48 protein-coding genes, 1 tRNA gene and 1 pseudogene (1 of these 50 cut by a window edge) are annotated in these 57,671 nt (G+C 64.1%); 30 read left to right on the top strand and 20 right to left on the bottom strand.

All coding sequences use genetic code 11. The annotated features are described in order from the left end of the window. Nucleotides 1-59: 59 nt before the first annotated feature. A complete protein-coding gene (locus tag P9236_RS10345; protein ID WP_278074516.1) occupies nt 60-767 on the bottom strand; it encodes an N-acetyltransferase in 708 nt (235 codons plus the stop codon). Nucleotides 768-865: 98 nt separating this feature from the next. After that, nucleotides 866-1,999, bottom strand: coding sequence for an ornithine/lysine decarboxylase (gene odc2 / locus P9236_RS10350; protein ID WP_278074517.1), 1,134 nt, complete (start codon nt 1,997-1,999; stop codon nt 866-868). Nucleotides 2,000-2,536: 537 nt separating this feature from the next. Between odc2 and P9236_RS10355 the strand changes: the two genes are divergently transcribed. The 4 genes from P9236_RS10355 (at nt 2,537) to P9236_RS10370 (ending at nt 6,585) form a co-directional block, all read left to right on the top strand. Then, nucleotides 2,537-3,736 (top strand): amidase, encoded by a 1,200-nt coding sequence (locus P9236_RS10355; RefSeq protein ID WP_278074518.1) that lies wholly within the window; start codon nt 2,537-2,539, stop codon nt 3,734-3,736. Between the two features lie 2 nt (nt 3,737-3,738). Continuing rightward, nucleotides 3,739-4,638, top strand: coding sequence for a LysR family transcriptional regulator (locus P9236_RS10360; protein ID WP_278074519.1), 900 nt, complete (start codon nt 3,739-3,741; stop codon nt 4,636-4,638). 147 nt (nt 4,639-4,785) lie between these two features. After that, nucleotides 4,786-5,454, top strand: coding sequence for a DUF1007 family protein (locus P9236_RS10365; RefSeq protein ID WP_278074520.1), 669 nt, complete (start codon nt 4,786-4,788; stop codon nt 5,452-5,454). Between the two features lie 6 nt (nt 5,455-5,460). Next, entirely contained in the window at nt 5,461-6,585 is a 1,125-nt protein-coding gene (locus tag P9236_RS10370; protein WP_278074521.1) for a nickel/cobalt transporter, read from the top strand. Between the two features lie 16 nt (nt 6,586-6,601). Here the strand turns inward: P9236_RS10370 and denD are convergent, their stop codons facing one another. From denD to P9236_RS10390, 4 genes are read right to left on the bottom strand one after another with little or no spacing between them, the layout of a single operon-like run. Continuing rightward, nucleotides 6,602-7,576, bottom strand: coding sequence for a D-erythronate dehydrogenase (gene denD / locus P9236_RS10375; RefSeq protein ID WP_278074522.1), 975 nt, complete (start codon nt 7,574-7,576; stop codon nt 6,602-6,604). Between the two features lie 2 nt (nt 7,577-7,578). Beyond that, complete coding sequence (locus P9236_RS10380; protein ID WP_278074523.1) at nt 7,579-7,785, bottom strand: hypothetical protein; 207 nt, start codon at nt 7,783-7,785, stop codon at nt 7,579-7,581. 50 nt (nt 7,786-7,835) lie between these two features. Beyond that, the gene (locus tag P9236_RS10385; RefSeq protein WP_278074524.1) at nt 7,836-8,813 is read right to left on the bottom strand and encodes a cation diffusion facilitator family transporter; all 978 of its coding nucleotides are present in this window, start codon (nt 8,811-8,813) and stop codon (nt 7,836-7,838) included. A 54-nt stretch (nt 8,814-8,867) separates the two neighbouring features. Beyond that, a complete protein-coding gene (locus tag P9236_RS10390; protein WP_278074525.1) occupies nt 8,868-9,554 on the bottom strand; it encodes a GNAT family protein in 687 nt (228 codons plus the stop codon). An 83-nt stretch (nt 9,555-9,637) separates the two neighbouring features. Between P9236_RS10390 and P9236_RS10395 the strand changes: the two genes are divergently transcribed. After that, complete coding sequence (locus P9236_RS10395) at nt 9,638-10,822, top strand: pyridoxal phosphate-dependent aminotransferase (RefSeq protein WP_278074526.1); 1,185 nt, start codon at nt 9,638-9,640, stop codon at nt 10,820-10,822. Nucleotides 10,823-10,834: 12 nt separating this feature from the next. Here P9236_RS10395 and P9236_RS10400 read toward each other — a convergent pair whose 3' ends face one another. The 3 genes from P9236_RS10400 to P9236_RS10410 all read right to left on the bottom strand — a co-directional run bounded on the left by P9236_RS10400 (nt 10,835) and on the right by P9236_RS10410 (nt 13,600). Beyond that, nucleotides 10,835-11,596 (bottom strand): SDR family oxidoreductase, encoded by a 762-nt coding sequence (locus P9236_RS10400; protein WP_278074527.1) that lies wholly within the window; start codon nt 11,594-11,596, stop codon nt 10,835-10,837. A gap of 226 nt (nt 11,597-11,822) precedes the next feature. Next, nucleotides 11,823-12,551: a tellurite resistance TerB family protein gene (locus P9236_RS10405; protein WP_278074528.1), complete on the bottom strand. Its 729-nt coding sequence runs from the start codon at nt 12,549-12,551 to the stop codon at nt 11,823-11,825. A gap of 119 nt (nt 12,552-12,670) precedes the next feature. Beyond that, nucleotides 12,671-13,600: a rhodanese-related sulfurtransferase gene (locus tag P9236_RS10410; RefSeq protein WP_278074529.1), complete on the bottom strand. Its 930-nt coding sequence runs from the start codon at nt 13,598-13,600 to the stop codon at nt 12,671-12,673. A gap of 149 nt (nt 13,601-13,749) precedes the next feature. Between P9236_RS10410 and P9236_RS10415 the strand changes: the two genes are divergently transcribed. Then, nucleotides 13,750-14,388, top strand: coding sequence for a 2-dehydro-3-deoxy-phosphogluconate aldolase (locus P9236_RS10415; protein ID WP_278074530.1), 639 nt, complete (start codon nt 13,750-13,752; stop codon nt 14,386-14,388). Nucleotides 14,389-14,400: 12 nt separating this feature from the next. On the opposite strand, the gene P9236_RS10420 is transcribed toward P9236_RS10415, so the two are convergent. Next, complete coding sequence (locus P9236_RS10420; protein WP_278074531.1) at nt 14,401-15,162, bottom strand: SDR family oxidoreductase; 762 nt, start codon at nt 15,160-15,162, stop codon at nt 14,401-14,403. On the opposite strand from P9236_RS10420, the gene P9236_RS10425 reads away from it, so the two are divergent. Beyond that, nucleotides 15,125-15,808: an AraC family transcriptional regulator gene (locus tag P9236_RS10425; RefSeq protein WP_278074532.1), complete on the top strand. Its 684-nt coding sequence runs from the start codon at nt 15,125-15,127 to the stop codon at nt 15,806-15,808. The genes P9236_RS10420 and P9236_RS10425 overlap by 38 nt on opposite strands. Further along, nucleotides 15,742-16,224, top strand: coding sequence for a helix-turn-helix domain-containing protein (locus tag P9236_RS10430; protein ID WP_278074533.1), 483 nt, complete (start codon nt 15,742-15,744; stop codon nt 16,222-16,224). Before P9236_RS10425 ends, P9236_RS10430 begins: the two co-directional genes overlap by 67 nt. 97 nt (nt 16,225-16,321) lie before the next feature. Here P9236_RS10430 and P9236_RS10435 read toward each other — a convergent pair whose 3' ends face one another. Continuing rightward, nucleotides 16,322-18,166 (bottom strand): DUF882 domain-containing protein, encoded by a 1,845-nt coding sequence (locus P9236_RS10435; RefSeq protein WP_278074534.1) that lies wholly within the window; start codon nt 18,164-18,166, stop codon nt 16,322-16,324. Nucleotides 18,167-18,544: 378 nt separating this feature from the next. Then, nucleotides 18,545-20,080, bottom strand: coding sequence for a sigma-54 dependent transcriptional regulator (locus tag P9236_RS10440; RefSeq protein WP_278074535.1), 1,536 nt, complete (start codon nt 20,078-20,080; stop codon nt 18,545-18,547). A gap of 160 nt (nt 20,081-20,240) precedes the next feature. Here P9236_RS10440 and P9236_RS10445 point away from each other — a divergent pair, with 160 nt between their 5' ends. The 12 genes and pseudogenes from P9236_RS10445 to P9236_RS10500 all read left to right on the top strand — a co-directional run bounded on the left by P9236_RS10445 (nt 20,241) and on the right by P9236_RS10500 (nt 34,732). Next, nucleotides 20,241-22,079 carry a M3 family oligoendopeptidase gene (locus tag P9236_RS10445; protein WP_278074536.1) on the top strand — a complete coding sequence of 613 codons (1,839 nt, stop codon included), beginning with the start codon at nt 20,241-20,243 and terminating at the stop codon, nt 22,077-22,079. A gap of 348 nt (nt 22,080-22,427) precedes the next feature. Then, nucleotides 22,428-23,147 (top strand): proton-conducting membrane transporter, encoded by a 720-nt coding sequence (locus tag P9236_RS10450; protein WP_278074537.1) that lies wholly within the window; start codon nt 22,428-22,430, stop codon nt 23,145-23,147. Nucleotides 23,148-23,527: 380 nt separating this feature from the next. Beyond that, the gene (locus P9236_RS10455; RefSeq protein ID WP_278074538.1) at nt 23,528-24,673 is read left to right on the top strand and encodes an aminodeoxychorismate synthase component I; all 1,146 of its coding nucleotides are present in this window, start codon (nt 23,528-23,530) and stop codon (nt 24,671-24,673) included. Then, nucleotides 24,622-25,284, top strand: a complete 663-nt coding sequence (locus tag P9236_RS10460) for an aminotransferase class IV family protein (RefSeq protein ID WP_278074539.1) — start codon at nt 24,622-24,624, stop codon at nt 25,282-25,284. The genes P9236_RS10455 and P9236_RS10460 overlap by 52 nt, the downstream gene beginning before the upstream one ends. Before the next feature lie 57 nt (nt 25,285-25,341). Further along, nucleotides 25,342-26,280, top strand: coding sequence for a DUF3445 domain-containing protein (locus P9236_RS10465; protein WP_278074540.1), 939 nt, complete (start codon nt 25,342-25,344; stop codon nt 26,278-26,280). A gap of 133 nt (nt 26,281-26,413) precedes the next feature. Further along, nucleotides 26,414-27,859 (top strand): homospermidine synthase, encoded by a 1,446-nt coding sequence (locus P9236_RS10470; RefSeq protein WP_278074541.1) that lies wholly within the window; start codon nt 26,414-26,416, stop codon nt 27,857-27,859. A 189-nt stretch (nt 27,860-28,048) separates the two neighbouring features. Next, entirely contained in the window at nt 28,049-28,420 is a 372-nt protein-coding gene (locus P9236_RS10475) for a hypothetical protein (protein ID WP_278074542.1), read from the top strand. A gap of 302 nt (nt 28,421-28,722) precedes the next feature. Beyond that, the gene (locus P9236_RS10480) at nt 28,723-30,756 is read left to right on the top strand and encodes a 5'-nucleotidase C-terminal domain-containing protein (RefSeq protein WP_278074543.1); all 2,034 of its coding nucleotides are present in this window, start codon (nt 28,723-28,725) and stop codon (nt 30,754-30,756) included. A gap of 254 nt (nt 30,757-31,010) precedes the next feature. Beyond that, the gene (hemH, locus tag P9236_RS10485; protein WP_278074544.1) at nt 31,011-32,066 is read left to right on the top strand and encodes a ferrochelatase; all 1,056 of its coding nucleotides are present in this window, start codon (nt 31,011-31,013) and stop codon (nt 32,064-32,066) included. A gap of 106 nt (nt 32,067-32,172) precedes the next feature. Continuing rightward, nucleotides 32,173-33,166, top strand: a pseudogene (locus P9236_RS10490) (IS481 family transposase). An 87-nt stretch (nt 33,167-33,253) separates the two neighbouring features. Further along, nucleotides 33,254-34,204, top strand: coding sequence for an SPFH domain-containing protein (locus P9236_RS10495; protein ID WP_278074545.1), 951 nt, complete (start codon nt 33,254-33,256; stop codon nt 34,202-34,204). Nucleotides 34,205-34,234: 30 nt separating this feature from the next. Continuing rightward, nucleotides 34,235-34,732, top strand: a complete 498-nt coding sequence (locus P9236_RS10500) for an NfeD family protein (protein ID WP_278074546.1) — start codon at nt 34,235-34,237, stop codon at nt 34,730-34,732. A 36-nt stretch (nt 34,733-34,768) separates the two neighbouring features. Here P9236_RS10500 and P9236_RS10505 read toward each other — a convergent pair whose 3' ends face one another. Next, complete coding sequence (locus P9236_RS10505; protein WP_278074547.1) at nt 34,769-35,770, bottom strand: KpsF/GutQ family sugar-phosphate isomerase; 1,002 nt, start codon at nt 35,768-35,770, stop codon at nt 34,769-34,771. A 160-nt stretch (nt 35,771-35,930) separates the two neighbouring features. Here P9236_RS10505 and P9236_RS10510 point away from each other — a divergent pair, with 160 nt between their 5' ends. Beyond that, nucleotides 35,931-37,724: an outer membrane beta-barrel protein gene (locus P9236_RS10510; protein ID WP_278074548.1), complete on the top strand. Its 1,794-nt coding sequence runs from the start codon at nt 35,931-35,933 to the stop codon at nt 37,722-37,724. Between the two features lie 24 nt (nt 37,725-37,748). Here P9236_RS10510 and galU read toward each other — a convergent pair whose 3' ends face one another. After that, entirely contained in the window at nt 37,749-38,654 is a 906-nt protein-coding gene (gene galU, locus P9236_RS10515; RefSeq protein WP_278074549.1) for a UTP--glucose-1-phosphate uridylyltransferase GalU, read from the bottom strand. Nucleotides 38,655-38,877: 223 nt separating this feature from the next. On the opposite strand from galU, the gene P9236_RS10520 reads away from it, so the two are divergent. Both P9236_RS10520 and P9236_RS10525 read left to right on the top strand, forming a co-directional pair. After that, complete coding sequence (locus tag P9236_RS10520) at nt 38,878-40,098, top strand: lytic murein transglycosylase (protein ID WP_278074550.1); 1,221 nt, start codon at nt 38,878-38,880, stop codon at nt 40,096-40,098. Between the two features lie 116 nt (nt 40,099-40,214). Beyond that, nucleotides 40,215-41,429: a DUF459 domain-containing protein gene (locus P9236_RS10525; protein ID WP_278074551.1), complete on the top strand. Its 1,215-nt coding sequence runs from the start codon at nt 40,215-40,217 to the stop codon at nt 41,427-41,429. Here the strand turns inward: P9236_RS10525 and P9236_RS10530 are convergent. Together P9236_RS10530 and gltB are read right to left on the bottom strand one after the other, a co-directional pair. Continuing rightward, nucleotides 41,426-42,880: a glutamate synthase subunit beta gene (locus tag P9236_RS10530; RefSeq protein ID WP_278074552.1), complete on the bottom strand. Its 1,455-nt coding sequence runs from the start codon at nt 42,878-42,880 to the stop codon at nt 41,426-41,428. The genes P9236_RS10525 and P9236_RS10530 overlap by 4 nt on opposite strands. A 155-nt stretch (nt 42,881-43,035) precedes the next feature. Next, nucleotides 43,036-47,757 carry a glutamate synthase large subunit gene (gene gltB, locus P9236_RS10535; protein WP_278074553.1) on the bottom strand — a complete coding sequence of 1,574 codons (4,722 nt, stop codon included), beginning with the start codon at nt 47,755-47,757 and terminating at the stop codon, nt 43,036-43,038. Nucleotides 47,758-48,252: 495 nt separating this feature from the next. Here gltB and P9236_RS10540 point away from each other — a divergent pair, with 495 nt between their 5' ends. Beyond that, a complete protein-coding gene (locus P9236_RS10540; protein ID WP_278074554.1) occupies nt 48,253-49,305 on the top strand; it encodes a low specificity L-threonine aldolase in 1,053 nt (350 codons plus the stop codon). 257 nt (nt 49,306-49,562) lie between these two features. On the opposite strand, the gene P9236_RS10545 is transcribed toward P9236_RS10540, so the two are convergent. After that, the gene (locus P9236_RS10545) at nt 49,563-50,030 is read right to left on the bottom strand and encodes an Hsp20 family protein (RefSeq protein ID WP_278074555.1); all 468 of its coding nucleotides are present in this window, start codon (nt 50,028-50,030) and stop codon (nt 49,563-49,565) included. A 486-nt stretch (nt 50,031-50,516) separates the two neighbouring features. Here P9236_RS10545 and P9236_RS10550 point away from each other — a divergent pair, with 486 nt between their 5' ends. Together P9236_RS10550 and P9236_RS10555 are read left to right on the top strand one after the other, a co-directional pair. Further along, nucleotides 50,517-51,473: an alpha/beta hydrolase gene (locus P9236_RS10550; protein ID WP_278074556.1), complete on the top strand. Its 957-nt coding sequence runs from the start codon at nt 50,517-50,519 to the stop codon at nt 51,471-51,473. 172 nt (nt 51,474-51,645) lie between these two features. Next, complete coding sequence (locus tag P9236_RS10555; RefSeq protein WP_278074557.1) at nt 51,646-52,104, top strand: hypothetical protein; 459 nt, start codon at nt 51,646-51,648, stop codon at nt 52,102-52,104. 62 nt (nt 52,105-52,166) lie between these two features. Here P9236_RS10555 and hisN read toward each other — a convergent pair whose 3' ends face one another. Together hisN and P9236_RS10565 are read right to left on the bottom strand one after the other, a co-directional pair. Then, the gene (gene hisN, locus P9236_RS10560; protein WP_278074558.1) at nt 52,167-52,940 is read right to left on the bottom strand and encodes a histidinol-phosphatase; all 774 of its coding nucleotides are present in this window, start codon (nt 52,938-52,940) and stop codon (nt 52,167-52,169) included. Nucleotides 52,941-53,243: 303 nt separating this feature from the next. Beyond that, a complete protein-coding gene (locus tag P9236_RS10565) occupies nt 53,244-54,185 on the bottom strand; it encodes an N-formylglutamate amidohydrolase (protein ID WP_278074559.1) in 942 nt (313 codons plus the stop codon). 164 nt (nt 54,186-54,349) lie between these two features. On the opposite strand from P9236_RS10565, the gene P9236_RS10570 reads away from it, so the two are divergent. Next, nucleotides 54,350-54,712, top strand: coding sequence for a response regulator (locus tag P9236_RS10570; RefSeq protein ID WP_006199474.1), 363 nt, complete (start codon nt 54,350-54,352; stop codon nt 54,710-54,712). Between the two features lie 217 nt (nt 54,713-54,929). After that, a tRNA-Val gene (locus P9236_RS10575) sits at nt 54,930-55,004 on the top strand. A gap of 178 nt (nt 55,005-55,182) precedes the next feature. Here P9236_RS10575 and P9236_RS10580 read toward each other — a convergent pair. Continuing rightward, nucleotides 55,183-56,337 carry a dihydrodipicolinate synthase family protein gene (locus P9236_RS10580; RefSeq protein WP_278074560.1) on the bottom strand — a complete coding sequence of 385 codons (1,155 nt, stop codon included), beginning with the start codon at nt 56,335-56,337 and terminating at the stop codon, nt 55,183-55,185. A 229-nt stretch (nt 56,338-56,566) separates the two neighbouring features. On the opposite strand from P9236_RS10580, the gene P9236_RS10585 reads away from it, so the two are divergent. After that, nucleotides 56,567-57,619, top strand: a complete 1,053-nt coding sequence (locus tag P9236_RS10585; RefSeq protein WP_278074561.1) for a LacI family DNA-binding transcriptional regulator — start codon at nt 56,567-56,569, stop codon at nt 57,617-57,619. Further along, nucleotides 57,616-57,671 carry the 5' end (the start) of a Gfo/Idh/MocA family oxidoreductase gene (locus P9236_RS10590; protein WP_278074562.1) on the top strand. Its footprint extends 961 nt past the window's final position, so only the first 56 of its 1,017 coding nucleotides appear in the window; the start codon lies at nt 57,616-57,618; its stop codon lies beyond the right edge, outside the window. Before P9236_RS10585 ends, P9236_RS10590 begins: the two co-directional genes overlap by 4 nt.

Consider the following 57,671-nt stretch of genomic DNA (forward strand, 5'->3'; position numbering starts at 1 on the left):
CCACAAAACCGCCACGCCGCCCATCGGGCGGCGTCGCGTTTTTGTCGAACCGAAAGCCGTCAGGCGGTGAAACTCAGCGTCTTGACCTTGCGGCCGGCGGCCTTGATCGTGCCCTTGGCGCCGTCAAGCGCGCCCTCTTTCAGCTCCAGCGCCAACAGCCGGTGCCGCTCATAGGGGCCAGGCATGGCGAGCGATCCCGTGCGGTCGGCCGAGAAGCCGAACCGCCCGTAGTAAGGCGCATCGCCGACAAGCAGGATCGCACCATGCCCGAGCCGCGCCGCTTCGGCGATCGCGTGGAGCATCAGCGCCGAGCCGATGCCGCCGCTCTTCATCGTCGGCTCGACCGCCAGCGGGCCGAGCAGGAGCGCCGCCGGACCGCCTTCGCCGAGCCGCACGTCCCACAGCCGGACCGTGCCGACGACCGCGCCCGACGGATCGCGCGCGGCAAAGGCCAGGCCTTCCGACGGCCGGCGACCGCGCCGCAGCTTCTCGGACGACTTCTTCCTGCGCTTCGGCCCCATGGCGCGGTCGAGCAGCGCCTCGCGCGCCTCAATGTCTCCGGCGCTTTCGGCAAGGATGACGAAGGCCGGCGCCTGCGCGGCCCCCTCATCCGGCGCGCCGCGCGAGCCAGCCTGTGCCCGATGGGCAAGGGAGGGCGCCAGCACTGCCGTCGAGCTCTTCTCCCCCGCTGAGAAAAGCTCACTCGACGGTCCGGACGAGGGGGCAATTTCGGCGGCCGCAACGGCCGATTTGATCAGGTATTCCATTTCCGCGATCCTTCACGAGCGGAGATCTGTTCCACAAGCGAGCCTGAGCGAATGACGGGCATCCGCCCAGGCTGATCTGATCGGTCCTTGCGAACCGGTCAGATTACGTAGGATCGGAGAGGCTCGAAGCCGTTGAAGGCGACCGCCGAGTAGGTGGTCGTGTAAGCGCCCGTGCCTTCGATCAGCACCTCGTCGCCGATGGTGAGCGACAGGGGCAGCGGATAAGGCGTCTTCTCGTAGAGCACGTCGGCCGAATCGCAGGTCGGGCCGGCGAGCACGCAAGGCGCGGTCTCGCCGCCATCACGCGGCGTGACGATCGGATAGCGGATCGCCTCGTCCATGGTCTCGGCCAGGCCGCCGAACTTGCCGATGTCGAGGAACACCCAGCGCACATTGTCGTTGTCGGCCTTCTTCGAGATCAGCACCACTTCCGACTTGATGACGCCGGCATTGCCGACCATGCCGCGGCCCGGCTCGATGATCGTCTCGGGCAGCGCGTTGCCGAAATGCTTGCGCAGCGCCGAGAAGATCGCCTGGCCATAGGCCTGCGCCGCCGGTACGTCCTTCAGGTAACGGGTCGGGAAGCCGCCGCCCATGTTGACCATCTTCAAGACGATGCCTTCCTCGGCGAGCGTCGCGAACACCTTCTTGGCATCGCCCAGCGCGCGATCCCACGCCGTGAGATCGGTCTGCTGCGAGCCGACATGGAACGACACGCCATAGGCGTCGAGGCCGAGCCCCTTGGCATGGCGCAGCACGTCGACGGCCATCGCCGGCACGCAGCCGAACTTGCGCGACAGCGGCCATTCGGCGCCCTCGCCGTCGGTGAGCACGCGGCAGAACACGCGCGAGCCTGGGGCGGCACGGGCGATCTTCTCGACCTCCTCGACGCAGTCCACGGCGTAGAGGCGGATGCCGAGCTGGTAGGCGCGCTGGATGTCACGCTCCTTCTTGATGGTGTTGCCGAAGGAAATGCGGTCCGCCGGCGCGCCGGCATCCATCGCCATCTCGACTTCGGCAACCGATGCGGTGTCGAAGGACGAGCCCATCGCAGCAAGGAGGCGCAGGATTTCCGGCGCCGGGTTTGCTTTCACCGCATAGTAGATCTTGGAATCGGGCAACGCCTTCTCGAAGGCGCGGAAATTGTCGCGCACGACATCGAGGTCGACGACGAGGCAGGGGCCGTTCGGACGTCGGGTGGCGAGAAAGTCGAGGATGCGCTGGGTGGCCATCGAGGTTTCTCCATCTGCGCCTTTCGGCGCGCACAAAGGCTGCGGGACGCGGGCGCTCAGCCTCGCGAACTCGCGGTGGACAAAGGCGGGACGGAAAATCCATGGAACCAGCCGGTGGAGACCCCGGAACCACGAATCGCCGTCTCGCGGCGATGAACCTGGCCTTGCCCGGCCACGGTTCGCTTTGTCTGCCTTGGCTTGGATGGAAACCATCCGCACTGCCGGCAATGAAGGTGTGCCTCTTCAGTAACCCCGGTCTTTGGACGACCGGCAGACACCAGAAAGGCCCGCACCGTCGTTGCTTCAAGGTGTCCTCGGTCTGGCGGTTGGCCACTAGACCGACTGGAGGGGTTGGCTCCAGTTACCTTACCGGTTGCCCTCACCATTCGAGGATCGGCGGACACCCACAGGCACGTGCGACTTTGGGCAAGCGCGATATAAGAGCGAAGGGTTTCACAATCAATAAAAATCGTAGGCGCCGGTTGTAAAAATTCCGGCGTCGAACAATGTTTGTGGACCGTATCCGGAAATCGAACGATGCCAGGCACCCACGGCCCTCTCAACGCCTTCCTCGATCTGCCCCAAATCCCTGTGGCCAATGCGGAATCAGGTCCGCTTGCCGGCCTGCGCCTGGCGGTCAAGGACATTTACGACGTCGCCGGCTACCGCACCGGCTGCGGCAACCCGCGCAAGTTCGAGGAGGCCCATGCCGCCGCTCGGACGGCCGAGGCCGTGCAGATGATTCTCGATGCCGGCGCGCGCTTCGTCGGCAAGACGCAGACCGACGAGCTTGCCTTCTCGCTGTTTGGCCAGAATTCGCATTTCGCCTTTCCGGTGAACCCGGCCGCACCGGACCGCGTGACCGGGGGCTCCTCCTCGGGATCGGCATCCGCGGTTGCAGGAGGCCTTGCCGACATCGCCATCGGTTCCGACACCGGCGGCTCGATCCGCGCGCCTGCGAGCTTCTGCGGCCTGATCGGGCTGCGCACCAGCCACGGCCGCATCTCGCTCGACGGCGCGATGAAGCTCGCGCCGAGCTTCGACACTTTCGGCTGGTTCGCCGGCGACATCGAGACCTACGAGACGGTCGGCAATCTTCTGCTCGGGCGCGATCAACACCAGCATACGCTCAGCCGCCCGCTGTCGCTCCGCTGGTTCGATGCTTTCGTTGCCGGCCCGGCCGAAGCTGCCGAATACGCGCGGATGAAGGCATTGGCTGCTGGCGTGGTCGGCGAGCCGACCGAGACAGAATACGCCTTCGCCTCGTCGCCGGATGACCTCTACTGGTGCTTTCGCCGGCTGCAGGCCTACGAGGCCTGGCAGGTGCATGGCGGCTGGATATCCAAAGGCAATCACGGCCTTGGCCCGGGCATCGACCAGCGTTTCGGCTTCGGCCGCACGATCGAGGCCGGCACGGTTGCCGCCGAGGCGGCACGCCGGCTGGCTTTCCGTTCCGAGCTCGTCGCCCTGCTCGGCGACGACGGCTTTCTCGTCCTGCCGACCGTTCCGGGCGCAGCGCCGCTGAAGACCAGCACGCCGGAACAGTTCCAGGGCTATCGCGAAAGGGCGTTGCATCTGTTGTGCCTGGCCGGCCTGTCGGGCTTCCCGCAGATCACCCTGCCCTTGGGAAGTGTCGACGGCGGCCCCTTCGGCCTGTCGCTGCTCGGCCCTTCCGGCAGCGACGTCGCTTTGATACGGCTCGGCCGCAGGATTCTCGACGCGGCACGAAAGGTCTGACCATGGATACACTGACCCGCATGCGCGCCTTCATCGACGTGGTCGAGGCCGAGGGCTTTTCGGCCGCGGCGCGCAAGATCGGCCGCTCGAAGGCGCTGCTGTCGAAATATGTGCGCGAGCTGGAGGACGAACTCGGCGCGCTGCTGTTGAACCGCACCACGCGGCAGTTTTCGCTGACCGAAGCGGGGCACACCTATTATCAGCGCGCCTCCGAAATCGTGCGCGAGGTCGACAGCCTGGCGGATGCCGTGCGCGAATCCTCCGGCGACGTGCGCGGCCGCATCAAGCTTTCGGCGGCGCGCACCTTCGCCGACGCGCCGATCGGCCAATCCTTGATCGACTTCGCCAAGCAGCACCCCGACATCGTGCTCGACATCCATCTGGACGACCGCTTCGTCGACCTGGTCGAGGAAGGCTTCGATGTCGCCGTGCGCATTTCGCGGCTGGAGAACTCGTCGCTGATCGCCCGGCGCCTGGGACCGTTTTCGATCAGGCTTTGCGCGTCGCCGGAGCTGCTCGCAAAGCATGGCACCCCGACGCGTCCGCAGGACCTCTCCAACATGCCCTGCATCGTCGACACCAATGGCCGCTCTTTAGCCAACTGGCGCTTCAAGGGCGATGGCGAGGATTCGGTCAGCGTCACCGTGTCGGGTCCGATAGAGGTGAACAGCCCGATGGCGGCGAGAGCAGCCGCCGTGTCGGGCCTGGGCTTCGCCATCCTGCCGGATTTCATCGCCGCGCCCGACGTGACGAGCGGCCGGCTGGTGACGGTGCTCGACGACCGCATTCTCTCCGGCAGCGGCATCTTTGCCGTCTACCCGCATCGCCGCTATTTGCCCGCCAAGGTCCGCGTCTTCGTCGATTTCCTGGTGCACTGGTTCAGGACGCGCGACGGCGCGTGATGCATGTCACCAAGAACATGCCACCAAGAAGTAGCGGTCCTGGGATAGCGGCGGGCATCAAAATCAGCCGAAGGCGCGTCCCAATTTCGCCCCCTTTCTGATAACTCTCGAGGTCCACTCCCGAAGTTGATGGAATCGCAGCCCGGAATGCACTTGAAACGGCAAGCAACCATGCTGGCTTCGGCCGCAGCAGTGACATTTGCCGGGATCGAGCCGGCCGAGGTGCATCCGCATGTCTTCGCCGAAGCCCGCCTCGACGTCATCCTGAGCGAGGATCACCAAAGTGTGAAAGCGTTGCGCCATCTGTGGCGTTTCGACGATCTTTTTTCGAGTACGGTGATGATGGAGTTCGACAAGAACTCCGATCTGAAGCTTGACGACAAAGAACTCAAGGAAGTGGCCGACACCGTCCATTCCTCGCTGGCCGAGTTCAACTATTTCCAGCTGGTCACGCAGGACGGCAAGGACGTGGCCATGGTCCCGCCGCCGCATCTGATGGCCAATTTCGACAACGACCAGCTGATTATCCTGTTCGAATCCGAACCGAAGATGCCGATCAAGCTCGCCGGCAAGATCGACATCGGCGTTTACGATCCGACCTTTTACACGGCGATCGACTTCACCGACGACGCCAATCTCACCGTCGAGGGCCTGCCCTCGAACTGCACCAAGAAGGTGATCCGGCCTGACCCGGATGAAGCGATCAAGGAAAACCAGAAGACCCTGACGGACGCGTTCTTCAACGATCCGACGGGCACCGACATGAGCAAGATCTTCGCCACCAAGCTCGAACTGAACTGTCCGCCAGAAGGATAACCGGTGATGAAACCATCGCTGCGCTTGGCGCTCGGCCTAGCAGCCGCCACCCTGGTGATCACGCATCTGCCCGGCCTCGCCCATGCTCAGAGCTCGCTCGGCATCGGCACCAATGACGGCATGGCCCCCGCCACTTCCGGTCCGTTTGCTCACATCCTGATGTGGATCAACGTCCGCCAGCAGGAATTCTACCATTCGCTGGCAGCGGCGATGAAGGCGATGCGCCAGGATGGCAGCAAGCTCTGGCTGTTGGTCGGCCTCTCCTTCGCCTATGGCATATTCCATGCCGCCGGACCCGGCCACGGCAAGGCGGTGATCTCGTCCTACATGGTCGCCAACGAGGTGGCACTGAAGCGTGGCATCGTGCTCTCCTTCGTCTCGGCGCTTCTGCAGGGCCTCACCGCGGTCGTCGTCATGATGCTTGCCTATTTCGTCCTGCGCGGCACCGCGGTGTCGATGACCGATGCGGCATGGTTCCTGGAAATCTCGAGCTTTGTGCTGGTCACCCTGTTCGGCGGCTGGCTGCTCTGGCGCAAGGCGGGACCCGCCGTCCTTCGCCTGTTCGGCGCCGGTCCTGCCTACAGCCTGTCGGCTGCCCATGCCGGCCATTCGCATGGCGGACACTCGCATGCCCACGCGCATTCCCACGTGGCGCATTCGCATGCCCACGATCGCAGCGCGCATGACCACCATCATCACCATGCCGACCATGACCACGGGCATCATCACGACCACGGTCCAGGCGAAGTCTGCGAGACCTGCGGCCATTCGCATGCTCCCGACCCGGCACTGCTTTCGGGCGACCGTTTCGACTGGCGCACGGCCTGGTCGGCGGTGGCCGCCGTCGGCATCCGCCCCTGCTCCGGCGCGCTGATCGTGCTGAGCTTCGCGCTGCTCAATGGACTTTGGCTCGGCGGCCTGCTGTCGGTACTGGCCATGTCGATCGGCACCGCGATCACGGTGTCGGCGCTGGCGACGCTCGCGGTGACGGCCAAGAACTGGGCGGTCTATTTCGCCGGCGACGGACGCCTCGGCAACCGCATCCATTCGATCGTCGAGATCGGTGGCGCGGCCTTCATCTTCCTGGTCGGTCTGTTGCTTCTGTCGGCCAGCCTGACAAGTGGCGCCTGAAGCCGCCCGAGTCGGTTCAGGAAATCCTTCCGCCCAGCTCGTCCTCGATATGGGCGAGGATGATCTCGTCGAAATTCTTCTCGGCGACAAAACCCAAGTCCCTCGCCCGCCGCACCTCGAAGCGCGTCGGCCAGCCCTTGACGATCGCCCAGATCGTTTCGTCGGGCTGCTCGCGGATCCGTTTCGCCACATCGGCGCCGGCAATACGCTCCAGCGCCTCGATCTGCTCGCCGACAGTGACGGCAACACCCGGCATGGTGAGGTTGCGGCGCGGCCCGACCTTATTGCCGTCGATCTCCGCCGCGTGGATCAGGAAATTGACCGCGGAGCGCGGACTGGCATGGGTGTGCAGCACCGAGCGCGGCACCGGCAGGATCGCCTCCTGGCCGCTGAGCGGCTCGCGGATGATGCCGGAGAAGAAGCTCGAGGCCGCCTTGTTCGGCTTGCCAGGCCGCACGCAGATGGTGGGCAGCCGGATGCCGATGCCGTCGAAGAAGCCGCGGCGCGAGTAGTCGGCAAGCAGTGCCTCGCTGATCAGCTTCTGTGTGCCGTAGGAGGTCAGCGGCGTCGGGTGGAACTCGTCCGGAATGACGTCCGGAAACGGTGCGCCAAAGACGGCGATCGACGAGGTGAAGACGAGGCGCGGCGCAAATGCCGCCAGCCGCACGGCGTCGAACAAGGCGCGTGTGCCGTCGAGATTGACGCGGTAGCCGAGATCGAAATTGGCTTCCGCCTCGCCCGAGACGATACCGGCGAGATGGAAGATCACATCCGGGCGGGAAGCGACGAGCGTAGCCGTCGCGCCGGGTTCGGAAAGGTCGCCGGTATGGATCGAGACCTCGACGCCCGCGAGCACCGGCGCCTGTGGCGGTACGATGTCGTGCAGATCGAGCGCCGTGATTTTGCGCCCGCGCAGGGCGCCGTCCTTGGCCAGCCGCGCGATCAGCTTGCGGCCCACCATGCCGGCAGCACCAGTAATCAGAATTCTCATCTTTAGAGACCCTTCTTGCGCTGGCTGCGTCCGCGCAGCCACAGGACGACGAACAGTGCGACCATGAAGATCGCCGCGATGACAGCCGCCAGGACGGTCGAGACCTTGCCGACGGCCAACATGATGGTCGGCAGGAAATAGGCGGCGAGGCCGAACAAAAGCAGTATCCAGGCCGCGGCGATGGCCGCGTCGCGCGTCTCGCGATCCATCAGCAGGCGTTCCTTGGCTCAATGCCGTTGAAGTTCATCTTCAGCACGCATCAGTGATAATGACGGCGATCGCGAGGCGCGTCATGCGCATGATCGTGATCATGGTGATGGTCGTGCTCGTCATGGCTGTCGGCACAGTGCCCGAACTCGGGCTCGACCGTTGCATGGTCGATGCCGTGCTTCCTGGCGAGCCGCTTCTTGATGGCGCTCACCGCCATATGCGGATCGACGCCGTCATCCAGGCAGGCATGCAACGTCGCCATGTTGCTGGTGCCGTCGAGCGACCAGACATGCATGTGGTGCACCTCGCGCACACCCTTGACGGCAGCTTCCAGATCCCTGGCGATCAGGTCGCGGTCGAGGCTTGCCGGAACGCCTTCGAGCAGCACATGCGCGGCCTCGCGCATCAGTGACCACGCCGTCGACAGGATCAGCAGCGACACCAGCACGGAAAGGATCGGGTCGATCGGCGTCCAGCCTGTCGCCAGGATGATGACGGCAGCGACGATGGCCGCGGCAGAGCCCAGCAGGTCGCCCAGCACATGCAGGATGGCGCCGCGCATGTTGAGACTCTCGCGGTCGCCGCCATGCAGCACGAAGAACGAGGCGATGTTGACCAGCAGGCCTGCGACCGCCACCACCAGCATTGGCCCGCCCAGCACCGGCGCCGGATGCATTAGCCGCCCCCAGGCTTCGTAGACGATCCACAGCGCTATGGCGAAGATGGCGATGCCGTTGGTGTAGGCGACCAGCGTCTTCACGCGCGCAAAGCCGTAGGTGAGACGGCCGGTGGCAGGGCGTCCGGCGAGATGGAAGGCGTACCAGGCGAGGCCGAGCGCAATCGAATCGGCGAGCATGTGGCCGGCATCCGCAAGCAGCGCCAGTGAGCCGGTGAGCAGGCCGCCGAGCGCCTCCGCGACCATGAAGCCGCCGGTCAGGCAGGCCGCGATCAGCACGCGCTTCTTGTCGGTCGAGCCATGCAGGCCCGCGCCGTGGCTGTGTCCATGCGCGGCGTGATTGTGCGCCATCCTGGCAACTCCTATTTACCGACCGTGATCTTTGTCCGACGACCGGATCTTGGTCTACGCGCCAAACTCGGCGCGGAAATCCTCGAGCCGCCGCCTCTGCCGGCCATCGTCATCGAAATTCGCCGGATCGAGCCAGGCCTCATAGGCCTTGCGCAAGGCCGGCCACTCCTTGTCGATGATCGAATACCACGCCGTATCGCGGTTTTCGCCTTTTACCACAAGATGCTGGCGGAAAATGCCCTCGAACTTGAAGCCGAAGCGCTCCGCCGCGCGTTTCGACGGTTCGTTGCGGTTGTTGCATTTCCATTCGTAGCGGCGATAGCCGAGCTCGTCGAAAGCGTATTTCGTGAACAGGAACTGCGCTTCGGTCGCATGCGGCCTGCGCGCGATCAGCGGCCCCCAATAGATGTTGCCGATCTCGACGACGCCGTTGGCCGCATCGACGCGCATCAGCGTCTGGCGCCCGGCGACCTTGCCGCTCGCCTTGTCGATGACGGCGAAGAACAGCGGGTCTTCGCTCGCCTCGGCCTTGTCCAGCCATGGCTGGAACGCGGCGCGGGTTTCCGGCGGATAGTCCGGCAGCCAGGCGAAGCGGCTACCGGCATCCGGTACCGACGATGCCTCGTAAAGCCCGTCGCCATGCTTTGCCGCGCTCAGCGGCTCGAGCCGGACATAGCGGCCTTCGAGCGTCCTGCGTTCGGGACGCGGGCGTGGCTGCCAACTTTTCAGATTTTCCGACACCGAAAGCTCCAATCCGTTTGACTTTTCCTGGCGGACGCTCACAAAAACGCTCGCTGACAGAAAGAACCACAGGGACGGGAAAAATGCTCCACACGATCGCGGCCTTCGACCGTCTCGGCGAGGAAAATGCCTTCGCGGTGCTCGCGCGGGCCACCGCGCTCGCCCATCAGGGCCGCGACATCATCAACCTCGGTATCGGCCAGCCCGACTTCAAGACGCCGCAGCACATCGTCGAGGCGGCGATCAAGGCGCTGCGCGACGGTCATCATGGCTACACGCCGGCCAACGGGCTGCTGGCCACGCGCGAGGCGGTGGTGCGCCGCACGCTGACCACCACCGGCGTCGAGGTCTCGCCCGAAAACGTGATGATCCTGCCCGGCGGCAAGCCGACCATGTTCGCCGCGATCCTGATGTTCGGTGAGCCGGGCGCGGAAATCCTCTACCCCGATCCCGGCTTTCCCATCTACCGCTCGATGATCGAATTCACCGGCGCAACGCCCGTTCCCGTGCCGATCCGCGAGGAGAACGGGTTTGCCTTCTCGGCCGACGAGACGCTGGCGCTGATCACGCCCAGGACCAGGCTGCTGATCCTCAACTCGCCGGCCAACCCGACCGGCGGCGTCACCCCGCGGGCCGAGATCGAGAGGCTGGTCAAGGGACTGGAGAAGCACCCTGAGGTCGCGATCCTCTCCGACGAGATCTACGACGTCATGACCTATGACGGCGAAAAGCATTGTTCGCTGCTCAATTTCCCGGAAATCCGCGACCGGCTGATCGTGCTCAACGGCTGGTCGAAGACCTGGGCGATGACCGGCTGGCGCATGGGCTGGTCGATCTGGCCGAACGGCGAGAAGGGCACTTACCTCTACGACAAGGTGCGCAAGCTGGCGGTCAACTGCTGGTCCTGTGTCAACGCGCCGAGCCAGTATGCCGGTATCGCGGCGATAGACGGCCCGCAGGACGACGTCGAAAAGATGATGCGCGCCTTCGACAACCGCAGGAAGATCGTGGTCGAGGGCCTGAACGCGCTTCCCGGCATTTCCTGCATCACGCCGAAAGGCGCCTTCTATGCTTTCCCCAACGTGTCGAAGACCGGCTGGAAGGCGAAGAAGCTTGCCTCGGCGTTGCTGGAGGATGCCGGCGTCGCGCTGATCGGCGGCCCCGATTTCGGCGTGCTCGGCGAAGGCTATGTCCGGCTCTCCTACGCCAATTCCGAGGAGAACATCCTGCGCGCGCTGGAGCGGATCGAGGCGTTCCTGAAGAAATAGAGCTCAATTTCCTTACCCGCGCCCGACGAACGGCATCTTCGTCGCCATCACGGTCATGAACAGCACGTTGGCGTCGAGCGGCAGGCTCGCCATGTGGAGGACCGCGTCGGCAACGTGCTGGACGTCCATCACCGCTTCGGCGGCGATGGAGCCGTTGGCCTGGGGCACGCCGACGGTCATCGGCTGCGCCATCTCGGTCAGCGCATTGCCGATGTCGATCTGGCCGCAGGCGATGTCGTAGGACCGCCCGTCGAGCGCCAGCGTCTTGGTCAGGCCGGTGATGGCGTGCTTTGTCGCCGTGTAGGGCACCGAACCTGGGCGCGGCGCATAGGCCGACACCGAGCCGTTGTTGATGATGCGGCCGCCCATCGGCTTCTGCCGGCGCATGGCACCGAAGGCGGCGCGGGCGCACAGGAACGATCCGGTGAGATTGACGCCCACGACATCGTTCCAGACCTCGACCGGGATCTCGTCGATCAGCGTCGACTTGTAGCCCATGCCGGCATTGTTGAAGAGCAGGTCGACGCGACCGAAGGCCTCCACCACGGTTTCGAACATGTCGTCGACCTGGTCGGCCTTGCTGATGTCGCACGCTACTGCCAACGCCTTGGCGCTCGTCTTCCCGGCCTCGGCGATCGCCTCCTCGAGCAGCGTCTTGCGGCGGCCGCAGAACACGGTGTTCCAGCCGGCCTTGAGCAGCGCCGTGGCGACGCTCTTGCCGATGCCGGTGCCGGCTCCGGTAACGATGGCGGTTTTCTCTTGCATGGCGGTCATCGGCGCGCTCCCCGTCATTGCTGGAACGGGACGAGGCATCGCAAATGATGGAGACTGTGGCAAGCAGCTCTTGCCACAAAAAGGGCGGTCATTGGCGACCGCCCTGATCTGAACCGCGCTTGGGAGGAGGAAAAGCCGGTCCGACTGCTTAGAATGATGCGCTTGCTGGGTTAACGAAAGATTAACGGTCAACAAGATGCCGCAAGCGCGTTTACCACGCGATTCGCTACTGCGGATCGGATGCGGCTCCGGCCGGCACTTTTGCCGCTGCGACAGTCGCCTCGACATGATCGACCAGCGCGTCCGGCAGGCCGAGGCGGCCGGCGAGCAGGTCGAGATAACCGCGCTCGGTGCGGGTGTCGGGATCGATGGTAAGACGCGAGGCGGTGTAGAGCTCGAGCTTCTGCGCATCGGTCTTGGCGCCGGCGATCAGCGCGTCGAGGTCGAGCGGCCGTTCAAGTTCTTCCATCAGGAACTTTTCCGCTTCCGTGCCGATGCCGGCAAGCTTGAGCCTGTCGGCGATCTTCTGCCGCTCCTCGTCATCGACATGGCCGTCCGCCTTGGCGGCCGAGATCATCGCCCGCACCAGCGTCAGCGTGAATTCGGCCTCGCCCTGCGGCGCTTGAGAGGGATGGAAGGCGGTGTCCTTGGGCGGCGGCAGCAACTCCGGCTCGCCAGACACGGGTTCCTGCGCCGGTGCATTTCCGGCCTTGTAGTTCTGGTAGGCCTTGTAGGCGAGGCCGCCGATCGCCGCCAGGCCGCCGAGCTTGATGGCGGCTCCGGTCACCTGCCGTCCGGCGCCCGTGCCGAGCAGCACGGCGGCCAGCGCGCCGGCGGCGAGCGGGTTGTCCTTCGCCATCTGTACCGCTTTACCCGCCTTGTCACGAACGGTCGATCCCGTGCCAGGAATTTGCGAGCCGAGCAGGTCGTCGAGCAGCTTCTTGGGGTCGAGCATCAATGCCTCCAGAATTGGCCCGGCCGAATGCGCCCGGGCGGGGTTTCGGACCGGCAAGACGTAGGCCCCGCGCGTTGACATTACAATGACGGGCGGCTGTTTTATGGAGCCGGCGCGCCCTAGCTTCCGATGTGGCGCCGGCCGCCGCGCGCTTGCGCCAGTTCCACCTGGCGGTGCCGCTCTGCGTAACGGGCACGATCCTCGTCCGAGCGCGCATCGAAGCAGTGCGGGCATGAAACGCCGACCGTGTATTTCGGCGACAGCCGGTCCTCGGCTGTCAGCGGATGCCGACAGGCGCGGCAGAGCTCGGCATCGCCTTCGGCCAAACCATGCGAGACCGAAACCCGCTCGTCGAAGACGAAACACTCGCCCTGCCACAGGCTCTCTTCGGCCGGCACGTCCTCGAGGTATTTCAGGATGCCGCCCTTGAGATGGAAGACATCTTGGAAACCCAGCGACTTCACATAGGCAGTCGCCTTCTCGCAGCGTATGCCGCCAGTGCAGAACATCGCCACCTTGCGGCCTTCGAGTTCCTCGCGGTGCTCCTCGACCCAGGCCGGAAATTCGCGAAAGCTGGCGGTTTTAGGATCGACGGCGCCTTTGAAAGTACCGATCGACACCTCGTAAGCGTTGCGAGTGTCGATGACAACTGTGTCGGCATCCGAGATCAGCGCATTCCAGTCGGCCGGCGCGACATAGGTGCCGGCGCTGGTCGCCGGATCGAGATCATCGACGCCCATGGTGACGATCTCGCGCTTCAGCCGCACCTTCATGCGATGGAACGGCATCTCGGCAGCGCTGCTGCATTTGACTTCCAGCCCGGCAAGCCCTTCAATCGCCTGGAGATGATCGATCAGCGCGGCGATCGCCTCCTCGCCGCCGGCGACGGTGCCGTTGATGCCTTCATGCGCCAAAAGCAGCGTGCCCTTGATGCCGTGTCCGCGACAGAAGGCGGCGAGCGGCACGCGCAAGGCCTCGAAGCCGTCGAGCCGGGCAAACTTGTAGAGCGCTGCGACGCGGACCGGCTGACTTTTTGTGCTCGTTGTCATGGCCATGCCACTAGACCGTGCTGAAAGCGGTTTCAAGGCAGAGGCACCGGGCGGTCCGCCGCGTGACATCGCGACACGCCCGCCTTCGTGGACTTCCAATACCCCTTCTGCTAATCGGTTGAAATCGATCGCAACGGAGAGACAAGCCAATGACCAGCAAGACCGAAAAGCTCCTGTCGCTCCTCAACGGCCAGCCGGTCATCCCCGTGCTCAAGATCGCCAACGTGGCCGACGCCGCGCCGCTTGCCCGCGCTCTGTCGCGCGGCGGCCTGAGGGCAATCGAGATCACGTTGCGCACCGCAGACGCGCTGGAGGCGATCCGTCGCGTCGCGGCCGAGGTCGAGGACGCCGTTGTCGGCGCCGGCACCATCCTCGATGCGAAGCAATTCGACGAGGCGGCCGCCGCCGGTTCGAAATTCATCGTCAGTCCCGGCATCACCAGCCAGCTTCTGGACGCGGCGAAAGACAGCCCGGTGCCGCTGCTGCCGGGCGCCATCACGCCGGGCGAAATCATGGCCGCGCGCGAGGCCGGCCTGCGCTTCCTAAAGTTCTTCCCGGCCGAGCAGTCGGGCGGCATCGCCTCGCTGAAGGCCTTCGCCTCGCCGCTCGCCGACGTGAAGTTCTGCCCGACCGGCGGCATAACGGCCAAGAACGCCGCCGACTATCTCAGCCTGCCCAACGTCATTTGCGTCGGCGGCTCGTGGGTGGCTCCGGACGATTTGATCAAGGCGGGAAAGTGGGACGAGATCGAAGCGCTCGCGCGTGAGGCAAGCAAGCTCGCCAAATAGTTCGCCCCAAAATCACCAGGGCAGCGAACCGTTCTCGTCGAAATAGCCGCCGGTCGGTCCGCCCGCGTCGAGCGTCGCCAGGCGCACGACGATCTCGGCCGCCTGCTGCACCGTGCGGTGACCTTTGTGCCCGTTGAGGTCCGTCGCGGTGTAGCCGGGAGCGGCGGCATTGACCATGATGCCGCGCGGCGCAAGCTCTCGGGCGAAAGCGACCGTAATGGCATTGAGCGCCGTTTTCGAGCTGCCATAGCCCATGACATTTGGCGACTGGCTTTCGCCAACTCCGGTACCGACCGCGCGTGCGATCGAGCCGAGATAGCTGCTCAGCATGACGATGCGGGCGCCGGGCGCCGCCAGAAGCAGCGGCAGGAACGCCTGGGTGACGCGGACCGGACCGAATACGTTGACGTCATAGATAGCCTTGATGTCCGCGATGGTCTCCCGGCTCGGCGGCCGTTCGTAGCGGCCGTCGGGGCCGAGCGCATCGACATATCCGGTGGCCACGCCGGCATTGTTGACCAGCACGTCGAGGCTGGATGTTCGCTCAGCCAGGGTCCTGGCCGCGGCCGCCACGCTCTCGTCGCTGGTGACGTCGAGCTCGAGCCGCTCGACGTCGAACCCGTCGCCGCGCAATGTTTCGGCCGCGGCCTCGCCGCGCCTCGAATCCCGAGCACCGAGCCAGACCTTGAACCCCAGCGCCGCCAGCCGCCGGGCGGTCTCGAGGCCGATTCCCTTGTTGGCGCCGGTCACCAGCACATTCTTTCGTTTCGTCATGTCCAATGTCTCCTGTGCAGAGGTCTGGAAATGGCGCGAAACGGGGAACTTCGCGCGCCGAAATCTCTCTTGCTCTTGCCCAATCCTCTCAAGTGCGCGCTTGCGCGTCACAGGTGTGCTTACGCCTCACCTCGTTGCGCGGATGGTGCGGATCGGCAATGCTGAGCCGATGAACGAAGCGCTGCAGGAATTGATCGCAATCGCCGGCCGCCACGCGCGTGGACGGCGGACGAGGACGGCCGTGCCTCGCGTCACGATCGGCCGCAGCGAAGCTCCGACGCCGCCGCTGCCAGAGCTTTGTCAGCCGACGGCCTTGTTCGTTCTGCAAGGTACGAAATCGATGCTGATCGGCGATCGCACGCTTCGCTACGGCGCCGGCAGCTGTTTCGTCTATGCGGTCGAGACGCCAGCTACCAGCCAGTTGATCGAGGCGAGCACCGCCCATCCTTACATGGCCATCGCCTTCAGCCTCAATATCGAAGTGATCGCCACATTGCTCATCGACCACAAGCTGGCGGCCGGCGGCGACAGCTTCGCGACCTATCCGCCGATGACGAGCTGCTCGACGCCTGGCGCCGGATGCTGCGGCTGCTCGACAGGCCGGACGAGATCCCCGTGCTCGCGCCCATGCTCGAGCGGGAGATAGCGTTTCGGCTGCTGCAAGGTCCGCAAGGCGCAAAGCTGCGCCAGCTTGCGCGCGCCGACGGACGCTTGTCGCAGATTCGCCGCGCCACCCAATGGATACGCGCGCACTACAACGAGCCGATCGATGTGACGGAGTTGGCCGCGCTCGCCCATATGAGCAACGCCGCGTTCCACCGCCACTTCAAGGCAGCGACGGCGATGAGCCCGATCCAATATCAGAAGCAGGTCCGCCTGCTGGAGGCCCGCCACCTGCTGATCGCACAGCCTGGCAACGCAGCGCGTGTCGCCTTTGCCGTCGGCTACGAAAGCGCTTCCCAGTTCAGCCGGGAATATGCACGCCAGTTCGGCATGCCCCCGGCGCGCGATGCCGCGCGGCTTCTGGCAAGGGGCGAGGCGCCTGCGCTGGAAGTTGACTGAACCCGCCCAGGCGGGACACCGGCGGTGAGGGCAGGCAGCATAAAAAGCGAAAGCCGCGCTGGTGTCCAACGCGGCTTTTGCGATCCTGGCAGGCTCGCTATTTCGTCTGGAAGCGGGCGACCGAAAGGAACTTCACCGCGTTGCCGGTGAACCGGCTGGCATCCGGCGTCTGGGGGTCTGTCTGGAAGCCGGCCGTGTAGACCTCGCTCGGCGGCGTATGCACGATGTTATAGGCATAGCGCGGCGCCGTCGTCGGATCGGAAACGGTGGCTATGTTCTCACCACTGCCCAGCGCCCAGCGCGCTGCCTGCGGCGGCGTCGCCACCACCATCGCCTTCGGCCCCGGCCGCAGGTCGTTGGCGGAAGGCCTGGCCTCCTTGCGCGTCGTCTTCACGCCGCCGCCGATCGCCTGCGCCGGATCGGTGCCGGCCGGACGGGCTGCGATGGCTTGACGCGGCGAAGCCGCATCGAGGCCCGACGGATCGTTGAACGCCGAGCGCGGCGCCGGCGCCGTCAGTGAAGCGACCTCATATTCGGCGCCGCTCGCGCCGGCCACATTGGTTGCGCTGGCCTGTTCGAGCACAGCCTTGATCTCATCCGGCTTGCTTGTGTCGGGCCGCGCGGTCGGCAGTACCGAGAAGGCATCGGTCGCGTTCTTGTCCTGCGAGGCCGTTTCCGCCAGCGCCAAGAGCACGTTCTTGTCCTTGGGCGTGAGCTCGGCCGGTGTCGAGCGGTCGGGACGCCAAGTCGGCAGCGGGATGTTGTTGACCGCCACCTGCGCGGGATCGGCCGCGGCCTGTGCCGCGCCGGCGGCCATGCCGAACGGCACATTGACCGGAGCATGCGCCGTCGCCACCGCCTGCTCGGTCGTGGCCGAGGCGTCCGCCACGGCGAACGGCACGTTTTCAGGCGTCTGCTGGCCGACATCGACCTTCGGCCGCGGCGCGAAAGCAGGGACCGGAATCTCCTTCGGCGGCAGCGCGGCGATGATCGTTTCAGGCGTGTCCTGCTGCGGCTGCTGCGAATCGTCGGTGCTGTCATCCGCGATCTGCGGGATGTCGGCGCGCTTGGCGTTCTGAGGCGAGACGATGGCGATGCCGGGCAGGTTGCTTCTCTTGGCCGTCGCCACCTGCTTCACGGCCTTCGGCTGCGGCGCGGGCTCGGCGCTGGCGACGTCGGCGCTGTCGTCGGCCTCGTCCTCGCCACCACCAAAGAGGGCAGCAAGCAGACCACCCGAATGCTTGGTCGAGCCGCCTGCGCTGGCCAGTTCGATGTTGGGGGTACCGGCACCCGTGCGTGCCTTGTAGGCGGCCAAGGCCTGCTCATAGCCCGGCAGCGGCCGGCCGTCGCTCGGCACATGCAGCGTCTTGCCGTTCGGGAACAGGCTGACCAGTTCCTGGCGGCTGATGCCCGGCCAGTGGCGGACATTGCCGACATCCAAATGGACGAACGGCGAGCCGGACCTCGGATAGTAGCCGACGCCGCCGCCTTGCATCTTGAGGCCGATATTGCGCAGCTTCTTCAGCGGCACGCCGGGAATGTAGAAATCCATGGCCTTGCCGAGCATGTGCTGGCTTTTTTCGGCGACGCCGCGGCTGCGGCTGCGTAGCATCGAGTTCGTGGCCGGAGAGCGGTAACCGCAGACGACTTGGATATAGTCGGTCGCGCCGCTCTCGCGGTACGCTTCCCACACCAGGTCGAGCAGCCGAGGATCCATCTTGGTCGGCTCGTTGCGGCGCCAATCGCGCAGGATAATGTTGATCTTGCGCAGGCCTTCAGGATCGTAGCGGCCATTGCGCTTGTAGACGATCTCGGCCTTTTCGTGCGTATGCAGGTGATAGAGCTTCAGCGAACGGATTTCGGCCTTCGCGCCGGAGACCGCTGCCGAGAGGAACCCGACGGCCAAAATCACAAACGTCAGCCACCTCGGCCAGACGCTCATGTGAAAATGCCGCCCGTTTGTGTGTCGTTCGACTTGGTTCAAATCAAAAGGCCTTGCAGGCTGCCGTTTGTCCCCGGATTTGCCCAAACGGATGCGTGGTTCTCACATCCGAATATCGATCCTAATGGTTAATCATCGCTTATTGAAGCCAAAATGCGGTAACACAGTGGCGATATCCCGTCAAAAATGATGCACTGTATTTCGTGGTAAATCGCTGGTTTAGATCGAGAATTCGGCGTGAACCGAAACACGATCTGTTACCGTTCGCCTTAATGTGTGATCGCCAGCAGGCAAGCCACTGAAAAACAGCGCCTTCCGATCAAAAAGCGACAATTTGACTCGGATCTTAGGAAGGCAAGCTGGAGTGGCGCTTGCGTCTCAGGACGCAAGCCGGTCGAGACGACCCGCCTCGGGGTCAATGCCATATTCCTTCAACTTGCGGTAGAGCGTGGAGCGTCCGATGCCGAGGCGGCGCGCCACCTCGCTCATCTGGCCGTTATAGTGGTCGATCGCAAGCTTGATCATCTCGAGCTCGACATCGGCCAGCGCCCGCACATTGCCGCGCTCGTCCAAGGCTCTCAGTGTGCCGAAGCGGGGCTGCGGCCGCGCCGGGGCGTCGCTCTCGGGAAATGCAGCCCCTGCCCCGTTGGAAACGGCGGCCGGCTGCGTCTCGGCCGCGACCGCGGCAGTGGCCAGCGCCGGTTCGGCATTCAGGTTCACCGTGCCTTCGACCTGCGCGCGGATTTGCGGGAATTCCTCTTCGGTCAGCAATTCGCCTTCAGCGAGCACGGACGCCCTGAACACCGCATTTTCGAGCTGCCGGATGTTGCCCGGCCAGTCGTAGGCCTGCAGCATTGCCAGCGCCTTGGCCGATACGCCGGTGGGGCGATGGCGCGGATCAGCCGGCGCCACCTTTTCCATGAAATGCCTGACCAGATAGGGAATATCGTCGCGCCGGTCGCGCAACGGCGGCACGAAGATCGGATAGACGTTCAGACGGTAGAACAGGTCCTCGCGGAACTTGCCGTCCTTGACCTGCTGGAGCAGGTTGCGGTGCGTCGCCGAGATCAGCCTGATGTCGACCTTGACGGTCGTCCGGCCGCCGACCGGATCGACCTCGCCCTCCTGGACGGCGCGCAGAAGCTTGACCTGCACGTCGAGGGGCAGGTCGCCGATCTCGTCCAGGAACAGTGTGCCCGAATGCGCTTCGACGAATTTGCCGGTGTGCTTGTCGGTGGCCCCGGTGAAGGAGCCCTTCTCGTGCCCGAACAGGATCGATTCGACGAGATTGTCCGGGATGGCGCCGCAATTGACTGTGACGAAGGGTTTCGAGCGGCGGTCGCCGCTGCCCTGGATGGCGCGCGCCACCAGTTCCTTGCCAACGCCGGACTCGCCCTCGATGAGGATCGGGATGTTGGATGCCGCAGCCTTCTGCCCGAGACGGATCACCCGGTCCATCGCCGGGCTGCGCGTGATCAGATCCTTGAAAGTGAGATGACCGCCGCGCCGCCGCGACGTGCGCTTCATCTCGTCCTCGACCGCCTCGACCTTCAAGGCATTGGAAATCGATGTCTGCAGCCGGTCGGGCGAGGCCGGCTTGACGACGAAATCGAAGGCGCCGTGGCGCATGGCCGAGACGACGGTTTCTATGCCGCCCTGCGCGGTCTGCACGATGACCGGCAGGTTGATGGCGCGTTCGCGCATCGCCTTCAGCACGCCGATGCCGTCGAGGCCGGGCATGACCAGGTCGAGGATGACGACCGACACATCGCGCGCGTTCGGTCCGTCGAGCACGTCGAGCCCCGCCTCGCCGCCCTCCGTGACGATGGCGCTGTGGCCGAATTTCGTCACCGCCGCCTCGAGCAGCCTGCGCTGCACGGGATCGTCATCGACTATGAGTATGGAACCTGTCATGACTGTGTTGGTTGCCCGGCCTTGAGAAATCCCCATGGATCATCTTGGCACAGGGTTCTAAATAAGGTTTCAAAAAACCCGGTGAACGAATTCCTTAGGATTTGACCGGCTTCTCCTTTCCCTTTGATTTTGGTCCCTTGATTCAAAGAAGGTATTGTTGATGCGCATGATGTTTGGTCGGCGGCTTTCGGCGCCAGCGTCCGGCCAGGGCGCGGCGGAGCTTGGCGATCTGCCGGAATGGAATCTCGCCGATCTCTATTCCGGCATGGAGGCGCCGGAGCTGAAGCGCGACATCGCCCGGGCGGCAAGCGACGCCATCGCCTTCGAGGGCCGCTGGAAGGGCACTTTGGCCGCCGAGGCCGAACGCGGCGCCGCCGGCCGGCTCGGCGACGCACTGAAGACCTACGAGGCGCTGGAGGAACTGATCGGCCGTATCGTCTCCTATGCCGGGCTGGTCTATGCCGGCAACACCGCCGATCCGCAGCGCGCCAAGCTCTACGGCGACGTCCAGGAGAAGATGACCGATGCCAGCGCGCACCTGCTGTTCTTCGCGCTGGAGCTCAACCTGATCGACGACGCGGTGATCGAAAGCGCGCTTGCGGCCGACGCGGCCTTCGCCCACTACCGGCCCTGGGTGCTCGACCTCCGGAAGGACAAACCCTACCAGCTCGAGGACCGGGTCGAGCAGTTGTTCCATGAAAAGTCGGTCACCGGGCGCGGCGCCTGGAACCGCCTGTTCGACGAGACCATGACCGACCTGCGCTTCGATGTCGACGGCGAGGAGCTGACGCTGGAGCCGGCGTTGAACCGGTTGCAGGACTCCGATGGCGAAGTGCGCCGCCGCGCCTCCGAGGCGCTCGCCGCGACCTTCCGCAAGAACCTGCGGACCTTCACGCTCATCACCAACACTTTAGCCAAGGACAAGGAGATCTCCGACCGCTGGCGCGGCTTCGAGGACATCGCCGATTCACGCCATCTCGCCAACCGCGTCGAGCGCGGCGTGGTCGATGCGCTCGCGGCCGCCGTGCGCGAGGCCTATCCGCGTCTTTCGCACCGCTACTATGCGATGAAGGCGCGCTGGCTCGGCATGGAAGTGATGAACCACTGGGACCGCAACGCGCCGCTGCCCGAGACACCGCAAGCGGTGATCCGCTGGGACAACGCCAAGGACACGGTGCTGTCGGCCTATCAGCGCTTCTCGCCGGAGATGGCGGAGATCGCGCGGACCTTCTTCGACCGCAAATGGATCGACGCGCCGGTCAGGCCCGGCAAGTCGCCCGGCGCCTTCGCCCATCCGACGGTGCCGTCGGCGCACCCTTACGTGCTGCTCAACTACATGGGCAAGCCGCGCGATGTGATGACGCTGGCGCATGAGCTTGGCCACGGCGTGCACCAGGTGCTGGCCGCTGGCCAGGGCGCGCTGATGGCCTCGACGCCGCTGACGCTGGCCGAGACCGCCTCCGTCTTCGGTGAGATGCTGACTTTCCGCTCGCTGCTCGACCAGACCGCCGACAAGCGCGAACGTAAGGCAATGCTCGCCCAGAAGGTCGAGGACATGATCAATACCGTCGTGCGCCAGATCGCCTTCTACGAGTTCGAGCGCAAGGTGCATGCCGAGCGCCGCAACGGCGAGCTGACCTCGGACAGGCTGGGCCAGTTCTGGCTGGAAGTTCAGGCCGAAAGCCTGGGGCCGGCAATCAGGCTGCGCGATGGCTACGAAGTCTTTTGGACCTACATCCCGCACTTCATCCACTCGCCCTTCTACGTCTATGCCTACGCCTTCGGCGACTGCCTGGTGAACTCGCTCTATGCCGTCTACCAGAATGCGGAGCGCGGCTTTCAGGAGAAGTATTTCGAGATGCTGCGCGCCGGCGGTACCAAGCATCACTCGGAGCTTCTGGCACCCTTCGGCCTCGACGCCACCGATCCTGCCTTCTGGCAGATCGGCCTTGGCGTGATCAGCACGCTGATCGACGAGCTGGAAGCGCTCGACAAATGACGGGCGTTCGCCCGGCGGCATAATCCATAGTATTTTAGCTAAATTTAATATTAGGAGCAGCTTATTCTTTTCTAAATAGCTGTTCTTCAATAACTCCGCCGCATTTTTCAATTAGTTTTCAGCGAGGCATATGATAGCGTCCCGCCTCAAGCTCAGCCGGACGCATCGCCAAGGGCAGAGACGGCCCCTCGCGGCGCTTCGGCGAATGCGATGATGCCGTCGGCCATGGCGGAGGAGAGCCGACAGCTCTTTTGAAGCGGCTGTTCCGCCGAACGCGGAACGATTGACGATCGTCGCGGCAAGCTCGCCATTTCGGGCCGCGGCCGACAGATCGGACCGGAGAGGGAAATGAGCACTTTCTTCTACATGCTCCTGGCATTCGTTGTGGGTGTCCTGGTTGGCTGGTTCATCTGGGGCCGCCTGCGCGGCGAGCTCGACAGTCTGCGCGGCGATCTCGATCGCGCAAGGAGCGAGCGCGACCGGTTTCGCGCCGACACGGACCGCCTGAGCGGCGAGCTCGACACCTGTGGCCGCGCCCGCGCCGATCTCGAGCGCCAGCTGCGCGGGACACCCGCCAAAGCCGGCGCCGACAAGGCCGACGCGCCCGCGCCGACGGCGCTGATGTCGTCGACACCGGCCGCGGCCAAATCGACGCCCGCGAAATCGTCCGCGGCAAAATCGGCCTCGACCAAGACCGTGCCGGCCAAGAAACCGGCGGCGGCCAAGACGGCGACCGCGCCGAAGGCAAGCGCGGCGCCAAGGAAAGCCGCACCGGCTCCGAAGAAAGCCGTCGCGCCGACGGCGCCCAACGGCAAGGCGGATAATCTGCGCCGCCTGATCGGCATTGGTCCGGTCAACGAAAAGCTGCTCAAGGATCAGGGCGTCACCACCTACGCCCAGATCGCCGCGTGGACCGAGGCCGACGTGAAGCGCGTCGAGGAGGTTCTCAATTTCGATGGTCGCATCGAGCGCGAGAAATGGATCGAGCAGGCGAAATTACTGGCTGCGGGTGACGAGGCCGAATTCGCCCGTCGCTTCCCGACGGCAGGCACCGCCAGCAACAGCTGAACATCTCGCCGGTATGGCAAATGCCGGAGGTAGGCCGGAGACGTCCATCACTTCGTCATCCTATGGCGTAGCAAGGAGCGAAGCGACGCAGCGCGGACCATAGGATCCATTCCGTTACCTAAAAGCGCTGCGGCGGTGCAGAAAAGTCTTCGTTCTGCACGGCCTTTACCCTTCGCGCGAGGTCACGGAATGGATTCTCGGGTCTCCGCGTCCGCTTCGCTTCCGCTCCGCCCGTGGATGACGAAGTTCTGGTGTCTCCGCCAATCCTTGCAAAATCAGTTACCGAAAACGCCTTTGCGCCGCCCGACGCCGTTCCCTCGATTGCACCCCGCCCAGCCCCCATATAGAGCGTTCGACTGAATGGACCGTATCCGAGGCTTATGTCCCTGCCTTCCGCAATCTTCCGCAATGACGAGGCCGGCCGCCAGCTCGTCTTCGACAGGCCGCTCGAGATCATCATCGCGCGAACCGCGGCCGAATTCGCGCCGGCGCTCGAAGCAGCGCAGGCGGCCTCCGACGCCGGCAAATGGCTGGCCGGCTATTTCTCCTACGAGGCCGGCTACCTGCTTGAGCCGAAGCTGGTGCCGCTGCTGCCGGAGGGCCGCCGCGCGCCACTGATCTGTCTCGGCGTCTTCGACGTGCCGCTCGAACAGGCCGTGCCGAAAGGCAACGGGCTAGCGACCAACGGCCCGATTTTCGACGCCAGGACGGGATGGTCGGCCGAGGACTATGCCCTCCGCTTCGCTCGCCTCCACGACCATATCCGCAAGGGTGATTGCTACCAGGGCAACCTGACCTTCCCGGTCCATGCGCAATGGTCCGGCGATCCGCTCGCCGCCTTCGAGGCGCTGACCGGGCGCCAGCCGGTGAAATACGGCGCGCTGGTCTCGCTCGGCGATCCGATCGTGTTGTCGCGCTCGCCGGAGCTCTTCTTCGAGATCGATGACGAGGGTATGATCGAGACGCACCCGATGAAGGGCACGGCGCCGCGCGGCGCGACCAGGGCCGAGGATGAGCGGCTGAAGGCGTTCCTGCGCACCGACGAGAAGAACCAGGCCGAGAACCGGATGATCGTCGACCTGCTGCGCAACGACATCTCGCTGATCAGCGAGATCGGCACGCTGGAGGTGCCGGAGCTGTTCCGCATCGAGACCTATCCGACCGTCCACCAGATGGTGAGCCGGGTACGCGCAAGATTGCTGCCGGATGTCGGCATTCGCCAGATTTTCGCCGCGCTCTTTCCCTGCGGCTCGATCACCGGCGCGCCAAAAATCCGCGCCATGGAGATATTGCACGACCTGGAAGGCGTGCCGCGCGACGTCTATTGCGGTGCCATCGGCTGGGTCGCGCCCGGCGGCACGATGCGGTTCTCGGTGGCGATCCGCACCATCTCGCTCTTTGCCGATGGCGAGGCCGTCTACAATGTCGGCGGCGGCGTCGTCTTCGATTCGACCGCCGATGAGGAGTATCGGGAGTGTCTTCTGAAAGCGCGCTTCGCGACGGGAACCGTGCCGACTTCGAACTGATCGAGACCATGCGCTGGGAGCCTGGCTCGGGGTTCCTGCGCTTCGAGCGGCATCTAGGGCGGCTTTACGCTTCGGCGGCGGAGCTTGGCTTTGCCTGCCACCCGCAACGGGTCGGCGAGGCGCTGACGGGAGCGGTCGGCGGGCAGCAGATCGCATTGCGCACCCGCCTCGTCCTGCAGCGCAATGGCGAGGCGACGGCATCGGCGCAGCCTTACGAACCGCTCGCTGCGGACAGGGTCTGGCGGCTGCAGCTGGCGCGGGTCTGCCTCGATTCCGGCAACATGCTGCTGCGCCACAAGACCAGCCTGCGACAGGTCTACACGCACGCACGTGCCGAATATCTCATCACGCAAGCCGACGAGGTGCTGCTTGCCAACGAGCGCGGCGAGCTCTGCGAAGGCACGATCACCAATCTCTTCGCCGACTTCGGTGACGGCGTGCTCGCGACGCCTCGGCTCGACTGCGGCCTGCTTCCTGGAGTATTGCGCGGCGAGCTTCTGGACGAAGGCCGCGCCGCGGAAGCGATCTACACCTTTGATGATCTGAAGTCCGCGAAGGCGATCTTCGTCGGCAATTCGCTGCGCGGGCTGATCCCGGCGCAACTCGCCTGACACTGGAGCCGCCAGTCCTTTTCTTTTGAGAGAAGCCATTTTCTGTTTGAAGCAAGCATGACCACCCACACGCTCCCGACCCACACGCCCTATGACGGGTCCTCGAAACTCTTCACCATCGGCCTGAAGCCGCTCGAGCTCGACTGCTGGATCGAGGTCGATGAATTCCTCTTGCCCTATCTCGCCGAAAAGCGGCGGCTTTACACGGAGATTCCTGAAAAGGTCTTTGTCGAGCAAGACGATACGCGCGACGCACAGCGCGAAGTGCTCGACCTCCTCGTCGCCCATCTCCGAGAAAAACACCCAGGGACTCACCACGGCACAGGCTCCGCCATCGAGGGGTTCGGCCCCGACGGAGCGATCGGCAAGCTCTCTCCCGGACTGCGCGAAGCGCCGCTCGTCCTGGCGTCCCTGCTTGTGCAGGAGGATTTGATCCTGATGCGGCGGGGCGACGACGGCTGGCGGCTCGTCGCCGGATCGCTCTGCTTTCCTTCGTCCTGGTCGCTCCGCGAAAAATTCGGCAAGCCGCTGCAGCAGATCCATGCGCCCGTGCCGGGCTTCGGCCCGGGCACGCGGCCCGCCGATTTGATAAACCGCATGTTCGACGGCCTGCAGGGCCAGGCGGTCGAACGTTTCAACTGGTCGATCCAGGCGGGCGAGGCGCTCTATCATCCGCTTTCCAACGGGGAGCGCATCGACCGCGCCACCAACCGGCCCACCCGCTTCCCCGACGGCGACATCAACGCCCACGCCTTCATCCGAGTCGAGCGGCAGACGCTGCGCAAGCTGCCGGTCTCGCGCGACATCCTCTTCACTATCCGCATCCACCTCGACCCGCTTGCGGTGCTCGACCGGCACCCTGAAAGGGCGACGCTGGCGGCCTCTTTCGCCGAACAGCTCAAGGCCCTCGACCGGGCGCAGCTCGACTACAAGGGCCTCACCGCCGATCGCGACCGGCTGGTCGCCTACCTCAACAGCATGGCCAAGGCCGCTTAACCACGTCGCCATGCGGGCTTAGTCGGCGATTGGCGGTTTTCGCTGGTTTGTGACAATGATCTGTGATTGTAGCGCCTGACCGCGGGGTGAAGAGTGCCCGGTTTTGCGCGTGTTTGAAGGAGTGTGCGAAAAAATGGCGAATGAAAACTGGCCCGTTTACGGTGAAATCACCGGCCCTGTCGTGATGATCGGCTTTGGCTCGATCGGACGGGGAACGTTGCCGCTGATCGAACGCCATTTCAAGTTCGACAAATCGCGCATGGCGGTCATCGACCCGCGCGATACCGACCGCAAGCTGCTCGACGAGCGCGGCATCACCTTCATCCACGACGCGGTGACCAGGAAGAACTACAAGAAGCTGCTGACCCCGCTTCTCACCAATGGCCGCGGCCAGGGCATGTGCGTCAACCTGTCGGTCGATACCTCCTCGCTCGAATTGATGAAGCTCTGCCGCAAGCTCGGTGTGCTCTATGTCGACACCGTGGTCGAGCCGTGGCTCGGCTTCTATTTCGACGAAACGGCCGACAACGCCTCGCGCACCAACTATGCGCTGCGCGAGAGCGTGCGCGTGGAGAAAGAAAAGGCTCCCGGCGGCACCACCGCCATCTCCTGCTGCGGCGCCAATCCCGGCATGGTCTCGTGGTTCGTCAAGCAGGCGCTGGTCAACCTCGCCACCGATCTCGGGCTCGAATTTGTGGTGCCGGCGGAGCACGACCGCGATGGCTGGGCGAAGCTGATGAAGAAGGCCGGCGTCAAGGGCATCCACATCGCCGAGCGCGACACCCAGCGCACCAAGAAGCCGAAGCCGATGGACGTGTTCTGGAACACCTGGTCGGTCGAGGGCTTCATCTCGGAAGGCATGCAGCCGGCCGAGCTCGGCTGGGGAACGCACGAGACCTGGATGCCGAAGAACGGCAAGAAGCACAAGCAGGGCTCGCAGGCGGCGATCTTCCTGGAGCAGCCCGGCGCCAACACCCGCGTGCGCTCCTGGTGCCCGACGCCCGGTCCGCAATACGGCTTCCTGGTGACGCACAACGAGGCGATCTCGATCGCCGATTTCTTCACCGTGCGCGGCAAGAAGAGCAAGGTCAACTACCGCCCGACCTGCCATTACGCCTATCACCCGTGCAACGACGCCGTGCTATCGCTGCATGAGATGTTCGGTGCGGCCGGCAAGGCGCAGCCTGTCCATCATGTGCTCGACGAGAACGAGCTGGTCGACGGCGTCGACGAGCTCGGCGTGCTGCTCTACGGCCATGACAAGAACGCCTACTGGTACGGCTCGCAGCTGTCCTTGGCCGAGGCCCGCAAGCTGGCGCCGTACCAGAACGCCACCGGCTTGCAGGTCACGTCGGCGGTGCTGGCCGGCATGGTCTGGGCGCTTGAAAATCCGATGGCCGGCATCGTCGAGGCCGACGAGATGGATTTCAGGCGCTGCCTGGAGGTGCAGATGCCCTATCTCGGGCCGGTCAGGGGCTACTACACCGACTGGACCCCGCTCGATAATCGTCCCGGCCTTTTTCCCGAGGACATGGACAAGGAAGACCCGTGGCAGTTCCGCAACATCCTGGTGCGATAGCAGCCGGACTTACCGCCGTCTCCACCTTGCAATCGCCCGGAAATCGGGCGATTGAAATGAAGCGGCCTAGAGTGAAGTGCGTCCATTCGGACGCACAAAGTACGCTCTAGCACTTTGAATGGACGCATCGTGCTTTCCGAAAATCGGAAACCGATTTTCGGGCCGATGCGAGAGGAGAGGATTTTCAAAATGACCATTGCGCGCAAATTGCTTTCGGCAGGCGCCGCGGCAAGCCTTCTGGCCGCTGCCGCCTGCACCACCACCGGACCTTCCGAACCGATCGCCGCCGCCCCCAAGGGAGTCGAGGGCAACTGGATCGACGCCAAGGGCACCGGCTTGTCGACCTTCACCGCCGGCAGCTTCACCACCGTAGCGACCGACACCGGCCAGAAGTTGTCTGAGGGCAGCTACACCATGACCGGCCCGACCTCGGTCGAGATCCACGGCACCTCGCTGATTCGTCAGACGCCGGTCAGCTTCAACTGCTTGATGGTCTCCACCAGCCAGCTCAATTGCACCAGCGCCAGCGGCCAGAATTTCGTGCTGACGCGCCGGGCCTGAGCGTAGGGCAATTCCAGGAAAGTATGTAACGGTTGAGTTCGGCGATTTCGCCGTAGCCTCCGTCCGGAATGCGTAAAAGAGCGGTTCGGCGTTTCCGTGAAACGGTGAAACGCTCTATGGAGAGATCGATCTTGTCGGGGCCGGCGGCGTGAGCCGCCGTTCTTTTTTGTGCCGGCAAAGCTCTTCCTGATTTCCGCTTGCATCGACAAAAACGCGATGTGAACATGACCCGAAGCTGACTGTTATTTTCCAGTCAAGCGAGGGCATTAAGCACTTCAGGTCAGCTTATCCGGGAGACGAAGATGAAGAAGATTGCCGCCGTTCTAGCTCTGTCTGCCTCGACGATTGGCATGTCGGCCGGAGCATCCTTTGCCGACTACACGCTGAACATCTTGCATTTCAACGACTGGCACAGCCGCATCGAAGGCAACAACAAATACGAGTCGACCTGTTCTGCCGAAGAGGAAACCAAAGGCGAGTGCATTGGCGGCGCCGGCCGGCTGGTCACCGCGATCGCCCAGGAGCGCAAGAAGCTCGAGGGTCAGAACGTGTTGCTGCTCAATGCAGGCGACAGCTTTCAGGGATCGCTGTTCTACATCACCTATAAGGGTGCCGCGGAGGAGGAATTTCTCAATGAGATCAAGCCCGACGCTGTGACGCTCGGCAATCATGAATTCGACGACGGCGAGAGCGCGCTGGTGCCTTACCTCGACAAGGCGAAGTTCCCGATCGTCAGCGCCAACGTCGTGCCCAACGATAAATCCGGCGCGGCGGGCAAGATCAAGCCGTCGATGGTCGTCGAGATCGGTGGCCAGAAGATCGGCATTGTCGGCGCCGTCACCAACGACACGCCGGAGCTTGCCTCGCCGGGTCCGAACATTGCCATCGCCGACGACGTCAAGTCGATCACGGCCGAGGTCGAGAAACTGAAGGCGCAGGGCATCAACAAGATCATCGCGGTGACCCACATCGGCTACAACCGCGAGCGCGACGTGATCGCCAAGATCCCGGGTGTCGACGTGGTGGTCGGCGGCCACAGCCACACGCTGCTGTCCAACACCGACCCCAAGGCGGCAGGCCCCTATCCGACGATGGTCGACAACCCCGACGGCTACAAGGTGCCGGTGGTGCAGGCAGCGTCCTATTCGAAATATCTCGGCGAGTTCAAGGTCGTGTTCGACGACAATGGCGTCGTCAAGGAAGCGAGCGGCGACCCGATCTTCCTCGACAAGTCGATCACTCCCGATCCAGCCGTTCTTGCCCGCATCAAGGAGCTTGGCGCGCCGATCGAGGCGCTGAAGAACAAGGAGGTCGCCGAGACGACCAAGCCGATCGACGGCAGCCGCGAGAATTGCCGCGCCCGCGAATGCGAAATGGGCAATCTCGTCTCCGACGCCGTCCTCGATCGCGTCAAGGGCCAGGGCGTCGAGATCGTCATCTCGAACGGCGGCGGCCTGCGCGCCTCGATCGACCAGGGCACCGTGACCATGGGCGAGGTACTGACCGTCCTGCCGTTCCAGAACACGCTGGCGACGTTCAAGATCTCCGGCAAGGATCTGGTCGCAGGGCTGGAAAGCGGCCTCAGCCAGATCGAGGACGGTGCCGGCCGCTTCCCGCAGGTGGCCGGGCTGAAATACTCCTTCGACAAGTCGGTCGCGCCCAATGCCGGCCGCGTCAAATCGGTCGAGGTGATGGAGAACGGCGCCTGGGCGCCGATCAACCCGGACAAGCAGTATCTCGTCGCCACCAACAACTACGTCCGCCAGGGCGGCGACGGCTACAAGGTCTTCGCCGAGAAGGCAACGGACGCCTATGACTACGGCCCGGGCCTGGAGCAGGTGGTGGCCGATTATCTCGGCGCGCACCGGCCCTACACGCCGAAGCTCGACGGCCGCATCACCGAAGTCGGAGCGACGGTAGCGGCAGCAGAGCCGGCAAAGCCTGCCGAGACAGCGCCGGCGACCGCCGAGCCCGCAATGCCGGCCTTGCCGTCCAATTCCGGCGACATAGCCGGCACGCCGCCGACGGTTTCGGCCGAAACCGCTCCGGCCACACCGACCCCGGCAGAACCGGCAAAGCCCGCCGAAACGACGACGCCGGCCCCGGCCGCAGAACCGGCCAAGCCGGCCGAGACAGCGCCCGCCGAAGCCAAGCCTACCGGGACCGGCCCAGAAACCAGCCACGTGATCGCCGCCGGCGACACCTACTGGGATTTGGCCAAGAAAAATTATGGCGACGGCGCCAAATGGAAGCTGATCTCCGAGGCCAACAAGGACTACAGGCCGCGTCGCCTGCCGCTCGGCGCGACGCTGACCATCCCGCCGGCCGCGAAGTAAGCCCTCGGGCATTCATGGCACCCGCCCAGGAAACCGGGCGGGTGTTCCGTTTTCAAGCTGGAACGCGGTAAGGTGCGGCCAGACGCAGCATTGAAAACCGGCGCGGCGTCGCTAGTTTCGCGGGCGCTCAACGCAATTCCAAGAGAGTTTGCACGGTTTTCCGTCTGGAATTGCGCAAAAACAAATAGCTGGAGCAGTTCAGCGTTCCGTGAAACGCTGAACTGCTCCAGCCCTTCGGTGCCCGGAGACGGTTGATGACGCTTGCCAGCCCTGCCGATGCGAAAGCCGCCGATCCGGCGCTGGCGGGCGCCGCGCCGACGAAATCGGGCAAGATCGGCATCATGCTGATCAATCTAGGCACGCCGGATGGGACCGAATTCAAGCCAATGTGGCGCTATCTCAGGGAATTCCTCTCCGATCCGCGCGTCATCGAGCTCAACAAGGCGATCTGGTATCCGATCCTCTACGGGCTGGTTCTCACCACTCGGCCGAAAAAGTCGGGCGCCAATTACGCCCGGATCTGGAACACCGAAAAGAACGAGTCGCCGCTGCGCACCTTCACCCGCTCGCAGGCCGAGAAGCTTAGCGGCGCGCTTGGTGACTTGCCCAACGTCGTGGTCGACTGGGCGATGCGCTATGGCAATCCCTCGACGGCGGACGTCGCCCAACGGCTGGTCGAGCAAGGCTGCGAGCGCATCCTCACCTTTCCGATCTATCCGCAATATTCGGCGACGACGACGGCAACCGCCAATGACCAGCTGTTCCGCGCGCTGATGAGGATCAGGCATGCGCCGGCGATCCGCAGCGTGCCGCCCTATTATGACGAGCCGGTCTATATCGAGGCGCTCGCCCGTTCGATCGAGAAGCATCTGGCGACGCTCGACTTCGTGCCGGAGGTGGTCATCACCTCCTACCATGGCATCCCAAAACCCTATTCCGACAAGGGCGATCCCTATCGCGCGCATTGTCTGGAGACGACCCGGTTGCTGCGGGCGAGGCTCGGCTGGGACGAGAAGAAGCTCATCACCACCTTCCAATCGCGCTTCGGCGCGCAGGAATGGCTGCAGCCCTACACCGACGTCACCGTCGAGAAGCTGGCGAAGGACGGCGTCAAGTCGATCGCTGTCGTCAATCCCGGCTTCTCCGTCGACTGCATCGAGACGTTGGACGAGATCGGCCGCGAGGCGGCCGAGACCTTCCACCATGCCGGCGGCAAGGACTTCACTCATATCCCCTGCCTCAACGACAGCACCGAGGGCATGGCGGTGATCGAAGCGCTCGTGCGGCGCGAGCTGTCCGGCTGGGTGTGACGGTCTTCACCGACAGACCTTGAATCCGGTGCGCAAAAGCCTCCGCTAACTGTTTGATCCCAGGCTTTGATGGGGCATCCTTGTCCTCCGAATCAAAGGATGCGCTATGGGCCAGGTTCTTCACGGGAGCGCCACGACGACAGAGGCGGTCCGTCGAGCGATACAGCATAGTCAAGAGAGCTTGAGGGCGCTGGCCAAGCGCTACGGGATCAACCAGAAGACGGTCGGCAAATGGAAGAATCGGACCTCGGTCGCTGATTTGCCGACCGGCCCAAAAGAGCCGAGGTCGACGGTTCTTTCCGTCGAGGAAGAGGCAGTCATCGTTGCCTTTCGGCGCTATACGTTGCTGCCACTCGACGACTGCCTCTATGCGCTGCAACCGACGATCCCGCATCTGACGCGGTCTTCATTGCATCGCTGCCTGCAGCGCCATGGCATCAGCCGCCTGCCGGATGTCGAAGGCGACAGGCCGGCGAAGAAGAAGTTCAAGACCTATCCGATCGGCTTCTTTCACCTCGACGTGGCCGAGGTGCGCACCGAGCAGGGCAAGCTGCACATGTTCGTTGCCATCGACCGCACTTCGAAGTTCGCCTTCGTCGAGTTGCATGAGAAGGCCACCACCGCCGTCTCGAGAGACTTCCTGCTGCGGCTGATCAAAGCCGTCCCCTACAAGATTCATACCGTGCTCACCGACAACGGCATCCAGTTCACCACACCCGGCGCCGGAGGCTCGGCCGTGCCGCTGATCAAGGAAGCCATCGCCAACGGCGAACGTTTCTGGGCGCATGCCTTCGAATATGCCTGCGCCACCAACGACATTGAGCACCGCACGACCAAGGCCAAGCACCCATGGACCAACGGCCAGGTCGAGAGGATGAACCGGACCATCAAGGACGCCACGGTCAAGCGCTTCTACTACGAGAGCCACGACCAGCTCCGCCAGCATCTCGCCGACTTCGTCGCCGCCTACAACTTCGCTCGCAGGGCTCAAGACCCTCAAAGGTCTTACGCCCTACGAGTCCATCTGCAAGGCATGGGCCTCCCAGCCCGAACGCTTCTGGCTCAATCCGCTCCAGCAAATGCCGGGACTAAACAGCTAACCAATATTCATGATCACCTGATTGTAACGTTACGGAAACACACTTAAGTGATTTCGTGAGGTCGCCGCCTTTTGAGGGAGAAACGAAATGGGCTTCAGCGGTTTCGATATTGCCATCATTGTTCTTGTCCTTCTCGTCGTCATCCTTCTTTTCAAGGGCATCAAAACGGTGCCGCAAGGTTACAACTACACGGTGGAGCGTTTCGGGCGGTACACCAAGACGCTGACGCCCGGCCTCAACATCATCAACCCGATATTCGAGCGCGTCGGCGCCAAGATGAACATGATGGAGCAGGTGCTCGACGTCCCGACGCAGGAGATCATCACCCGCGACAACGCCATCGTCGGCGTCGATGGCGTCGCCTTCTACCAGGTGCTGAACGCCGCGCAGGCCGCTTACCAAGTGGCCGGGCTGCAGAACGCCATCCTCAACCTCACCATGACCAACATCCGCACTGTCATGGGTTCGATGGACCTCGACGAACTGCTGTCCAACCGCGACGCCATCAACGAGCGCCTGCTGCGTGTCGTCGACGAGGCGGCGCATCCGTGGGGCATCAAGATCACCCGCGTCGAGATCAAGGACATCAACCCGCCGGCCAATCTGGTGGAGTCGATGGGTCGCCAGATGATGGCCGAGCGCGACAAGCGCGCCCAGATCCTCGCGGCCGAAGGCTTGAAGCAGTCGCAGATCCTCGAGGCCGAGGGCCGCAGGGAGGCCGCCTTCCGCGACGCCGAGGCGCGCGAGCGCTCGGCCGAGGCCGAGGCCAAGGCGACGCAGGTGGTGTCGGAAGCCATCGCCAAGGGCGACGTGCAGGCCATCAACTACTTCGTCGCGCAGAAATACACCGAGGCGCTGGCCAAGATCGGCTCGTCCAGCAACAACAAGATCGTGCTGATGCCGTTCGAAGCCTCGTCGCTGATCGGTTCTCTGGGCGGCATCGGCGAGATCGCCCGCGAGGTCTTCAAGGGCGACGGCGCTTCCGGCACGCAGCGGCAGGTCTCGCGCCCGCCGGTCGTGCGGCCAAGCGACAACTGATGTGACGCTGTCTGGTTGGAGAGAACGTCAATGATCGACCGCATCGTTTCGGAGCTCGGCCCCTGGAACTGGATGGTTCTCGGCTTCGTGCTCCTGGTGATGGAAATCGTGGCGCCTGGCGTGTTCATGCTCTGGATCGGCCTCGCGGCGCTGATCGTCGGCGCGATCTCGCTGCTCATCGGCTATGCCGCCATCTGGCCGTGGCAGGCCGAATTGAACGGCGCCATTTGGACGTGGCAGGTTCAGGTTCTGGCCTTCCTCGTCTTGTCTGTGATCTCGGCCTTCGTCGGCAAGAGGCTGACGGCAGCGCGCGCCGGCGAGGTCGATCAGCCGCTGCTCAACCGCCGCGGCGCGCAGATGGTCGGCCGCACGGCAACGCTGGCCGAACCGATCCAGAACGGCCGCGGCCGCATCAGGCTGGGGGACACGCTGTGGCGCGTTTCCGGCCCGGACCTGCCAGCGGGCGCGCAAGTGCGCGTCACCGGCGCAGCGGATACCGATCTGGAGCTGACCGTCGAAGCTATCTGACCAAAAAGCGCAGAAAGCCGCCATTTGCAGGCCGGCCTAAGCGGCGCCGATGCGCAAAAGATCGTGGAAGTGAACCACGCCCACCGGCATGTCGTTCTTGATCACCACCAACGCGCCGATATTGTGCTCGTTGAGCATGGCGATCGCCGTGCCCGCAAGCGTCTGAGGATCGATCGTCTTGGGGATGCGGGTCATGACCTCGTCGACGGTGACGTTGGCCAGATTGCGGTGCAGGTTGCGCGCGACGTCGCCGTCGGTGACGATCCCGACCAGTTTGCCGTTCGTATCGACGATGCAGACGCAACCGACTTTCTTCTGTGACAGCGTCATCACCGCTTCCGGCATCTTGGTGCCGAGAAGGGCAAGCGGAACCTGATCGCCGGTCCTCATGATCTCTGACACCAAGGTCAGATTGGCGCCAAGCTGCCCGCCCGGGTGCAAGGTCCGGAAGTGATCCGGCGTGAAGCCGCGTGCCTCGAGCAGCGCAATCGCCAGCGCATCGCCCATGACCAGTTGGAGAAGCGTCGATGTCGTCGGTGCCAGCCCGTGCGGGCAAGCCTCGGGCACGACCGGCAGGAGCAGCATCACGTCCGCGGCCCGTGCCAGCGCCGAATTCTCGCCGGAGGTGATGGCTATCAGCGGGATCGAAAAGCGCCTGGAATAGGCGACGATGCCCATCAGTTCCTTGCTTTCGCCGGACCAGGACATGGCGATGATGGCGTCATCCTTGGCGATCATGCCGAGATCGCCATGATTGGCCTCGGCCGGATGGACGAAGAAGGCAGGCGTGCCGGTAGAAGCGAGCGTGGCGGCGATCTTGGAGCCGATATGGCCGCTCTTGCCGACGCCGGTGACGATGACGCGGCCTTCGATCCGCGAGATGATGTCCACCGCGGCCCCGAACGGCTCGGCCAGGCCGTTGCCGAGCGCAGCGGCAAGCGCCGCGACGCCGGCTTGCTCCGTCGCCACCGTTCTCAGCGCCGATTCGATCGCAGCCTGCCTGTCCGGCTGCTTTCTTCCTGGGGACCCCGCATGCATGGCAGAAGCCATTAGCGCCATGTCGCCCGCCTGTCCAACGGAATTCCCGTTCCGCGTGCGTCGCGGGCGGTGGAACCAGCCCGTTTCAACCCTCCGTTAACCATCCGCATTTACGGTCCGGTAAGTATGGCGCGCCTGCGCCGCGCATGCAGTGGTGACGATGTCGGGGCCCCAGCCTGAAACGAGAAGAGGTCGAAAGGGCATAGCCGTCAGCACGCTGCTGGTGGCGGCGAGCGTACTTGCCTTGCTGCGCCCGGCGCCGGTCTTCGCGCAGGAAACCGAGCTGCGCGGCGAGGTGTCGGAATCGGCGATTCTGGTCGACCAGCAACGCAAAGCGAGACAGTTGCGCGCGCAGGGATCGCCGGAGCAGGCGGCTCCGGTAGCTCAGACGGCCGAGGGCCAGACACCTGCTAACCCATATGAGCCGGCAAGCCCAGGCGCGGTGCCCGACGGCGACCAGACAGCGGGCGCGACGGGGAGCATCTTCGACCAGCCGCAGGCCATCGACGACCCTTTCGCCGACAATTTGACCGCGGCCCGGCCGCGCCGGCCTTCGACCGCCAGGCAGCGCGCAGCCGATGCCGGCACGAAAGGCGACACCAAGGCTGCCGACAAGAAAAAGGCGAAGAAGAAACCCGGCCAAGCCACCGACAGCATGGCCAAGACCTCCGCTGCCGACGATCGGGCCGATACCGCGGCCACCGAGGATGTCGACACGAACCGCCGCGCCCTCACCATCGACAGCGTCGACCGGCAGAAGCTCGATCCCGGCGCTGAGCGCACCGGATCGATCGAAGGCCAGAAGATGAAGCCGGAGGATGACCCCTTCGCCGCCCCCGGCATCAAGCTCGGAACCTTTGTCTTCCGGCCGACGCTGGAGCAAGGCTTCACCGCGACGTCCAATGCCGACGGCAGCAGCGGCGGCAGGCCGGCGGTGCTGTCGGAGACGGCACTGCGTTTCTCCGCCACCTCGGACTGGCGCGAGAATTCGGCCGTCATCGACGGCTACGGCATCTTCCGCAACACGCTTTCGGGCCAGAAGATCAATGACGCGCAGGGCCGGATCGAGGGCCAGCTCAATGTCGACCTCGACAACGAGCTGCGCGCCATCGCCAAGCTCGGCTATGAAGCGGTGCCGGAATCGGCATCTTCGCCCGATGCGATTGCCGGTGTCACCTCGCAGCCGCTGCGGCAGACCGTGGACGGCAGCCTCGGCATCGAGAAGGATGTCGGCAAGATGCGCTACGCGCTGACCGGCGCGGTCACGCACGACTTCTACGGCGACGCCAAACTCTCGGACGGCACCGTCCTGTCGCAGAAGGATCGCGACTCCACGCTCTATTCGGCGACCTTGCGCACCGGCTATCAGGTCTCGCCGGCCCTCACGCCCTTCGTCGAGGCGGAGGCTGGCCGGCGGATCTATGATCTGCGCCTCGACAGCAACGGTTTCGAGCGCTCCTCGACGCGGCTCGGCGCCCGCGCCGGCCTCGAGCTCGACATGGATGACAAGCTGTCCGGCGAATTTTCCGTCGGATGGCTGCGCGAAGCCATCGATGACGATCGTCTGCCGGCCAATGCTGGCCCATACGTCAATGCCGATCTCAAATGGTCGCCCGAGCGCGGCACCATTATCGGCCTCACCGGAAGGACCACGATCGAGAGCACGACCGCGGCAAACGAGAGCGGCGATGTCCTCTACTCGAGCCGCCTTACCGGCGAGCGGCAGGTCCGCGCCAATCTGACGGCGAACTCGTCGCTTGGCCTCGACTGGCGCGATTACACCGGCTCCGACGGCCATGACCTGATCTTGAGCGCCGAGGCGGGTCTGACTTGGTGGCTGAACCGCTATGCCGGCCTCACCACACGGGTGAGGACGGAAAAGCTGACCAGCAACCTGCCCGGCCGCGACTACGTCGCCAACAGCGTCTATCTCGGCCTGAAGGTGCAGCGCTGAAGGCTGTGCGGCTGAGGGTGTAGCCTAAAACGCCGCGCCGCGCCGCTCCGCCGGCCGCACTTCATCCAGCAGGGTGCGGATGACGCCGGCCATGCTCTCGTTCATATCGTTGCGCCAGAGCGCGAAGGCGACGTTGGCCTCGACGAAGCCTTCCGGCGAGCCGCAGTCGAAGGTGCGTCCCTTGTAATGATAGCCGTAGAAGGGCTGCTGCTTCTCCAGCTTCAGCATCGCATCCGTCAGCTGGATCTCGTTGCCTGCGCCGCGCTCCTGGCTTTCGAGGATGCCGAAAATCTCCGGCTGCAGGATGTAGCGCCCGTTGATGAAGAGATTGGAGGGCGCGGTGCCCGGCTTCGGCTTCTCCACCATGCCCGTGATGCGGAAGCCGTGATGGGTGTCCTCGCCACGGCCGACGATGCCGTATTTGTGCGCCTCGGCCGGATCGCATTCCTGCACCGCGATGATGTTGTTGCCGGTCTCGGCGTAAAGCTCGACCATATCCTTCATGCAGCTTTTCTCCGACTGCATGATCATGTCCGGCAACAGTAGCGCGAACGGTTCGTTGCCGACAAGCTCGCGCGCGCACCAGACGGCATGGCCAAGCCCCATCGGCACTTGCTGGCGCGTGAAGCTGGTCTGGCCGGGTGCCGGCTGGAGGCGTTGCAGGCGGGCGAGTTGGTCGTCCTTGCCGCGCTGCGCCAGCGTGTCGTAGAGCTCGAACTGGACGTCGAAGTGATCCTCGATGACCGCCTTGTTGCGCCCGGTCACGAAGATGAAATGCTCGATACCGGCCTCGCGCGCCTCGTCGACCACATACTGGATGACCGGCCGGTCGACGACGGTCAGCATCTCCTTCGGAATGGCTTTGGTGGCCGGAAGGAACCGCGTACCGAGGCCGGCGACCGGGAAAACTGCCTTGCGAACTCGCTTCATGCTCGACCCCATCCGTTTTGAGCCCATTATCCGCTCGGCGAGGTGCTCCGCAATCCCCCCTGACATTTTCACGCCGGAATGTTGAATTACCGAACGGCCAAGTCGAATGTGCAAGCTTAAAGCTGCGACCTCTCTTTTCATTCGTAGCAGCACCTATGGTAAACTAAATACTAACCCGGTTCGGCGTTGAATGATCCTTCCTGATTTGACGAAGGAGGAAAAGATGTCCGTTCGCAACACCGCAAGGCGCCTGACGGCAATGGTGACGGCCGCCGGCCTGACGCTTGCCCTGCTGATGCCTGCCGGACCCGCTTTCGCCGATGCGGGGTTCCGCCAGTGGGTCGCGGGCTTTCGCGCGACTGCGGTTTCGGGCGGCGTTTCGGGTGCTGTCTATGACCAGGCCATGAGAGGCATCGAGCCTGACCCGGTCGTGCTGGAAAAGGCCCGCACCCAGCCGGAATTCACCGCTCCCGCCTGGGATTATTTCGACAACCGCGTGCATGACCAGTCAGTGGCCAACGGTCAGGCAATGGCGCGCAAATGGAAGCCGTGGCTGGATCGCATCGAGGCGCGGTTCGGTGTCGACCGCAACATCCTTCTCGCCATCTGGTCAATGGAATCGAACTATGGCGAGACCCTCAAGCGCGACGACATCATGCGCAATGTCATTCGTTCGCTGGCGACCCTTGCCTATGGCGACCCGAAGCGGTCGAAATATGCCCGCACCCAGCTGATCGCCGCGCTGAAGATCCTGCAGACCGGCGACATCGATGAAAGTCATCTGATGGGTTCCTGGGCGGGCGCGATGGGCCAGACCCAGTTCATCCCGACCAGCTACCAGCGCTACGCGGTCGACATGGACGGCAACGGCCGGCGCGACATCTGGAACTCGATCCCAGACGCGCTGGCGACCTCCGCCAATCTCTTAAAGAAGAACGGCTGGCAGGCCGGCAAGACCTGGGGCTATGAGGTCACCATTCCGGCCGGCAAGCTGCCCGCCGGATCGAAGACGCTGGCGCAATGGCAGGCGCTCGGCGTCGTTAGGGCCAATGGCAAGCCGTTCCGGAACCTGACCGACAAGGCGACTTTGAAGGTACCGGACGGAAGAGGCGGACCGTCTTTCCTGATGATCAGGAATTTTTCGGTCATCAAGGCCTACAACAATGCCGACAAATACGCTTTGGCCGTCGGCCTTCTCGCCGACGAGATCGCCGGCGGCACAGGCCTTGTGCAGGATTGGCAGCGGCCCTTCACCAAGCTCACCTTCGAGCAACGCCAGGAATTGCAGAAGCGGCTTTCCGAGCACGGCTATTATGACGGCAAGTTCGACGGCAAGATCGGCGACGGATCGAAAGCCGCCATCATGGCTTACCAGGCAAAGGTCGGCTTGACACAGGATGGCTATCCGAGCTTGGAAGTGCTGAAATGGCTCCGCAAGCAGTAGAGCCGCCCGTGGCGTCAAGCATCCTTTGAAATACCGCAAGGGATGCTGCAGCGCTTCGGCTTGCGCATGACTTTCCCGCATTTTGCATGGTCATGCGCCAAGGGAAGGAGAAGCGATTGGTTTCGGTTGCGCGCATCTGGCTGATCGTTCGCCGCCTGCCGATCCTCGTCCTGGCCGTGGCCGTGCTTGCCGTCGCCGGCTCCAGCGCCTTCCATTCTCCTGCTTTCGCACAGGAGGAAAGCCGCGGCTGGTCGCTGCGCGACCTGCTGTTCCCGCGCCGCAGCGAACGCGTCGAGCCACCGGCCGACATCCAGCAGGCAAGGCCGAAACCAAAGAAGAAACCCAAGCCGCGCCCGCCGGCCGAACCGGAGACGCCGATCGTCGAAAAGACGCCGGATGCCCGCGTCGTGCTGGTGGTCGGCGATTTCCTGGCGAGCGGGCTGGCCGAGGGCCTCGACACCGCCTTTGCCGACAATCCGGCCGTCCGGATCGTTTCGCGCAGCAACGGCTCGTCCGGCTTCGTCCGCGACGATTTCTACAATTGGCCAGCCGAGATCAAGTCGCTCATCGAGACGGAGAAACCGTCCGTGGTGGTGGTCATGCTCGGCTCCAACGACCGCCAGCAGATGCGTGTCGGCGACGTGCGCGAGCAGCCGCGCTCCGAGAACTGGACCAAGGAATACGAGCGCCGCACCGATGCGCTGAGCAAGGCCATTCAAGATAGCAAGGTGCCGTTCCTTTGGGTCGGCATGCCGGCGTTCCGGGTGGCGAAGATGACCTCGGACATGCTGGCCTTCAACGACATCTATCATTCGGCCGCCCAGGCTCATGGCGGCGAGTTCGTCGATGTCTGGGACGGCTTCGTCGATGAGAACGGCGCCTTCGTCACCTCCGGCCCCGACATCAACGGCCAACCGGTACGCCTGCGCTCCGACGACGGCATCAACGTCACCAAGGCCGGCAAGCGCAAGCTTGCCTTCTATACCGAAAAGCCGCTGGCGAAGATCCTCGGACTGGCGGCGCCGGGAAGCGTCACGACGGTTTCCCCGCCGGCCGGCGCCCCGGTCGAGGCGTCGAAGCCCGCCGCAACTCCGGTCATCGTCGACCGTACGCCACCGATGCTGCTCAGCGATCCGGCGCTCGACGGCGGCACGGAACTTCTAGGTGCCGCTCCGCCTGCCAAGGCAGATCCGAACCTGCCTGGTGAAAAGCTGACCGTCGAGGGCAAGGCGCCGGCCGCTTCGCCTGGCCGCGCCGACGATTTTTCCTGGCCGCCGAAACCGGCGGCCGCGGCCGCCGCCTCCGACACGACGACCGCAATCAACCGTTAACGAGGCAACACCGTCGACCCCATCAGCGCTTCGTCGATCGAGCGCGCCGCCTGGCGGCCTTCGCGGATTGCCCACACCACCAGCGACTGGCCGCGGCGCACGTCGCCCGCTGCGTAGAGCTTGTCGATGCTGGTCCTGTAGTCGTGGTCGTTGGCCTCGACATTCTTCGAGCGGCGGCTGTCGGTGACGGTCCTTATCTCGCCGTCGAGCTCCCTCATCACGCTGTCGCTCGCGGGCCCGGCAAAGCCGATGGCGATGAAAGCGAGATCGGCGCGGATGACGAATTCGGTACCGGCGATCGGCTTGCGCTTTTCGTCGACCTCGCAGCAGCGGACGCCGGTCAGCTGGCCGTCCTCGCCGATGAACTCGAGCGTCGCCACCTGGAATTCGCGCTCCGCGCCCTCGGCCTGCGAGGAGGACGTACGCATCTTGGTCGCCCAGTAGGGCCAGACGGCAAGCTTGTCCTCCTTCTCCGGCGGCTGCGGGCGGATGTCGAGCTGCGTCACGCGCACCGCCCCTTGCCGGAAGGCGGTGCCGATACAGTCGGACGCGGTATCGCCGCCGCCGACCACCACGACATGCTGGCCGCCTGCGATGATCGGATGCGAGGGCCAGGCCACCGACTGGATCGGCTCGCCGCCGACGCGGCGGTTCTGCTGAACCAGATAGGGCATCGCATCGTAGACGCCGCTGAGATCGTCGCCAGGGATGTTGGCGGGGCGCGGCGTTTCCGAGCCGCCGCAATAGAGCACGGCGTCGTGCTCGGCGAGGAGCTCGGCAACCGGCTTGTCGACGCCGACATTGACGCCGCAATGGAAGGTCACGCCCTCGCCCTGCATCTGCTCGATGCGGCGGTCGATGTAATGCTTCTCGATCTTGAAGTCGGGAATGCCGTAGCGCATCAATCCGCCCGGCCGGCTCTCGCGCTCATAGACATGCACGTCGTGGCCGGCACGGCCGAGCTGTTGCGCCGCCGACATGCCCGCCGGCCCGGAACCGATGATGGCGACCCGCTTGCCGGTCTTCTTCTCCGGCGGATAGGGCCGGATGTGGCCGGTCTCGTAAGCCTTGTCAGCGATCGCCTGCTCGACGGTCTTGATGGCGACCGGAATGTCCTCGAGGTTCAGCGTGCAGGCTTCCTCGCAGGGCGCCGGGCAGATGCGACCGGTGAACTCCGGGAAATTGTTGGTCGAATGCAGGTTGCGGATCGCGCTGTCCCAGTCGCCATTATAGACGAGGTCGTTCCAGTCCGGGATCTGGTTGTGGATCGGGCAGCCGGTCGGCCCGTGGCAGAACGGGATACCGCAATCCATGCAGCGCGCGGCCTGTTTCTCGACCTCCTTGTCCGACATCGGCAGCGTGAATTCGCGAAAATGCCGGATGCGGTCCGAGGCAGGCTGGTACTTGTGCACCTGCCGGTCGATCTCGAGAAACCCTGTTACCTTGCCCATAGTCCAGTCCCTGCTGTCCGAAGGCGCGCTCGAAAGCCTAGCTTGTCGGCGCACCCGTTAACCTCATAAGGCCGCCATGGCAACCTTCGTTCCGAGGTCAGGATTGTTGGTGAGGATGCCGGCCGGGGCATTGTCTCCCCGGCCATGCCCGAAGCCTATTCTGCCGCCACGCTCATGCGCATGCGTTCCATCTCGATCAGCGCACGGCGATACTCGACCGGCATGATTTTGCGGAATTTCGGCCGGAAGCTCTGCCAGTTGTCGAGGATCTCGCGGCCACGCACGGAACCCGTGTAATGCACATGGTTCGAGATCAGCTGGTAGAGCCGCTCCTCGTCATGGCTGGTCATGTCGCCGGAGACGTCGACGCGCCCCTTGTGGTCGAGGTCGCCGCCGTGATGGAGCAGCTTCTCCATCAGATCGTCCTCTTCCGGAACCGGCTCCAGCTCGACCATCGCCATGTTGCAGCGCTCGGCGAAATCGCCCTTCTCGTCGAGCACGTAAGCGACGCCGCCCGACATGCCGGCGGCGAAGTTGCGCCCCGTTTTGCCGATGACGACGACGATGCCGCCGGTCATGTATTCGCAGCCATGGTCGCCAACGCCTTCGACGACAGTGACGACGCCGGAATTGCGCACCGCGAAGCGCTCGCCGGCGACGCCGGCGAAATAGGCCTCGCCCTCGGTGGCGCCATAGAGCACCGTGTTGCCGACGATGATCGATTCAGCGGCTATGATCTTGGCCTCTTCCGGCGGACGGATGACGATGCGGCCGCCCGACAGGCCCTTGCCGACATAGTCGTTGCCGGCGCCGACCAGATCGAAGGAGACGCCGCGCGCCAGGAACGCGCCGAAGGACTGGCCGGCGGTGCCGGTGAGCTTGACGGTGATCGTGTCCTCGCGCAGGCCCTTGTGCTTGAAGCGCTTGGCGACTTCGCCCGACAGCATCGCGCCCGTCGAACGGTCGACATTGCGGATCGGCAGCTCGATGGTGACGGGCTGCTTGGCTTCCAGCGCCGGCTTCGCCAGCTCGATCAGCTTGCGGTCGAGCACGTCGTCGATCGGATGCTTCTGCCGCTCGGTCCAGTGCAGCGCCTCATGCGACGCGTCGGGCTTGAAGAACATCTTCGAGAAGTCGAGCCCGCGCGCCTTCCAGTGCTGGATCGCGACGCGCTTCTCCAACAGATCGGTGTCGCCGATGATCTGGTCGAGATGGGTGAAGCCCATTTCGGCGAGCAGCGCGCGCACCTCTTCCGCCACGTAGAAGAAGAAGTTGATGACGTGCTCGGGCGTGCCTTTGAAGCGCTTGCGCAGCACCGGGTCCTGCGTCGCCACGCCGACCGGACAGGTGTTCAAGTGGCACTTGCGCATCATGATGCAGCCGGCCGCAATCAGCGGCGCGGTCGAGAAGCCGAACTCGTCGGCGCCGAGCAGCGCGCCGATGATGACGTCGCGGCCGGTGCGCAGGCCGCCGTCGACCTGCAGCGCCACACGCGAGCGCAGTCCGTTGAGCACCAGCGTCTGATGCGTCTCGGCGAGGCCCATTTCCCACGGGCTGCCGGCATGCTTGAGCGAGGTCAGCGGCGAAGCGCCGGTGCCGCCGTCGTAGCCGGAGATGGTGATGTGGTCGGCGCGCGCCTTGGCGACGCCCGCGGCAACCGTGCCGACGCCGACCTCCGACACCAGCTTGACCGAGACATCGGCCGCCGGGTTGACGTTCTTCAAGTCGTAGATCAGCTGCGCCAGATCCTCGATCGAGTAGATGTCGTGGTGCGGCGGCGGTGAGATCAGGCCGACGCCGGGGGTCGAATGCCTGACCTTGGCGATGGTGGCGTCGACCTTGTGTCCAGGCAGCTGCCCGCCCTCGCCGGGCTTGGCGCCCTGCGCGACCTTGATCTGCATGACGTCGGAATTGACCAGGTACTCCGCCGTCACGCCAAAGCGTCCGGAAGCGACCTGCTTGATCGCCGAACGTTCCGGATTCTTGCCGCCGCCGGGCAGCGGCAGATAGCGATCGGCCTCTTCGCCGCCCTCGCCGGTGTTCGACTTGCCGCCGATGGTGTTCATGGCGCGCGCCAGCGTGGTGTGCGCTTCCCTGGAAATCGAACCGAAGGACATCGCCCCGGTCGAGAAACGCTTGACGATCTCGGCCGCCGGCATGACGTCTTCGATCGCGACCTTCTTGCGGCCGGTTTCCTCGGCCAACTTGATCTTGAACAGGCCGCGAATGGTCCGTGCTCTGGCTGTCGCGCTGTCGATCTGCGCCGAATACTCCTTGAACGTGTCCCAGGAGCCCTGGCGCACGGCGTGCTGCAAGGTGGCCACCGCGTCCGGCGACCACATATGCGCCTCGCCGCGCATGCGGAACATGTACTCGCCGCCGACATCGAGGCTGTTGCGCAACACCGGGTCGTTGCCGAAGGCGTCGGTGTGGCGGCTGAGCGTCTCGGTCGCGATCTCGTCCAATCCGACGCCTTCGATCAGCGTCGCGGTGCCGGTGAAGTACTTCTCGACGAAATCCGACTTGAGCCCGATGGCGTCGAAGATCTGCGCGCCGCAATAGGACTGATAGGTCGAGATGCCCATCTTGGACATCACCTTGAGGATGCCCTTGCCGATCGACTTGATGTAGCGGGAGACGACTTCATATTCGTCGACCTCCGCCGGCAGCTCGCCGCGCTTGTGCATGTCGAGCAGCGTGTCGAAAGCGAGGTAAGGGTTGATCGCCTCGGCGCCGTAGCCGGCCAGGCAGCAGAAATGGTGCACCTCGCGCGGCTCGCCGGATTCCACGACCAGGCCAACGGAGGTGCGCAGGCCCTTGCGGATCAGGTGGTGGTGCACCGCCGCGGTGGCGAGAAGCACGGGAATGGCGATCCGGTCCGGCCCGACCTGACGGTCCGATAGGATGATGATGTTGTAGCCGCCGGCGACCGCCGCCTCGGCCCGCTCGCAGAGCCTGTCGATGGCGCCCTGCATGCCTGCCGCGCCTTCGTTCGAGCCGTAGGTGATGTCGATCGTCTTGGTGTCGAAACGGTCCTCGGTGTGGCCGATGGAGCGGATCTTCTCGAGATCGCCATTGGTCAGGATCGGCTGGCGGACTTCGAGCCGCTTGCGGCGCGACGTGCCGACCAGGTCGAAGATGTTCGGCCGCGGCCCGATGAAGGACACCAGGCTCATCACCAGCTCCTCGCGGATCGGGTCGATCGGCGGGTTGGTGACCTGGGCGAAGTTCTGCTTGAAATAGGTGTAGAGCAGCTTCGACTTGTCCGACATCGCCGAGATCGGCGTGTCTGTGCCCATCGAGCCGACCGCTTCCTGGCCGGTGGTCGCCATCGGCGCCATCAGAAGCTTGGTGTCTTCCTGCGTGTAGCCGAAGGCCTGCTGGCGATCGAGCAGGCTGACGTCCTTGCGCAAGGCGCGCGGCTCGACCGGCTTCAAATCCTCCAGGATGAGCTGCGTGTTGGCGAGCCAGGTCTTGTAGGGGTGCCTGGTCGCGATCTCCGACTTGATCTCTTCGTCGGAGACGATGCGGCCCTTGGCGAGGTCGATCAGCAGCATGCGGCCGGGCTGCAGCCGCCACTTCTGCACGATCCTCTCCTCCGGCACCGGCAGCACTCCGGCCTCCGAAGCCATGATGACGCGATCGTCATCGGTGACGATGTAACGCGCCGGGCGCAGGCCATTGCGGTCGAGCGTGGCGCCGATCTGGCGTCCGTCGGTGAAGACGACCGCCGCCGGGCCGTCCCACGGCTCCATCAGCGCGGCGTGATACTCGTAGAAGGCCTTGCGGTCGGCGTCCATGAGCTTGTTGCCGGCCCAGGCTTCCGGGATCAGCATCATCATGGCATGGCTCAGGCTGTAGCCGCCCTGGAACAGGAACTCGAGCGCGTTGTCGAAGCACGCCGTGTCCGACTGACCTTCGTAGGAGATCGGCCAGAGCTTCGAGATGTTGTTGCCGAACAGTTCGGAATCGACCGACGCCTGACGCGCCGCCATCCAGTTGTTGTTGCCGCGCACCGTGTTGATCTCGCCGTTGTGCGCGACCATACGGTAGGGATGCGCGAGCTTCCACGACGGGAAGGTGTTGGTCGAGAAACGCTGATGGACGAGGATCAGCGCCGTTTCGAAGCGCGGATCGTTGAGATCCTTGTAATAGGCCCCGACCTGGTAGGCGAGGAACATGCCCTTGTAGACGATGGTGCGCGCCGACAGCGACACGCAATAGGCCCCGATGTCCTTGTTGTCGTTCTCGGCATAGATACGGCCCGATATCACCTTGCGCAGCAGGTAGAGCCTTGCCTCATATTCCTCGTCGTCCGGAATGTCGGCCGTGCGGCCGATGAACACCTGACGATGGAACGGCTCGGACGCGACGATCTCGGGCGCCTTCGAGAGCGACAAATTGTCGACCGGCACGTCGCGGAACCCGATGAGCGGCAGACCTTCGGACTGCGCCGATTCGGCGATGATGTCCTCGATATGGGCGCGAAGTGCCGCGTCCTGCGGCATGAACCAGTGGCCGACGCCGTACTGGCCGGCCGGCGGCAGTTCGACGCCCTTTGCCGCCATTTCCTCACGGAAGAACTGGTCCGGAATCTGCACCAGCACGCCGGCGCCGTCTCCGACCAGAGGATCGGCACCGACGGCGCCGCGGTGGGTGAGGTTTTCCAGCATCGCCAGACCGTCCTCGACGATCCGGTGCGACTTCACGCCCTTCATGTTGGCGATGAAGCCGACGCCGCAGGCATCGTGCTCGTTGCGCGGATCGTAGAGCCCTTGCGCGGTCAAGCGGTTGGTCGGGCGAGTCGGATTTTTGACGGCTGCCGCTTTCGTCTGCGCGGCCTGGCCGTAGATCGCAGATGGCGTCAGTTCCGTCATCGTCCTATCCTCCGTTCCGCACCCTTGCGCGGTGATTTCCCTCAGGGCGCTGGTTTGCCTTGGGAAGCGAGAATGCTTCCCCTTCATCCTTGCTGCACGTCTCGCGAAATTCTTGCCGAACCATGCGGCCATACGCCCGGTTCGCATCCGGTATCGTACAGGTCAGAGCGGAGCCGTCTACCCGCCGCTCGCGACAATGGCCGGAATGGCAGCGATGATACGCCAGTCCAGCCTGTTTTGTGCGACAAAATAAGACAGCACTACTGTCCTAAATTTTTATGACAGAAATCGGGAACCCGCACAAGACCGATTCACAAAAATCTTGGCCTCGCCGCGACACAAAATTTCGCAACGGCATCGCGAAACGTAAGCTTTGGTCCCAGCCGGCGTGACGCCGGCTGGCTTCACTACTTTGCGAACGATTGGCCCTTGCGCATCTCGCGCCGAAGCAGTCAAGTCGCGCCGCTTTTGCCAAATCACGACACGGACCTTTCGATGTTCTTTGCATCCGACAACTGGGCGGGCGTCCATCCCGACATTTCGGCGAACCTCTCCCGGCATGCCGCCGGCATCGCGACCGCCTATGGCGACGGCGACCTCGACCGCGCCGTCTACCGCCGCTTCAGCGATATCTTCGAACGCGAAGTTCAAGTTTTTTTCGTCGCCACCGGCACGGCAGCCAATGCGCTCTCGATGGCGGCACTGAACCGTATCGGCGGCATCGCGCTTTGCCATTCCGAAGCGCATATGAATGTCGACGAGTTCGGCGCGATGGGTTTTTACACCGGCGGCGCGCGCATGGCGCCCGTTCCAGGTCCCCTGGGCCGCATCAACCCGCAGACTCTGGACAAGGCGATCAAACGCTATTCGCAGGACCTCGCTCCGGGCGGCCAGCCGATGGCGGTTACGATCACCCAGGCGACCGAGGTCGGCACCGTCTATACGGTCGACGACATCAAGGCGATCGCCGAGGTCAGCCGCCGCCATAAACTGCCGCTGCATATGGACGGCGCGCGCTTTGCCAATGCGATTGCCGCGACCGACGTCACACCGGCGGAGATGACCTGGAAGAGCGGCGTCGACCTCATCTCCTTCGGCGGTACCAAGAATGGCTGCTGGATGGCCGATGCGGTGGTGATCTTCAACCCGGAAGTCGGCCACGATCTGCGCCTTCTTCGCCAGCGCGCCGGGCAGACCTTTTCCAAGGCACGCTTCATCTCGGCCCAGTTCGAGGCCTATCTCGCCGACGATTTGTGGCTGCGGATGGCGCGCCACGCCAATGCGATGGCGGCACATCTGGCCGAGACGATCGAGGACGCCCCTGCAGGCAGGCTCGCCTGGCTGCCGCAGGCCAACGAGGTGTTCGCGATCCTTGACCGCGCTCTTGCCGACAAGCTGCAGACGGCCGGCGCCAAATTCTATGAGTGGGGCGTGCCGCTGGCTTTCGACGGCCATCTCGGCGACAGTGAAGCGATCTATCGCTTCGTCGCGAGTTTCGCGACCACGGCGGAAGAGATCGACCGGCTTGGTCTCTTGCTGGTTGAATAGGGAGTAATTCCAGGAAAAATTGCCCGGCGGTTTTCCGTCCGGAATTGCGTGAAAATCCATACTCCGAGCGAAAAGCAAAAAGCAGGTCTCCCGAAAGTGGGAACCGGTTTCGGGAGACATGCGTAAAATCAAAAACTAAACCGCATGGAGCGAATCCGAAGGATCGCGACGCGCTTTAGCCGCTCCAACAAAAAGCGGCGCCTCTCGGCGCCGCTTTCGTCTCGGGAGGGAGACGTATTGCAGATGGAGCGCGCGAATTACGCGGCGGCCTTGGCCTCGATCTGCTTGGCCTTGTCCGAAGACGAGGTGATCGCGATCTTGCGCGGCTTCAGCTCCTCGGGGATGTTGCGCTTGAGGTCGACGAAGAGCAGTCCGTTCTTCAGCGTGGCGCCCTGGACCTCGACATGGTCGGCGAGCTGGAAGCGGCGCTCAAAGGCCCGCGAGGCAATGCCGCGATAGAGCAGCTCGGAACCCTCGCCATTGTTCTCTTCCTTGCGCTCGCCCTTGACGGTCAGCACGTTGCGGTGCGCCTGGATCGAGATCTCGTCCTCCGAGAAACCGGCAACCGCCATCGAGATGCGATAGGCGTTCTCGCCGGTGCGCTCGATGTTGTAGGGCGGATAGGTCTGCGCGCTCTCGGGCTGGCCGAGCGAGTCGAGCATGGTGAATAGCCGGTCGAAGCCGACGGTCGAACGATAAAGCGGGGAAAAATCAACGTGACGCATGGGTGTTCTCCTGTTGAGCAACATGGTTGCGTGTGACCCGGTGCGAAAACCCTCGAAAGGCGTTCCCGATGGGCCAGCGGCCCCAACGATCGGCGGCCGCAATCTCAATTTGGGAAGCGGAAAAGGCCTTTTCAAGAACTTCGCGCGGTCAAGTTCCCTTCGGTCCGTCTGCCCGATGAACGCCAGATGAACCGAGGCTTCGGCATCCGTTCAGCCACGTGACGCTAAGCTGTAGCCAGGATTACGGACATGCGGCGCCTCGATCGGGACGCCGCGACGAGGCCGAACCGGGTGCAACGTCCCTTCCTCCCGGATCGACAGAGGCCGGAAGCGCGCCGCAGGCGCTTCCGGCCTTACCGTTTCACGCTCTCCCTGTTCTGTGAAAGCCGCGCAAATCCCCGCGACGCCTTTGCTTTTGGCGCATGGCCGTCTATCACCATGGCAACGCCTGGCCCGTTCGGGCAAAGAACAATCGCGAAGCGCCGAATGACGGATCTTTTCTATCTGACTGAAGGCAATCCGCCGCCAAAGAACGCTGCCGGTGGCTTCTTCGCCACCCGGGACGGCAAGAAGATCCGTTATGGCGTCTTCGCCGCGGTTGCCCGCCCGCTGCGGGGCACGGTTGTGCTGCTGACCGGCCGCAACGAGTGCATCGAGAAATATTTCGAGACCATCCGCGACCTCGCGGAGCGCGGCTTCGGCGTCGCCATCCTCGATTGGCGCGGTCAGGGTGATTCCAGCCGCCTGCTGCGCAACCGGCAGCGCGGCTATGTTCGCAGCTTCCGCGACTACACAAGCGACCTCGAGCAGTTCTTCGAGGAGATCGTGCTGCCGGATTGCCGCGGCCCCTATTACATTCTCGCCCACTCGACCGGAGCGGTGATAGCGCTGCTCGCTTCGCCGTCGATGGTCAACCGGGTCCGCCGCATGGTGCTGATCGCCCCCTTCCTGGCCGTCCCCGACCTGTCGGTTTCGATAACCACGGTTCGGAGCATCTGCGCGGTATTCTGCGCGCTGGGCCTCGGCCGCCTCTATGCCGCCTGGGGGCCGCGCCCAAAATTGCCGACGCCCTTCGAAACCAACAAGGTGACGTCCGATCCGGAGCGTTATCGGCGCAACACCGACATCTACGGGGCTTGGCCGCAGCTCGCGCTCGGTGGCCCGACCATCCGCTGGCTGAAGGCCGCGGCCGAAGCCGCGGAGGCGGTCAGCGATCCCGATTTCATGGCAAGAATCCAGGTGCCGATGCTGATTGTCGCCGCCGGCGCCGACCAGGTCGTCTCGACCAAGGCGGTGGAATCCTATGCCCGGCGGCTGCGCGTCGGCTCGCTCTTGATGATCGACGGCGCGCATCACGAAATTCTGCAGGAGAAGGATCTTTTCCGCGAGCAACTGCTCGCGGCCTTCGATGCGTTCATTCCGGGAACTGGCGACGCTGTTTGACCGCTTCGCGGGCGCACCGCGGGTCACGACCGCGAGCGAGTTTTCACGACCCGATTGGCCCAGCCCGCCGTCATGCCCTCGGCGCGGTTCGGCGCCTTATTCCCGTTCAGCCGTCGAGCGCTAGTTGCTGCCCAAAGAGGTCAGACGCCAACCGGATACGGGAGAGACGGCCATGGATGCATCGAGCACGCTGTCACGTCAGGGGCACCGTCTGCTGCAGATTGGCGTCGCCCTGCTCTTGTTTTCCTCATTCGAAGGGTTTGCGATACCCTACCTCGCCGCACCGCGGCTTGGACTGTCCGCACACACGCTTAGCGCCCTGCAAGGCGTTCTGCTACTGGCGCTGGGGCTGGTGTGGTCAAAGCTCAATCTCGGCACGGCGATGTCACGGGTGGCGTTCTGGCTGCTGATCTATTCGGCCTTGGCCATCCTGGCGGCCTACGTGATCGCCAGCGCCTGGGGAGCCGGCAACGAGACGATGCCTTTGGCGGCCGGAGCCTCCCACGGGAGCGCGTTTCAGGAAGCCGTGATCAAGGTCGTCGGTTATTCGTCCGCGCCGACCGGCCTCACCGCTTTCGCGCTCATTTTGTGGGGCCTGCGTCTCACCGACGCCCGGCCCGCCGACAGCTGAGAGAGCGGCTCCTTCCGCGCTGTGGTTTCCGCCGTGCATAGACACTGAGGCGCGCCGGATGATCAGCCGCGCAGCGCCGCCATCGCCGCGGCGTGCAATTCCGGCGTCGCCGCCGCCAATATGTCGCCGCCGTTTTCCGCCGGCCCGCCCTCGAAGGTGGTGACGACGCCGCCCGCCTTCTCGATGATCGGAATCAGCGCCACGATGTCGTAGGGTTTCAAACCTGGATCGGCGACGATGTCGACGCTTCCCGCCGCGATCATCGCGAAGGCATAGCAGTCCGTGCCGTAGCGGGCGAGCTGCACCTGCTTCTCGAACTGGTCGTAGCGGCTTCGCGCCTCACCCTTGTAAAGTGCCGGGGTGGTGGTGAACAGCGTCGCCTTGGAGAGGTCCGTCGTCTTGCGGGTCGTGAGCTTGCGCGGGCCGCCCGGGCCTTCGTAATGCGAACCGGAGGCATTGGCGTAGAACAGCTCGCCGGTGAAAGGCTGCGACATCAGGCCGGCGACGGCATCGCCGTCGACCGTCAGCCCGACAAGCGTTCCCCATACCGGCAAGCCGGAGATGAAGGCGCGCGTGCCGTCGATCGGGTCGATGACCCAGACATGCCGGCTCGACAGGTTTTCGCCGCCATGCTCCTCGCCGAGGATGCCGTGATCGGGATATTCCGTCGAGATGAGCGCCCGGATCGCCCGCTCGGCCTCGCGGTCGGCCTCCGTCACCGGATCGAAGCTTTCCGCCAGTTTGTTGGCGACCGCGCCCTGGCTGCGGAAGCGCGGCAAGGTCTCCGCGGCGGCGGCACGCGCGATGCGCCGCATGAAGTCGATGCTGATATCCAACTCACTCTCCCCTTGCGGCAGCCGTCGGCGGCCGCCGTTTTCTGCCCGGAGCAAAGACGCAAAGGCCGGTCAGGCGTCGGCATTTGTTGCCCGAATGTCACACCTCAGCCGCCGAAACGGAATTTGCACATCATATTGAATTAAAAAAGCCCGAAGTCGATTGACATTTGTGCATCGCACAATAGTTTTGTTCTCGGACAGCTTATCCTGTCCATGCCCTCCTTGGGCGTTTCCTCCCTAGACTTCGACCGTGTCGTGAAAACGATGCGGTCTTTTTTTAAGCCGCGAAACATCGGGCCGCGATCATTCCGCGGCGAGCGGCAGGTCGACGAAATTATGGTCGGGCATCGACATCAGCTCGGCCGAAAACCGCGTCAGGTCGTCGGCCAGCGTGTCGAAGCCGGCCGACTTCTGGAACGTCCGCTCATTCATGTAAAGTCCGCGATTGACCTCGATCTGCAGCGCGTGGAGATGACGTGCCGGCCGCCCGTAATGCTCGGTGATGAAGCCGCCGGCATAAGGCTTGTTGTGCGCGACCGCGTAGCCCATGCCGGCGAGCAGTCGGATCGCCGTCTCGGTCAGGGCCGCGGACGCGGAAATGCCGAACCGGTCGCCTATGATGAAATCCGGCCGCGCGCCATTGTCGCCGACGCGGATGCTGGCCGGCATCGAATGGCAGTCGATCAGCACGGCGTAGCCGAACCTGGCGTGGGTCCTGGTCAATAGTCGCTTCAGCGTCTCGTGATACGGCTTGTAGACGGCCTCGATGCGTCCCACGGCCTCGGCCAGAGGCAGGCGCCCGGGATAGATGTCGAGCCCCTCCCCCACCAGCTTCGGCACCGTGCCCAAGCCGCCCGCGACGCGGGCCGAGCGGATGTTGCAGAAGGACGGCACCGGCTCCGCGAACATGCGCGGATCGAGCTCCCACGGCTCGCGGTTGACGTCGAGGTAGGCGCGCGGGAAGTTCGCCGCCAGCATCGGCGCGCCGAGCGCGACGGCGCCGCCGAAGAGCTCATCGACATAGCAATCCTCCGACCGGCGAATGGCATTGCGGTCGAGCCGCGCCATGGCCAGGAAGCGCTCGGGATAGTGGCGACCGCTATGCGGCGAATTGAACAGGAAAGGTACGCGTTGCTCGGCGCCCGATCGGATTTCGAAGGGTGGTACGACCGAAAAATCCTCGGCTGCCGTCTTCAATTTGAACGAACCAGGATCAAGCACTGCATCATTACGCAAAACTGCCATCTTGCGCCCGGCATGTCCAGCATTTCGGCCTCACCAAAAGGCTGCGCAAGGTGGTAGACACCAACCCAACGTTCACTTGATGTTTACCGTCTCCTCCTCATATACAGGATGGTTAACGGCATTGCCCGGCGGCAGGCTGGGGTGGGTGATTCGGACGGGATATGATGGCACGCATTCTGCTGGCGGAAGACGACGACGATATGCGCCGCTTCCTCGTCAAGGCGCTCGAACGAGCCGGTTACCAGGTAAGCGATTTCGACAATGGCGCCAGCGCCTATGAGCGGCTGCGCGAGGAGCCTTTCTCGTTGCTTCTGACTGACATCGTCATGCCCGAGATGGACGGCATCGAGCTTGCCCGCCGCGCCACCGAGATCGATCCGGACCTCAAGGTGATGTTCATCACCGGCTTTGCCGCCGTCGCGCTCAATCCGGATTCCAAGGCGCCCAAGGACGCCAAGGTGCTGTCGAAGCCGTTCCACCTGCGCGACCTCGTCAACGAGGTCGAGAAGATGCTGCAGGCCGCCTGAGATATCTTCCGGCCAATGCATGTCGCCCAAAAGCGTGCCGCGGTTTTGCGAATACGACATGCATGAAACAGAGACCTGAGGCGCGTCGCTCGAAATCCTTTTCGACGCGACGCGCCTTAGGATCGGCGCTCCCGCCGCTGCGGCAAAGCGGAGCTTTCTTTTCTTATTCCCGCTATTGACGCGCCGGACCAAAAATGGTGTATGCGCGGCTTCGGATGGGCGTGTAGCTCAGCGGGAGAGCACTGCATTGACATTGCAGGGGTCACAAGTTCAATCCTTGTCACGCCCACCATCCAGCCAAATCTAGGGAGCAAGGCAGTAGGGCTTTGCCGCTGCGTACCCTAATTCCCCTACTGCCTGCTCCCTCATTGAATCACTGCGGTGTCGGATCGGGTGAGTGACCGGGATTGCCGCCGCCGCCCTGCCGACCGCTCAAGCGCCGGTTGGAAGAGTCGGAAGTCGTATCCGGCTTAAACGCCCGCGACCGCGCATAGGGCTTTCATCCTGGCGACGGCGCGTTCGGGATCGGCCAGCAATCCGGCCTGATCGGCGAGGCGAAAGATGTCGGCGTAATGGCATATGCCGCGTGCCGACTGCATGCCGCCGACCATGGCGAAATGGTCCTGGTGGTCGTTCAGCCAGGCCATGAAGACGATGCCGGCCTTGTAATATTCGGTCGGCGCCTCGAAGATTTTTCGCGATAGCGGCACGGTCGGCGCCATCAGCGCGTCATAGCCGGCCCGGTCGTCTGCGCCGAGCTTCGCCAATGCGGCGTTGGCAACCGGCGCGATGCCGTCGAAGATGCCGAGCAGTGCGTGCGAATGCCTCTTGCCGTCGCCGGCGATCAGTTCCGGATAATTGAAATCGTCGCCGGTGAACATCATCACGCCCTCGGGCAGGCGGTCGCGCAGCAGCACCTCCTTGCTGGCATCGAGCAGCGATATCTTTATGCCCTCGACCTTGTCGGCACGCCGTTCGATGATGGCGACGACCGTATCGAGCGCTGCGTCGAAATCGTCGCTTCCCCAATACCCTTTCAATGCCGGATCGAACGTGTCGCCCAGCCAGTGCAGGATCACCTTGCCCGAGGCCTGTGAGAGAATGCGGTCGTAGACGCGCGCATAGTCGTCCGGCCCCTTGGCCACCGCCGCCAGCGCGCGGCTCGCCATCATGATCGCCTTGCCGCCCTCGCCTTCGATGAACGCGAACTGCTCCTCATAGGCGCGGATCACGTCGTCGATCGACTTTGCCGCCGAGGGCGCCAGATGGTCGGTGCCGGCGCCGGAAGCGAGATCGGCGCCCTTCGCCGTGCGTGCCTCGGCGATCGAGCGCCGGATCAGTTCCTTCGCGCTCGCCCAGTCGAAACCCATGCCGCGCTGCGAAGTGTCCATGGCTTCCGCGATGCGGAAACCGAGCCGCCACAGATGATGGCGAAAGGCCATGGTCTTGTCCCAGTCGACCGCAGCCTGAGACCAGGGATCGGTCATGGCGAATGGATTGGCGACGACATGGGCCGCGGCATAGGCGATGCGCGGGAAATCCGCGCCGATGACGGGCTCTACCGGCTGACCGACCAGCCTGTAGCTGACGCGATCGCCATTCTCCGCAGGCAGGATGATGTTCATGGAGGTCTCCCTTTGCGGCAGCTATAAATGGAACGTTCCAATAAATCAAGGATCTTTGTGGTTCTGCCGGTTGAAGCGATTCAATACCGGGTTTCAGTGTCAGACCCTTGCATTTACGGGGCATCCATCAATTTTCCGAATTTCACGAGAATCCCGATTGACTCCAGATTGCCGAGATGTTTAGAACGTTCCAATAGATTTCGATATCGACGCGGAGGAAGTCACGGATATGGCCAGCCGGGCCAAGGCGACGATCCTGGACATTGCCCGCGAGGCGGGCGTGTCCAAATCGACGGTATCGCTCGTGCTGCAGGGCAGCGGGCTGATCCGGCCCGAAACCGCGGTCAAGGTGCGCAAGGCGATCGAGGATGTCGGCTATGTCTACAACCGCGGCGCCGCCAATCTGCGAAAGGCCCATTCCAACGTCATCGGCATGGTGATCAACGACCTCACCAATCCGTTCTTCGCCGAGCTGGCGGTCGGCATGGAGCGCGTCTTCCAGGCTGCCGGCATCGTGCCTTTCATCGCCAATACCGCGGAAAACCCCGTGCGTCAGGAAGAGGTGCTGAAGTCGCTGATGGAGCAGGGCGTCGCAGGGCTGATCGTCTCGCCGGCGCGCGGCACCACGCCCGGCGCCTTTCGCCGCATCGAGACCGCCGGCGTGCCGATCGTCTTCACCATGCGCCGGCTGCCCGAGAGCCGCATTCCGGTAATCGCGCCGGACAACCATCGCGGCGCCTTCATCGCCACCGAGCATCTGATCCGCAAGGGCCATCGCCGGCTGGCCTTCTTCGGCGGCTCGTCCGACCTCGTCGTTTATCGACAAAGGCTGGGCGGATTTCTGGAGGCTTGCGAAACGCTGGGCATCCCCATCGCCGACAGAACGATCGTCGAGGGCGAGACCAGCCGCAAGGGCGGCATGACCTGCCTGGAGACCGCGCTTGCGGCGCCTAAGACGCCGACGGCCGCCCTTTGCTTCAACGATGCCGTCGCTTTCGGCGTGATGCTCGCGCTGCGCAAGCGCGGCCTGGAAGCCGGAGCCGACTTCGCCGTCGTCGGCTTCGACGACGTGGCCGAGGCCGAGCACTACATGCCGGCGCTAACCAGCGTCGCCGTCGATACCGCCGGCCTCGGTGAGCGGGCTGCCCACGTCATGCTGAAGATGATCCAGTCGCGCACCACGCGCGCCGAGGACCATATCGGTGCTGTCAGCCTCGTTGTCAGGGAAAGCTGCGGCCCGATCCGCAACGCGCGCAGCACTGGAATGGGAGACGCGGCATGAGCGTGAGATGGGGCCTGATCGGTGCGAGCACGATCGCCAGGCAGTTCATGAT

The organism is Mesorhizobium sp. WSM4884, from assembly GCF_029625675.1.
GTDB lineage: Bacteria > Pseudomonadota > Alphaproteobacteria > Rhizobiales > Rhizobiaceae > Mesorhizobium.

Excerpts from the sequence above, each read along its gene's own strand:
- P9236_RS10345 (WP_278074516.1), bottom strand. The coding sequence starts at position 767 with ATGGAATACCTGATCAAATCGGCCGTTGCGGCCGCCGAAATTGCCCCC.
- odc2 (WP_278074517.1), bottom strand. The coding sequence starts at position 1,999 with ATGGCCACCCAGCGCATCCTCGACTTTCTCGCCACCCGACGTCCGAAC.
- P9236_RS10355 (WP_278074518.1), top strand. The coding sequence starts at position 2,537 with ATGCCAGGCACCCACGGCCCTCTCAACGCCTTCCTCGATCTGCCCCAA.
- P9236_RS10360 (WP_278074519.1), top strand. The coding sequence starts at position 3,739 with ATGGATACACTGACCCGCATGCGCGCCTTCATCGACGTGGTCGAGGCC.
- P9236_RS10365 (WP_278074520.1), top strand. The coding sequence starts at position 4,786 with ATGCACTTGAAACGGCAAGCAACCATGCTGGCTTCGGCCGCAGCAGTG.
- P9236_RS10370 (WP_278074521.1), top strand. The coding sequence starts at position 5,461 with ATGAAACCATCGCTGCGCTTGGCGCTCGGCCTAGCAGCCGCCACCCTG.
- denD (WP_278074522.1), bottom strand. The coding sequence starts at position 7,576 with ATGAGAATTCTGATTACTGGTGCTGCCGGCATGGTGGGCCGCAAGCTG.
- P9236_RS10380 (WP_278074523.1), bottom strand. The coding sequence starts at position 7,785 with ATGGATCGCGAGACGCGCGACGCGGCCATCGCCGCGGCCTGGATACTG.
- P9236_RS10385 (WP_278074524.1), bottom strand. The coding sequence starts at position 8,813 with ATGGCGCACAATCACGCCGCGCATGGACACAGCCACGGCGCGGGCCTG.
- P9236_RS10395 (WP_278074526.1), top strand. The coding sequence starts at position 9,638 with ATGCTCCACACGATCGCGGCCTTCGACCGTCTCGGCGAGGAAAATGCC.
- P9236_RS10400 (WP_278074527.1), bottom strand. The coding sequence starts at position 11,596 with ATGACCGCCATGCAAGAGAAAACCGCCATCGTTACCGGAGCCGGCACC.
- P9236_RS10405 (WP_278074528.1), bottom strand. The coding sequence starts at position 12,551 with ATGCTCGACCCCAAGAAGCTGCTCGACGACCTGCTCGGCTCGCAAATT.
- P9236_RS10410 (WP_278074529.1), bottom strand. The coding sequence starts at position 13,600 with ATGACAACGAGCACAAAAAGTCAGCCGGTCCGCGTCGCAGCGCTCTAC.
- P9236_RS10415 (WP_278074530.1), top strand. The coding sequence starts at position 13,750 with ATGACCAGCAAGACCGAAAAGCTCCTGTCGCTCCTCAACGGCCAGCCG.
- P9236_RS10420 (WP_278074531.1), bottom strand. The coding sequence starts at position 15,162 with ATGACGAAACGAAAGAATGTGCTGGTGACCGGCGCCAACAAGGGAATC.
- P9236_RS10430 (WP_278074533.1), top strand. The coding sequence starts at position 15,742 with ATGCTGCGGCTGCTCGACAGGCCGGACGAGATCCCCGTGCTCGCGCCC.
- P9236_RS10435 (WP_278074534.1), bottom strand. The coding sequence starts at position 18,166 with ATGAGCGTCTGGCCGAGGTGGCTGACGTTTGTGATTTTGGCCGTCGGG.
- P9236_RS10440 (WP_278074535.1), bottom strand. The coding sequence starts at position 20,080 with ATGACAGGTTCCATACTCATAGTCGATGACGATCCCGTGCAGCGCAGG.
- P9236_RS10445 (WP_278074536.1), top strand. The coding sequence starts at position 20,241 with ATGCGCATGATGTTTGGTCGGCGGCTTTCGGCGCCAGCGTCCGGCCAG.
- P9236_RS10450 (WP_278074537.1), top strand. The coding sequence starts at position 22,428 with ATGAGCACTTTCTTCTACATGCTCCTGGCATTCGTTGTGGGTGTCCTG.
- P9236_RS10455 (WP_278074538.1), top strand. The coding sequence starts at position 23,528 with ATGTCCCTGCCTTCCGCAATCTTCCGCAATGACGAGGCCGGCCGCCAG.
- P9236_RS10465 (WP_278074540.1), top strand. The coding sequence starts at position 25,342 with ATGACCACCCACACGCTCCCGACCCACACGCCCTATGACGGGTCCTCG.
- P9236_RS10470 (WP_278074541.1), top strand. The coding sequence starts at position 26,414 with ATGGCGAATGAAAACTGGCCCGTTTACGGTGAAATCACCGGCCCTGTC.
- P9236_RS10475 (WP_278074542.1), top strand. The coding sequence starts at position 28,049 with ATGACCATTGCGCGCAAATTGCTTTCGGCAGGCGCCGCGGCAAGCCTT.
- P9236_RS10480 (WP_278074543.1), top strand. The coding sequence starts at position 28,723 with ATGAAGAAGATTGCCGCCGTTCTAGCTCTGTCTGCCTCGACGATTGGC.
- hemH (WP_278074544.1), top strand. The coding sequence starts at position 31,011 with ATGACGCTTGCCAGCCCTGCCGATGCGAAAGCCGCCGATCCGGCGCTG.
- P9236_RS10495 (WP_278074545.1), top strand. The coding sequence starts at position 33,254 with ATGGGCTTCAGCGGTTTCGATATTGCCATCATTGTTCTTGTCCTTCTC.
- P9236_RS10500 (WP_278074546.1), top strand. The coding sequence starts at position 34,235 with ATGATCGACCGCATCGTTTCGGAGCTCGGCCCCTGGAACTGGATGGTT.
- P9236_RS10505 (WP_278074547.1), bottom strand. The coding sequence starts at position 35,770 with ATGCATGCGGGGTCCCCAGGAAGAAAGCAGCCGGACAGGCAGGCTGCG.
- P9236_RS10510 (WP_278074548.1), top strand. The coding sequence starts at position 35,931 with ATGTCGGGGCCCCAGCCTGAAACGAGAAGAGGTCGAAAGGGCATAGCC.
- galU (WP_278074549.1), bottom strand. The coding sequence starts at position 38,654 with ATGAAGCGAGTTCGCAAGGCAGTTTTCCCGGTCGCCGGCCTCGGTACG.
- P9236_RS10520 (WP_278074550.1), top strand. The coding sequence starts at position 38,878 with ATGTCCGTTCGCAACACCGCAAGGCGCCTGACGGCAATGGTGACGGCC.
- P9236_RS10530 (WP_278074552.1), bottom strand. The coding sequence starts at position 42,880 with ATGGGCAAGGTAACAGGGTTTCTCGAGATCGACCGGCAGGTGCACAAG.
- gltB (WP_278074553.1), bottom strand. The coding sequence starts at position 47,757 with ATGACGGAACTGACGCCATCTGCGATCTACGGCCAGGCCGCGCAGACG.
- P9236_RS10540 (WP_278074554.1), top strand. The coding sequence starts at position 48,253 with ATGTTCTTTGCATCCGACAACTGGGCGGGCGTCCATCCCGACATTTCG.
- P9236_RS10545 (WP_278074555.1), bottom strand. The coding sequence starts at position 50,030 with ATGCGTCACGTTGATTTTTCCCCGCTTTATCGTTCGACCGTCGGCTTC.
- P9236_RS10550 (WP_278074556.1), top strand. The coding sequence starts at position 50,517 with ATGACGGATCTTTTCTATCTGACTGAAGGCAATCCGCCGCCAAAGAAC.
- P9236_RS10555 (WP_278074557.1), top strand. The coding sequence starts at position 51,646 with ATGGATGCATCGAGCACGCTGTCACGTCAGGGGCACCGTCTGCTGCAG.
- P9236_RS10565 (WP_278074559.1), bottom strand. The coding sequence starts at position 54,185 with ATGGCAGTTTTGCGTAATGATGCAGTGCTTGATCCTGGTTCGTTCAAA.
- P9236_RS10570 (WP_006199474.1), top strand. The coding sequence starts at position 54,350 with ATGGCACGCATTCTGCTGGCGGAAGACGACGACGATATGCGCCGCTTC.
- P9236_RS10580 (WP_278074560.1), bottom strand. The coding sequence starts at position 56,337 with ATGAACATCATCCTGCCTGCGGAGAATGGCGATCGCGTCAGCTACAGG.
- P9236_RS10585 (WP_278074561.1), top strand. The coding sequence starts at position 56,567 with ATGGCCAGCCGGGCCAAGGCGACGATCCTGGACATTGCCCGCGAGGCG.